Source organism: Xanthobacter luteus (genome assembly GCF_040049235.1).
Taxonomy (GTDB): domain Bacteria; phylum Pseudomonadota; class Alphaproteobacteria; order Rhizobiales; family Xanthobacteraceae; genus Xanthobacter.
In genome coordinates this window covers 1-56,509 of sequence record NZ_JBDZDO010000004.1, presented here as the reverse complement: position 1 = coordinate 56,509, position 56,509 = coordinate 1, and the positions used below count along the sequence as shown (strand labels likewise).

At 69.6% G+C, this 56,509-nt stretch carries 51 protein-coding genes and 1 tRNA gene (1 of these 52 cut by a window edge); 25 read left to right on the top strand and 27 right to left on the bottom strand.

The genetic code is table 11. The annotated features are described in order from the left end of the window. Positions 1–1,205, bottom strand: the 5' portion of a protein-coding gene (locus ABLE88_RS13650) for a M14 family metallopeptidase (RefSeq protein WP_348832555.1). 25 nt of this gene lie to the left of the window's left edge; only the first 1,205 of its 1,230 coding nucleotides appear in the window; it begins with the start codon at positions 1,203–1,205; its stop codon lies beyond the left edge, outside the window. A gap of 128 nt (positions 1,206–1,333) precedes the next feature. Continuing rightward, positions 1,334–2,656, bottom strand: a complete 1,323-nt coding sequence (locus tag ABLE88_RS13645) for an MFS transporter (RefSeq protein ID WP_348832243.1) — start codon at positions 2,654–2,656, stop codon at positions 1,334–1,336. A gap of 184 nt (positions 2,657–2,840) precedes the next feature. Here ABLE88_RS13645 and ABLE88_RS13640 point away from each other — a divergent pair, with 184 nt between their 5' ends. After that, on the top strand, positions 2,841–3,740 hold the full coding sequence (locus tag ABLE88_RS13640; RefSeq protein WP_348832242.1) for an HNH endonuclease: 900 nt from the start codon (positions 2,841–2,843) through the stop codon (positions 3,738–3,740). Between the two features lie 262 nt (positions 3,741–4,002). Here ABLE88_RS13640 and ABLE88_RS13635 read toward each other — a convergent pair whose 3' ends face one another. Both ABLE88_RS13635 and ABLE88_RS13630 read right to left on the bottom strand, forming a co-directional pair. Then, a complete protein-coding gene (locus tag ABLE88_RS13635; protein ID WP_348832241.1) occupies positions 4,003–4,803 on the bottom strand; it encodes an SDR family NAD(P)-dependent oxidoreductase in 801 nt (266 codons plus the stop codon). A gap of 72 nt (positions 4,804–4,875) precedes the next feature. Continuing rightward, entirely contained in the window at positions 4,876–5,877 is a 1,002-nt protein-coding gene (locus ABLE88_RS13630; RefSeq protein ID WP_348832240.1) for a Bug family tripartite tricarboxylate transporter substrate binding protein, read from the bottom strand. A 184-nt stretch (positions 5,878–6,061) separates the two neighbouring features. On the opposite strand from ABLE88_RS13630, the gene ABLE88_RS13625 reads away from it, so the two are divergent. Further along, complete coding sequence (locus ABLE88_RS13625; RefSeq protein WP_348832239.1) at positions 6,062–6,883, top strand: IclR family transcriptional regulator; 822 nt, start codon at positions 6,062–6,064, stop codon at positions 6,881–6,883. A gap of 9 nt (positions 6,884–6,892) precedes the next feature. Here the strand turns inward: ABLE88_RS13625 and ABLE88_RS13620 are convergent, their stop codons facing one another. Both ABLE88_RS13620 and ABLE88_RS13615 read right to left on the bottom strand, forming a co-directional pair. Next, positions 6,893–7,435, bottom strand: a complete 543-nt coding sequence (locus ABLE88_RS13620) for a carboxymuconolactone decarboxylase family protein (RefSeq protein WP_348832238.1) — start codon at positions 7,433–7,435, stop codon at positions 6,893–6,895. A gap of 68 nt (positions 7,436–7,503) precedes the next feature. Then, complete coding sequence (locus ABLE88_RS13615; protein ID WP_348832237.1) at positions 7,504–9,039, bottom strand: AMP-binding protein; 1,536 nt, start codon at positions 9,037–9,039, stop codon at positions 7,504–7,506. Between ABLE88_RS13615 and ABLE88_RS13610 the strand changes: the two genes are divergently transcribed. Both ABLE88_RS13610 and ABLE88_RS13605 read left to right on the top strand, forming a co-directional pair. Beyond that, positions 9,016–9,639, top strand: coding sequence for a LuxR C-terminal-related transcriptional regulator (locus ABLE88_RS13610; RefSeq protein WP_348832236.1), 624 nt, complete (start codon positions 9,016–9,018; stop codon positions 9,637–9,639). The two genes, ABLE88_RS13615 and ABLE88_RS13610, sit on opposite strands and share 24 nt — an antisense overlap. 238 nt (positions 9,640–9,877) lie before the next feature. After that, complete coding sequence (locus ABLE88_RS13605) at positions 9,878–10,195, top strand: hypothetical protein (RefSeq protein WP_348832235.1); 318 nt, start codon at positions 9,878–9,880, stop codon at positions 10,193–10,195. 408 nt (positions 10,196–10,603) lie between these two features. On the opposite strand, the gene ABLE88_RS13600 is transcribed toward ABLE88_RS13605, so the two are convergent. The 8 genes from ABLE88_RS13600 to ABLE88_RS13565 form a co-directional block, all read right to left on the bottom strand. Beyond that, the gene (locus ABLE88_RS13600) at positions 10,604–14,047 is read right to left on the bottom strand and encodes a class I SAM-dependent DNA methyltransferase (RefSeq protein WP_348832234.1); all 3,444 of its coding nucleotides are present in this window, start codon (positions 14,045–14,047) and stop codon (positions 10,604–10,606) included. 107 nt (positions 14,048–14,154) lie between these two features. Continuing rightward, on the bottom strand, positions 14,155–15,261 hold the full coding sequence (locus ABLE88_RS13595) for a tyrosine-type recombinase/integrase (protein ID WP_348832233.1): 1,107 nt from the start codon (positions 15,259–15,261) through the stop codon (positions 14,155–14,157). Between the two features lie 4 nt (positions 15,262–15,265). Continuing rightward, on the bottom strand, positions 15,266–15,748 hold the full coding sequence (locus ABLE88_RS13590; protein WP_348832232.1) for a helix-turn-helix domain-containing protein: 483 nt from the start codon (positions 15,746–15,748) through the stop codon (positions 15,266–15,268). Between the two features lie 5 nt (positions 15,749–15,753). Then, positions 15,754–15,966, bottom strand: a complete 213-nt coding sequence (locus tag ABLE88_RS13585) for a helix-turn-helix transcriptional regulator (protein ID WP_282638875.1) — start codon at positions 15,964–15,966, stop codon at positions 15,754–15,756. Between the two features lie 117 nt (positions 15,967–16,083). Further along, positions 16,084–16,545, bottom strand: coding sequence for a hypothetical protein (locus ABLE88_RS13580; RefSeq protein ID WP_348832231.1), 462 nt, complete (start codon positions 16,543–16,545; stop codon positions 16,084–16,086). A 344-nt stretch (positions 16,546–16,889) separates the two neighbouring features. Continuing rightward, positions 16,890–18,095 carry a tyrosine-type recombinase/integrase gene (locus tag ABLE88_RS13575; protein ID WP_348832230.1) on the bottom strand — a complete coding sequence of 402 codons (1,206 nt, stop codon included), beginning with the start codon at positions 18,093–18,095 and terminating at the stop codon, positions 16,890–16,892. A gap of 165 nt (positions 18,096–18,260) precedes the next feature. Next, positions 18,261–18,345, bottom strand: a tRNA-Leu gene (locus ABLE88_RS13570). Positions 18,346–18,525: 180 nt separating this feature from the next. Further along, on the bottom strand, positions 18,526–19,296 hold the full coding sequence (locus ABLE88_RS13565; RefSeq protein ID WP_348832229.1) for an enoyl-CoA hydratase: 771 nt from the start codon (positions 19,294–19,296) through the stop codon (positions 18,526–18,528). 240 nt (positions 19,297–19,536) lie between these two features. Between ABLE88_RS13565 and ABLE88_RS13560 the strand changes: the two genes are divergently transcribed. After that, complete coding sequence (locus ABLE88_RS13560) at positions 19,537–21,285, top strand: ATP-binding protein (protein WP_348832228.1); 1,749 nt, start codon at positions 19,537–19,539, stop codon at positions 21,283–21,285. A gap of 92 nt (positions 21,286–21,377) precedes the next feature. Next, a complete protein-coding gene (gene mog / locus ABLE88_RS13555) occupies positions 21,378–21,911 on the top strand; it encodes a molybdopterin adenylyltransferase (RefSeq protein WP_348832227.1) in 534 nt (177 codons plus the stop codon). A 123-nt stretch (positions 21,912–22,034) separates the two neighbouring features. On the opposite strand, the gene ABLE88_RS13550 is transcribed toward mog, so the two are convergent. After that, entirely contained in the window at positions 22,035–22,499 is a 465-nt protein-coding gene (locus ABLE88_RS13550; protein WP_510182898.1) for a Ros/MucR family transcriptional regulator, read from the bottom strand. 488 nt (positions 22,500–22,987) lie between these two features. On the opposite strand from ABLE88_RS13550, the gene recR reads away from it, so the two are divergent. Then, positions 22,988–23,593: a recombination mediator RecR gene (gene recR / locus ABLE88_RS13545; RefSeq protein WP_348832225.1), complete on the top strand. Its 606-nt coding sequence runs from the start codon at positions 22,988–22,990 to the stop codon at positions 23,591–23,593. 33 nt (positions 23,594–23,626) lie between these two features. Here the strand turns inward: recR and ABLE88_RS13540 are convergent, their stop codons facing one another. From ABLE88_RS13540 to ABLE88_RS13530, 3 genes are all read right to left on the bottom strand, one after another. Further along, positions 23,627–24,343, bottom strand: coding sequence for a cytochrome c biogenesis CcdA family protein (locus ABLE88_RS13540; RefSeq protein ID WP_348832224.1), 717 nt, complete (start codon positions 24,341–24,343; stop codon positions 23,627–23,629). Between the two features lie 12 nt (positions 24,344–24,355). Then, positions 24,356–24,787, bottom strand: coding sequence for a thioredoxin family protein (locus ABLE88_RS13535; RefSeq protein ID WP_348832223.1), 432 nt, complete (start codon positions 24,785–24,787; stop codon positions 24,356–24,358). Between the two features lie 305 nt (positions 24,788–25,092). Next, the gene (locus ABLE88_RS13530) at positions 25,093–25,743 is read right to left on the bottom strand and encodes a glutathione S-transferase family protein (RefSeq protein WP_348832222.1); all 651 of its coding nucleotides are present in this window, start codon (positions 25,741–25,743) and stop codon (positions 25,093–25,095) included. A 445-nt stretch (positions 25,744–26,188) separates the two neighbouring features. Here ABLE88_RS13530 and ABLE88_RS13525 point away from each other — a divergent pair, with 445 nt between their 5' ends. From ABLE88_RS13525 to metW, 5 genes are all read left to right on the top strand, one after another. Next, entirely contained in the window at positions 26,189–27,406 is a 1,218-nt protein-coding gene (locus tag ABLE88_RS13525) for a polyhydroxyalkanoate depolymerase (protein WP_348832221.1), read from the top strand. Between the two features lie 319 nt (positions 27,407–27,725). Next, positions 27,726–29,051 (top strand): MFS transporter, encoded by a 1,326-nt coding sequence (locus tag ABLE88_RS13520; RefSeq protein WP_348832220.1) that lies wholly within the window; start codon positions 27,726–27,728, stop codon positions 29,049–29,051. Positions 29,052–29,174: 123 nt separating this feature from the next. Next, complete coding sequence (locus ABLE88_RS13515) at positions 29,175–30,605, top strand: homospermidine synthase (protein ID WP_348832219.1); 1,431 nt, start codon at positions 29,175–29,177, stop codon at positions 30,603–30,605. 301 nt (positions 30,606–30,906) lie between these two features. After that, entirely contained in the window at positions 30,907–32,118 is a 1,212-nt protein-coding gene (metX, locus tag ABLE88_RS13510; protein ID WP_348832218.1) for a homoserine O-acetyltransferase MetX, read from the top strand. A 5-nt stretch (positions 32,119–32,123) separates the two neighbouring features. Next, positions 32,124–32,810: a methionine biosynthesis protein MetW gene (gene metW, locus ABLE88_RS13505; protein WP_348832217.1), complete on the top strand. Its 687-nt coding sequence runs from the start codon at positions 32,124–32,126 to the stop codon at positions 32,808–32,810. Positions 32,811–33,118: 308 nt separating this feature from the next. Here metW and ftsH read toward each other — a convergent pair whose 3' ends face one another. The 6 genes from ftsH to ABLE88_RS13475 all read right to left on the bottom strand — a co-directional run bounded on the left by ftsH (position 33,119) and on the right by ABLE88_RS13475 (position 40,846). Beyond that, positions 33,119–35,041 carry an ATP-dependent zinc metalloprotease FtsH gene (ftsH, locus tag ABLE88_RS13500; RefSeq protein WP_348832216.1) on the bottom strand — a complete coding sequence of 641 codons (1,923 nt, stop codon included), beginning with the start codon at positions 35,039–35,041 and terminating at the stop codon, positions 33,119–33,121. Between the two features lie 165 nt (positions 35,042–35,206). Then, positions 35,207–36,277: a tRNA lysidine(34) synthetase TilS gene (tilS, locus tag ABLE88_RS13495; RefSeq protein ID WP_348832215.1), complete on the bottom strand. Its 1,071-nt coding sequence runs from the start codon at positions 36,275–36,277 to the stop codon at positions 35,207–35,209. After that, a complete protein-coding gene (gene ybgF, locus ABLE88_RS13490; RefSeq protein WP_348832214.1) occupies positions 36,264–37,184 on the bottom strand; it encodes a tol-pal system protein YbgF in 921 nt (306 codons plus the stop codon). Before ybgF ends, tilS begins: the two co-directional genes overlap by 14 nt. 167 nt (positions 37,185–37,351) lie before the next feature. After that, entirely contained in the window at positions 37,352–37,843 is a 492-nt protein-coding gene (gene pal, locus ABLE88_RS13485) for a peptidoglycan-associated lipoprotein Pal (protein ID WP_348832213.1), read from the bottom strand. 411 nt (positions 37,844–38,254) lie between these two features. Continuing rightward, positions 38,255–38,815 carry a 16S rRNA (guanine(966)-N(2))-methyltransferase RsmD gene (rsmD, locus tag ABLE88_RS13480; protein ID WP_348832212.1) on the bottom strand — a complete coding sequence of 187 codons (561 nt, stop codon included), beginning with the start codon at positions 38,813–38,815 and terminating at the stop codon, positions 38,255–38,257. A gap of 9 nt (positions 38,816–38,824) precedes the next feature. Further along, positions 38,825–40,846, bottom strand: a complete 2,022-nt coding sequence (locus ABLE88_RS13475; protein ID WP_510182897.1) for a pseudouridine synthase — start codon at positions 40,844–40,846, stop codon at positions 38,825–38,827. Between the two features lie 103 nt (positions 40,847–40,949). Here ABLE88_RS13475 and ABLE88_RS13470 point away from each other — a divergent pair, with 103 nt between their 5' ends. After that, the gene (locus tag ABLE88_RS13470) at positions 40,950–41,393 is read left to right on the top strand and encodes a nucleoside deaminase (protein ID WP_348832210.1); all 444 of its coding nucleotides are present in this window, start codon (positions 40,950–40,952) and stop codon (positions 41,391–41,393) included. 143 nt (positions 41,394–41,536) lie between these two features. Here the strand turns inward: ABLE88_RS13470 and ABLE88_RS13465 are convergent, their stop codons facing one another. The 3 genes from ABLE88_RS13465 to ABLE88_RS13455 form a co-directional block, all read right to left on the bottom strand. Further along, the gene (locus ABLE88_RS13465; RefSeq protein WP_348832209.1) at positions 41,537–41,884 is read right to left on the bottom strand and encodes a hypothetical protein; all 348 of its coding nucleotides are present in this window, start codon (positions 41,882–41,884) and stop codon (positions 41,537–41,539) included. A gap of 101 nt (positions 41,885–41,985) precedes the next feature. Further along, positions 41,986–42,318: a hypothetical protein gene (locus tag ABLE88_RS13460; protein WP_348832208.1), complete on the bottom strand. Its 333-nt coding sequence runs from the start codon at positions 42,316–42,318 to the stop codon at positions 41,986–41,988. Between the two features lie 133 nt (positions 42,319–42,451). Beyond that, complete coding sequence (locus ABLE88_RS13455; RefSeq protein WP_348832207.1) at positions 42,452–43,357, bottom strand: alpha/beta fold hydrolase; 906 nt, start codon at positions 43,355–43,357, stop codon at positions 42,452–42,454. 144 nt (positions 43,358–43,501) lie between these two features. Between ABLE88_RS13455 and pdxY the strand changes: the two genes are divergently transcribed. From pdxY to ABLE88_RS13395, 12 genes are all read left to right on the top strand, one after another. Then, a complete protein-coding gene (gene pdxY, locus ABLE88_RS13450; protein ID WP_348832206.1) occupies positions 43,502–44,353 on the top strand; it encodes a pyridoxal kinase PdxY in 852 nt (283 codons plus the stop codon). A gap of 122 nt (positions 44,354–44,475) precedes the next feature. After that, positions 44,476–45,372 (top strand): PhzF family protein, encoded by an 897-nt coding sequence (locus ABLE88_RS13445; protein WP_348832205.1) that lies wholly within the window; start codon positions 44,476–44,478, stop codon positions 45,370–45,372. Positions 45,373–45,568: 196 nt separating this feature from the next. Then, the gene (locus ABLE88_RS13440) at positions 45,569–46,669 is read left to right on the top strand and encodes an alkene reductase (protein ID WP_348832204.1); all 1,101 of its coding nucleotides are present in this window, start codon (positions 45,569–45,571) and stop codon (positions 46,667–46,669) included. Next, a complete protein-coding gene (locus ABLE88_RS13435) occupies positions 46,669–47,412 on the top strand; it encodes an NUDIX hydrolase (protein WP_348832203.1) in 744 nt (247 codons plus the stop codon). The genes ABLE88_RS13440 and ABLE88_RS13435 overlap by 1 nt, the downstream gene beginning before the upstream one ends. A gap of 27 nt (positions 47,413–47,439) precedes the next feature. After that, positions 47,440–48,369 (top strand): hypothetical protein, encoded by a 930-nt coding sequence (locus tag ABLE88_RS13430; RefSeq protein WP_348832202.1) that lies wholly within the window; start codon positions 47,440–47,442, stop codon positions 48,367–48,369. A gap of 142 nt (positions 48,370–48,511) precedes the next feature. Continuing rightward, positions 48,512–49,357 carry a helix-turn-helix domain-containing protein gene (locus ABLE88_RS13425; protein ID WP_348832201.1) on the top strand — a complete coding sequence of 282 codons (846 nt, stop codon included), beginning with the start codon at positions 48,512–48,514 and terminating at the stop codon, positions 49,355–49,357. A 119-nt stretch (positions 49,358–49,476) separates the two neighbouring features. Next, a complete protein-coding gene (locus ABLE88_RS13420) occupies positions 49,477–52,419 on the top strand; it encodes a xanthine dehydrogenase family protein molybdopterin-binding subunit (RefSeq protein WP_348832200.1) in 2,943 nt (980 codons plus the stop codon). Continuing rightward, positions 52,416–53,240 (top strand): FAD binding domain-containing protein, encoded by an 825-nt coding sequence (locus tag ABLE88_RS13415; protein ID WP_348832199.1) that lies wholly within the window; start codon positions 52,416–52,418, stop codon positions 53,238–53,240. Before ABLE88_RS13420 ends, ABLE88_RS13415 begins: the two co-directional genes overlap by 4 nt. Further along, positions 53,228–53,737, top strand: a complete 510-nt coding sequence (locus ABLE88_RS13410; protein WP_348832198.1) for a (2Fe-2S)-binding protein — start codon at positions 53,228–53,230, stop codon at positions 53,735–53,737. Before ABLE88_RS13415 ends, ABLE88_RS13410 begins: the two co-directional genes overlap by 13 nt. After that, the gene (locus ABLE88_RS13405; protein ID WP_348832197.1) at positions 53,730–55,262 is read left to right on the top strand and encodes an AMP-binding protein; all 1,533 of its coding nucleotides are present in this window, start codon (positions 53,730–53,732) and stop codon (positions 55,260–55,262) included. The genes ABLE88_RS13410 and ABLE88_RS13405 overlap by 8 nt, the downstream gene beginning before the upstream one ends. 31 nt (positions 55,263–55,293) lie before the next feature. Next, positions 55,294–56,097: an enoyl-CoA hydratase/isomerase family protein gene (locus ABLE88_RS13400; protein ID WP_348832196.1), complete on the top strand. Its 804-nt coding sequence runs from the start codon at positions 55,294–55,296 to the stop codon at positions 56,095–56,097. An 81-nt stretch (positions 56,098–56,178) separates the two neighbouring features. Then, the coding region (locus ABLE88_RS13395) for an ABC transporter substrate-binding protein (protein ID WP_348832195.1) at positions 56,179–56,509 on the top strand (331 nt) is incomplete at its 3' end.

The window sequence follows — 56,509 nt, the reverse complement described above, 5'->3', positions numbered from 1 at the left end:
CCCGCTCCCGCCCTGTGGAAGAGAATGAACGCCAAAGGATTGCCCGGCTCCGCCATGGCGTCGCTGCGCAGGCCGGTCATTTCCCCGGCAACGGGGCTCGCATATTCCGCCACCACCTCGCCGAAGCTGTCGCGCTGGATCGCCACCTTCTGCCCGGCCGCGACCTTGTCGTTCAGCCTGACCAGATGCTCGACCAGGCCGCCCTGGGTCGCGAGGATCGGCAGCGCGCTGTTGCCGGTGAAGACGCTCACGTCCTTGCCCGTGCGCCCCAGGGGGCCGGCGATGATGCCGTGGTGCTTCAGGACGTTCATCGTGCCCTCGACGAACAGCGCGATCATCTTAAGGTCCAGCACCCGCGCGGCGCCGATCTCCGGCGTGAAGGCGGGAATGCCCGCGTCGATGAAGGCATTGTGCAGCACGCCGGGATAGACGTGGTTGTCGAAGACCTGGCGGACCGGGAACAGCTCCACCATCGCCTTGACCTCAGGAATGTCCATGCCGCCGATATTGAAAGCGGTGACGTCGAAGCCGGTGGTGCCGGTGTGGAAGTCGATGGCGGCGTCGGCGTTCGGCCGCAGCAGGCGGTTGAACAGCAGGCCGGCATGCCGGCTCGGGGCGGTGGCGCCGGTCTCGTTGCCCGGCCATTCCCGGTTCATGTCGATCAGATCGGCGCCCCGGCCCGCATTGGGCCAGCGGCGCTGCATGCCTTCCAGCGCGGGTCGGGACACGTCCGTGACCGCCATCACCGTGCCCGACATCTCTTGCGGATCGAGCTGGTTCATCACGGTCTGGACCGTGTGCACCGAACTCATCTCGTCCCCATGCACGCCGCTGACGAGGACGACGCGCTTGCCCGGCCGGGCGCCCTTGGCGACCGTCACGGAGACATACCAATGCTGCCCGGTGGGCATCTCGACGCCCTGGAAATACAGGCGGTGGGTCTTGCCGGGCTCCAGGTCGGCGACGTCGAGGGTGCTGACGACCCGCTTTCCCTGGATCGTGTCGCCGGTATAGACCGTGGCCGCGCGCCCGCCCGCCGCCGGGCCGGCGGAGGTTGCGGCGGGAGCCTGGGCGCTGGCGGAACCGGCATCGGCCGCGAGCGCCGCCGAAGCCCCCACCGCTGCCATTGACGCGATCAGGAAGTCGCGGCGATCGAGGTGCGCGTCCGCTCGATGCGTCACGGCGCCGGTCTTGCCTTGGCGCATCTTACGAGGGCGTCCTGACATGGTGTGGTCCTCCTGGGGCGTCCCGGCCGGCATCCTCGCGCGCATTCGCGTCCAGATCATGGGCACCGACCCGTGTCTCCGCGTGCAGCGTCCTGGCTCCTGGGCGCCTATGGCAGCGACCCTCGCGGACCGGGCAGGTTGCCGCGCCGGCGCAGCAGGGCGCGCAGCAGCAGGGTCAGCAGGCCGGCGGCGCCCACCACGGCCGCCAGCAGCTCGAAGCCCGCCGAGAAGCGGTCGGTGTGCTGCTTGATGAAGCCCACCGCGTAAGGACCCACAAAGCCGCCGAGATTGCCCACCGAATTGATGAGGGCGATGCCGGCCGCGGCCGCGGTGCCGCGCAGGAACAGCGGCGGCACCGACCAGAATGGCGCCAGCGCCGCATAGATGCCGACCGAGGCGCAGGTCACCGCGGCGATGGCCAGCATGTGCGAGGGCGCATGCACGCTCGCCGCCAGCCCCGCGGCGCCGAGAAAGGCCGCGCCGGCCACATGCAGAACCCGCTCGCTTGTGGCGTCGCTGTGGCGGCCCCAGGCCAGCATGGCCAGCGCGCTGAGCGCGTAGGGCACGATGAGGACGACCCCCACCTCCCGCACGCTGTAGCCCATGGCGCGGATGATCTGCGGCAGCCAGAGGCCGATCCCGTAAAGCCCGACCACCAGCCCGAAATAGATCAGCCCGAGCATCAGCACCCGTTTGTCCCGCAGCGCGGGCCACGGGCCATGGTGGGTGGCGGCGTCGGGGCCGGCATGGTCGGCGGCGAGGTGCGCGGCGATGGTCCGCTTCTCGCCGGCGTCCAGCCAGCGCGCGTCGGCCGGGCCGTTCGGCAGCAGCACCAGCACCGCGAATGCCAGCAGCACGGCGGGCAGCCCCTCGATGATGAACAGCCATTGCCAGCCGGCGAGGCCGAGCAGGCCATGGCTTTCCATGATGAGCGCGGAGAGCGGCGCGCCGACCGCGCTGGCGATGGGCACCGCGGCCATGAACAGGGCGACGTAACGGGCGCGCAGGGCGAGCGGAAACCAGTAGCCGAGATAGAGGATCATGCCCGGCAGGAAGCCGGCCTCCGCCGCGCCCAGCAGGAAGCGCATGATGAAGAACGAGGTGGGGCCGGTCACGAAGGCGGTGGCGGCGGAGATCAGGCCCCAGGTGAGCATGATGCGGCAGATCCACAGCCGCGCGCCCACCTTCTCCAGCACCAGGTTGGAGGGCACCTCGAGCAGGACGTAGCCGATGAAGAAGATGCCGGCGCCCCAGCCATAGACCTCCGGGGAGAAGCCGAGGTCGGCATTCATGGTGAGGGCGGCGAAGCCGACGTTCACGCGGTCGAGGAAGCTCACCAGATAGAGCAGCATCATGAACGGGATGAGCCGCCGCGCCGCCTTGGCGAAGGTGCGCCGCGCCTGCGCCGTCATTGCCGTCCCCGCATCCATGTCCCGGTCGTCCCTTTGGCCCGGCACCGTTCATGGCCGCCGGGTCCTGGAGCGTCAACACCGAGCGCGAGCCGCCCCCGCCCGCCCCGGGCGCGGCAGTCTTGGTCTGCGCAGCTCCCATCGCCGCGCGGACGTCGCTCCGGCCCGCCGCGGCTGGCCCCGCCGAAACGCGCTAGGATGAGCCATGGGATTCGGCGTCTTCATCCACAGAACCGATTCGATCTATGACGACAGCCCGGCGGAGCGGTATCAATTCCCGCGCCAGTATCTCGGCCGCGTGGAGGCCTGTGTCGGCGATTGGATCGTCTATTACGAGCCGCGAAAGGTGGTGGAGACGCGGGGCTACTTCGCCGTCGCCAAGGTCGCGGACGTGGTGCCGGACCCAACCGCTCCAGGCATGTTTCTCGCGCTGATCGCGCCGGGCAGCTACCTCGATCTTCCCAACGCGGTGCCGTTCGCCGACGCGACGGGGGTGATCGAACAAGGGCTGTTGAACGAAGACGGACGGATATCCGGTCGCGCCCAGGCCGCCGTGCGCCCGCTCTCGCCAGCCGATTTCGATCGCATCCTAGCTCGGGGACTGGAGGACGGGCCGACCGTCCTGCCGCGCGTCGACGGAGTTGCGCCCGCCGATGGCTTCCAGGAGGAGCATGTTCCTTTCGTCTTCGAGGAGACCCGCGCGCGTGCCAGCTACCTGTCATCGCGCCTCGTTCGAGATCGCATTTTCCGCCGCACCGTGCTCCAGGCCTATGATGAACGCTGCGCCATCAGCGGCTTAAGACTGATCAATGGCGGAGGACGGGCAGAGGTTGCTGCGGCCCACATTCGGCCGGTTCAGGCCGATGGCCCCGACATCATCAGCAACGGCCTGGCGCTGTCTGGCACCGCGCACTGGATGTTCGACCGCGGCTTGATCAGCCTGTCGGATGATTTGGAGATCCTGATATCGAGGCAGGCCAACGATCCCGATGGCGTGCGCGCGTTCGTGAACCGAAGCGGTCGCGCTCTGGCGCCGCGGCGCGTGTTCGAGCGACCGCACCCTCGGTTTCTCAGCTGGCACCGCGCGCATTGCTTCAAGCAGTGAGAATGAGGGCGTCGCTTTCGGGGTGCCGCCATTCGCCATTGAGACCGAGCCCGCCCGCCGGCCGCTCTCCGCTTTAGACCGGGTGAGCGGAAATCGTACATAAAGGTCAGCCGAGTGGGTATTTGGCCCGCGGCCCCTGATCTGGTGGCGCTGCGGACCCGCGCCACCAGCGGACATTTCCAACGGCGCCGAAGGGTCACCGCCGGGCCTCCGCATATACTAGAGGCTAAACCGCGCCCGGGCCTGTGGGCACGGGAGACGGCTAGCCGGTGGCGGCCGAAAGGCCTCCGTCCACGATCAGCTCGGTGCCCGTGATGTGGCGGGCCTCGTCGGATACCAGGAACAGCACCGCATGGGCGATGTCCCAGGCATCGCCCGCCTTGCCCATGGGAACTTGGGCATCGCGGGTGGCGATCAGCGTCTCCGCGCTCTCGGCACCGAGCTGAGGCACCAGCCGGTGCGCGACCACCGGGGTATGCATCAGGCCGGGAATGACGGTGTTGCACCTCACGCCGTCCTTGGCGTTCTCGATGGCGATGGAGCGTGACATGGCGATCACCCCGTATTTCGCCGCGCTGTAGGCCACGTGGGGTCGCGCGCGCATGATGCGGATGGCGGCGATGGAGGAGAGGTTCACGATCGCGCTGAGCGGGCGCTGGCGCAGGTGCGGCAGCGCGAACTTGCAGGCCAGGAAAACGCTGGTGAGGTTCATCGAGATCTGATTGTCCCAGACCTCTTCGGGCATGCTCTCCGCGCCGCCGGGCTGTGAGCCGCCAACGATGTTCACGAGGATATCGATTTGGCCGAAGGCGCGGGCGCAGGTCTCCACTGCCTCCAGGATTTGGGCGCTGGACGTGACGTCGCACGCATGCACCAGGACCTCGCCGCCCTCCTCGGCGATGATCCGCGCGGTCTCTTCAGCCGCCTCGCGGCTCTTGTCGATGGCGAATACCTTTGCGCCTTGGCGCGCGAGCAGGACGGCGGTCGCGCGCCCGTTGCCCCAGCCCGGTGCGACGCAGCCCGCACCGGAGACGATAGCTACCTTGTTCTTCAAACTGAGCATGTCTTGACCCTTTGCGATACCTTGCCGCGGCGCGGCCCGGACGTCCGGCGTCCGGCCCGCTTGCCTGCGCGATCAATCGAGGTTGATGCCCGCGGTCTCGATCACCGGCTTCCACAGCGCGACCTCCTCGGTGATGAAGCGGGTCGCTCGGTCGGGATCGGAATCGGTCACCGGCACCGTGGCGAGCGACTTCAATCGCTCCACCACCTCCTCCTGCGCCATTGCGGTGCGGGCCGCGGCGGCCAATTGGTCGAGGCGCGCTCGCGGCGTGTGGGGCGGGGCGCTGATGTAATTGGCGATGCGCGTGACCACGTCGAAGCCCTCTTCCTTCGCCGTGGGGATTTCGGGCGCCACCGCGGCGCGTTCCTCGCCGAATACCGAGATGATCTTGACGCGGCCTTCCTTGTGGAGCGGCAGCAGCGTCGTGAAGGTGTCGGGCATGTAGGCCACGATGCCTGAGATCAGATCGGGGATGACCGGGCCGGCGCCGCGATAGGGCACGTGCACCGCCTTGAAGCCTCCCGCCTTCAGGCGGAACAGCTCCGCCGACAGGTGCGGCGCGCCGCCGGTGCCGCCCGTGGCGTAAGTGAGCCCCTCGGGGCGCGAGCGTGCGAGGGCGACGAGTTCGCGCAGCGACGTCACGCCGATGGTGGGGCTCACCGCCAGGACGATCGGCGAGATGCCCAAGATCGCGATGTGCGAAAAGCCGGCGACCGGATCGAACGGCGGCGTTTTCTTGGTGAGCGGCCCGGTGATCCCGGACGTCGGGCTCTGGAACACCAAGGTGTAGCCGTCCGGCTGCGCGCGGCTCACCTCTCCCGCGCCAAGAAGGCCGCCCGCTCCGCCCTTGTTCTCGACGACCACGGTCTCCCCGAGGGCCTTCGAGAAGTGCGTCGCGAACACTCTTGCGAAGACATCCGTGGTGCCGCCGGGTGCGAACGGCACGATGAGGCGAACTGGGCGCGAGGCGACCATGCCCTGGGCGGCCGCCTCCGCCGCTCCGAGCGCCGCCGTAGCTCCGATGGCACCCAAGGCGATGAGCAGATGACGCCTGCGGATGTTGCCCGTGCTCATGATATCTCCTCCCTCCTGGCTTCGTTGATATCTTTAAGGAGGGAACGGTCGTGCCGCTCCCTTGAAGTTCCGATTATGGGAACGTTATACCTATAATAGAAACTTGCGCTGAGCCGATCAAGCGCCGGAGTGAGGTCGCATGCCGCGAAGAGGGTCGAATTCCGCGTCGCCGCCGGACGGCGCAGTGGTCACCGCCGGTGAGAAAGGCATCGACCAGACGTTCGGGCGCGCGGCGGTGGTCCTGGATGCCCTCGCCGAAGCGCAGCCGAGCGGCCTGAGGTTCACGGACCTCATGAACCGGACCGGCTTCAGCAAGGCGACCCTGCACCGGCTGCTGGCCGGGCTCAGCGGCAGCGGGCTGACGGACATCGACCGGGCGAGTGGGCTTTATTTCCTCGGCCAGCGCCTCACGGCATGGGCGAGCCGGGCGAGCCGGCGCCACGGCCTGTCCGAGCAGATTGCTGTGTCGGTGCGGGTGCTCAGCGAGCGCGTGGAAGACACGGCGTACCTAAGCATCCGCAAGCACGAGATGGCGCTCTGTCTCGCGCTGCAGGAAGGCACGGCAGTAATCCGTGCGCTACCGCTCAATCCCGGCGAACTCAGCGCGCTGGGGGTCGGCTCGGCGAGCTCGGCCATCCTCGCCGCGATCCGTGACGACGCGGAGATCGAACGCATCTTCGCCACGCCCGCCCACATTGCCTATTGCCAGGCACGCGGCATCCCGCAGGAGCATATCCGCAAGCACCTCGCCCGCGCCCGGCAACTCGGCTACGCCTTCGTGGACGACCTCAACCCGGAGATGATTGGCATAGGCATGGCGATCCGCGACCCCGCTGGCGATCCCGTGGCGGCGGTGAGCGTCGCGGCGATCCATAGCCGCTTCAACGATCCGGCGCGCCGCGAGATGGTGCTCGCCGAGATGCGCGGGAGCGTGAAGACGCTTGAGGCGGTTTTCGCCCAGTTCCCGCCCACCCCACGCACCACCCCGTTTCCACAGGGGGGTTAGAGGCCCAGGTCAGCCCTCGGGCGTCAGCTCGAAAGCGACCAGCACGCGCGAGACCATGTTGTAGGCAGCGATGGTAGCCACCAGCTCGAACAGCAGGCGGTCGTCGCCAAGCGCCGCACGGGCGGCCGCGAACATATCGGCGTCGACGGCGACATCCTTCGTAGACGCCACCGCCATCCTCACCACCAGGCGTTGGGTCGGATCGAACAGCGGGCTCTCATCGAGGGCGTGAGGATCGTCCGCAAGGATCGCGAGCGCGTCCACCTGCGCGCTCGTTCCGCCATGGCGCAGAAACAGCGGGGCATGATGGTGCATCTCGTAGTCCGCTCGGTTCAGCGCCGCTACGACGCAGATGGCGAGCTCCAGGAGGACCGGCGAAAGGGCGAGCTCGGAGCGGATCTTGCCGATCATCACGTTCCATCCCTCAGCGAGGGGCGGGCTGAGGAGCAGCAGGCGGTCAAGATCAATTAGCGCGCCGCCGCGGCGGCGCAGGATGGCGGCGAGCAGGTCCTCGGGGGCGGCTGAACCGTCGGTCAGGGGAATGCGAGCCATTGGGTATCCACGGTCGATGGGCGGGATCGAGGTGATGGGACAGGGCACCAGCCATTTCCGGCTTCTGCCTATGACACGTCGGCGAGGTGCTCGCGCAAGGCGGTCTTCAGCACCTTGCCGTAATTGTTCTTGGGCAGCGAGGCCACCAGCTGGTAGCGCTTGGGACGCTTGAAGCGGGCGATGCGCTCGAGGCAGAAGGCATCGAGGGTTGCCGCGTCCAGTTCCACGCCCGGTTGGGCCACCACGAAGGCGACCACCACCTCGCCCCATTCGGGATCAGGCGCACCGACGACCGCCACCTCGCGTACGCCGGGCGCGGTGAGCAGCACTTCCTCTACTTCGCGCGGATAGATGTTGGAGCCGCCGCTGATGACGAGATCCTTGCTGCGGTCCTTCAGCGTAAGGAAGCCGTCAGCATCCAACGCGCCCATGTCGCCGGTCCAGAGCCAGCCGTCGCGGATCGCCGCGGCGGTGGCCTCGGGATTGTCCCAATAACCGGCCATGACGCTGTCGCCGCGGATCAGCACCTCACCCACCTCTCCCGGCGGCAGCGCTCGGCCCTCTGCATCGGCGACGCGGATGCGCACCGGTGTCTGCGCCACGCCGACCGAGGCGGTGCGTTCCGCGTGGTGCGGGTGCGTCGTGTCGGCGAGGTGATGACGGCCGAGCGCGGTGCCGGTCATGGGGCTTTCGCCTTGGCCATAGATCTGCACGAAGCGCTGACCCATCACCTCGATCGCACGGGCAATGTCGGCCGCATACATTGGCGCGCCGCCATAGACCACGGTCTTGAAGGCGCGCCCGGCCTCGACCTGTGTCACGGCGTGCTTCTGCGCGTGGTCCACCAGGCGGTTGACGATGGTGGGCGCGGCGAACATCGACAGCGGCCCGACCTCGGCGCCGAGCGCGAACAACTCGGCCGCGTCGAACCCGCCTGATGCGGGGACCACGTGGCGCGCGCCGACCATCAGATGCGGAATGGCGTAAAGGCCGGCGCCATGGGACATGGGCGCGCCGTAGGCGATGGCGTCGGCCCTGTCCACGGGGTCAATATCGGTGAAGTAGGCAAGGCCCATCGTAAGCAGGTTGCGATGGGTGATCATCACGCCCTTGGGGCGCCCGGTGGTACCGCTGGTGTAGAACAGCCAAGCCGTTTCGCCGCCGTCGCGCTCCACCACCGGTGAGGTGGCGATCTCGTCCTCGATCCAGGCGTCGAGCGATGCACCGTCCACATCGATCACCGCATCAAGTCCCGTCAGCGCGGCGGGATCAGGAAGGCAGTGACGATCGACAAAGGCCCAGCGCGCGCGTGCATTGCCAGCAATCCATTGAAGCTCGCGCGGGTGCAGCTTGGAATTGACCGGAACCGCCACAAGGCCGGCCCACCAGATGCCCAGGAGCAGTTCCAGGTAGCGCGGATGATTCCGCATGAAGAGCACCACCCGCTCGCCGGGGTCGAGGCCTGCCGCGCGCAACCGTGCAGCGATGCGGGCGCTGCGCAACGCCCACGTGCCGTGCGTGGCGTGCAGCGCCGCCCCGTGGAGGATCGCGGGTCGTTCGGGTTCGAAAGAGGCTATGCGATGGAGCAGGTGCGCGAGATTCATGGACCGGACGATAGCGTTCGGCCCGCCACGCCGGTATACGGTATGAATACCGTATCTTGGGGTCGGGACATGGAGGAAAATCTCGCCTTCGAGCATGCCCCGCTGGCGCTGTGCCTGACCCGCGAACGGATGGTGGTCGCCTGCAATCGAGCCTTCGAAGAATTGTTCGAGCGGCCCCGCGCGGCGCTGGTCGGCTGCTCTATCGCCGCGCTCTATCCCTCTCCGCAGGAGTTCCAGCGGATTGGCCAACGTGGCTATCCGCGACTCGGGCGAGATGGCCACTACGAGGACGAGCGGCTCATGCGCCGGTGTGACGGCGCGCTGCTGTGGTGCCGGGTGCGAGGGCGCGCTGTCGAAGCGGCACATCCCGCGCGCGCCGCGGTCTGGAGCTTCGAGCCGGTGTCACAGGGCGGGGCGGTGGCGCAGCGCCTCAGCCCGCGCGAACGGGAGGTGGTTGCGATGCTGGCGCGCGGCATGACCAGCAAGGAGATCGCGCGCGAACTGGTCTTGAGTCATCGCACCGTCGAGATGCACCGTGCCCGCGTGCTGGCCAAGGCCGGCGTGCGCAGCACTGCGCAACTGCTGGCCTTGATCGCTTGAGTAGTAGAATACCTGTTCGGAGTCTCTCGCCTGAAGGGGAGATAAATATTGGAATCATCAAGTTTGAGCATAGGGTATTCCGCTGGTATGGTGGATCCCGTGCCCCGCAAGTGCCCGCTTCAAAAACTTTCCATGCACGACGGATTCTGATCGAATGCTGTTTTCAAGGCTGTAGTAATCAAGATGCGGCGCAACGCGCTTCGAGAAAATACTTGAAACGCCATCTCTCCATCGTTACTTGGCCGCGGCCGTCATGGGCTCAGGGAAGTTCGCACGCTTCCTAGAGCGCAGCTTCACTGCCATCGAAGCCTCTTCGTGCCTTGTGCTCTTCACCAAGAGCTGGGCCGGCAACGCGCAGGCCGGCCGCTTCGGCGCCGATCACTTGGAGCGCGCCCAGGCCGCCGCCAACGCGCTGGGCCTCTCCTGCGTGGTCTTCGGGAAAGGTGATGACGCTGATCCGCTCGCCGCGCTGCCCGCCGGCCGCTTCGGCGAGAATGACCAGCCGCTGCCCGCCAACATCAGGACCGAGCTGTTCACGCGGCTGTCCGTCTTTTGACCTCAACCGGAGCGTTGCTGCCCAGCGACAGCCGAATGTGAGTGGCTTTCGCAGCGACCACGCACGTCACGGTGCGCTGGCCGACGGCCACATCCAGCTTCATCCCCCGGACCCGCGTCACAAGGTCCGTTGGAATGCGGCCGTTGAACTGAAAATTGCGCGTGCCTTTTCGCCTCGTCGGACGAACCAGCCTGAAGAGCATTGTAGCGCACCCGTGCAGCACCCTCGGGCACGCGCAACGCTCTGATTGGGCTGAACTTCTTGAGCTGGCATGCCTTCAGAAGTAAATGGTGCAGGAGAGGCAACGAATAAATTAAGCACATCATTGATTTATAATGTAGTTTTTTAGTTCAAAAATTTCGATACCCCCAAATGTACCCCCAAGCGCGCGCGCTACCCCTTCACTCCTCACGCCACCCGACGGAACATGAAGCTTCGGCCGTCCAGGCTGCTGGCGATGGCCATGCGGACCAGCGAGGCGAGGGTCGCCTGCACCTGCGGCTCGATGCGCTTGCCCTGTCGGAAGCCTGCGGCGATGGCCGCCGCGTCCACCGCGCCGGACGCGTTCGCCAAAGCGGCGACGACGGCCGCCGTGCGCTCCACTTCGCCGGCCGGGAACAGCGGCTTCTGTTCCTTGGCCGCCTCTACCACCAGCTTCATGGTGTCCTGCGCCTCGGTGGGGTCGACGGGCAGGGAGACCCCGGCGCGGGCTTTCTGGTAGTCCGGCCGCAGCCAGCGGATCAGGCCCCGGGCCTCCTCCTTGGCGCGTTCCTTGTTGAGTGCCACGAGGCGGGCGATGATGTCTTCGTCCGAAAGGTCGCGCGGCCAGCCATAGGCGTCGAACACCAGCGCATCGAGCTTGTCGTGCAGCTCCTTCAGGATCAGCACGAGGCCCTCGTCGCAGATGCGGATGTCGTCCGCGTCCAGCTTTGCGCCGGCCCGCAGCTTTTCCAGCACATTGTACATCTGGGTGAGGGTCAGGCGCGGATGCTCCGCCTGCCGGGCCTTGCGGAAGGCGTCCAGTTCCTCGGCGACGGCGCGGATGTCGGCTTTCAGGGTTTCGGAGGGGTCGGGGAAGGGGAAGGGGTCGAAGCACGACGACTTCGGATAGACTGGCCTATCCTCCAGCAGACCACCGGCGCGAGCAGCCCAGCTCAAATGAGCCCGGGATGACATGACGCCGAGAATAGTGGCATCTGACACGCCAACGCAAACAAGCTTGTTGTCCGGCAAGACATCTATGCACAAAAACTGGAAAATGCGGTGTTTTGACGTTTCGGATGTTGCGATATAACGTTGTATTCCTGTAGTAAATCCCCTCATCAGGGTATTTTTCCGTCCGAAACGCCACCAATTGTCCCGTCGATAAGCTTCGTTGTTACGTACTCGCTCCGGCTTCACCGTCATCAACAGATGTTGGTAAATTTCTGGATAGCACCTTCGAAGTTCGGCCAGTTCAAGCCCATCGACATCAATGACGAACGCGTTCCTCGAGTGGGCATTCAGATCACGCCCGTTTCTGTACTGCCTGATATGCTTCTCAATTCCCGCGATGCGCCCTAGGCCAAGATGCTGCGCATGCTCGAGCGTTATGATGAAACCGGCACCGTGCAGTTTTACCCCCGGTGAGCAGATGAAGTCGTTTGCGCGCAGGGCACTGACTTGGGTGACATCAGCACCAAGCGAGAGGTCGGAGTTGATCGAGCCGAAAGCTTCGCGCAGCTCTACCAAGGGTGTGTCGGTCGTCAGCCCCTCTTCACGCACCACCTTCCGCAGCACCCCTTCATGCCTGCCCGCCGCAACGACGGTCATGGCGATACGCACGGCGGCGGCATCCTTCGTCGCCTCGGTCCATGGGTGGTCCGGTATCGCCATCAGCAAAGACACCGGCTTCTTCGCCTTCATCCGTGCCGCCATGACGCGGCGGGAGAATTCCTGCGTGATGGAATTGGTGGTGACGAAGCCGAAGCGCCGCAGCTTGCTTCCCCGCCGGGTCAGCAGGTCCGCCGCGCGGTCCCACCAATACATGACCAAATCGGCGCTCTCGTTCATATGCGGGTGCGCCGCCCACAGCGCCTTGGCGTAGCCGTCGCCGAGCCGCCCGCGAATGTCCTTGCCGCCGATGAAGGGCGGATTGCCGACGATATATTCCGCCTCCGGCCATTGCGGCAGGCGCGGGTTGTGGAAGGTGAGCACCGGCACGCGGCGCCCCTCGGCGTCGGTCTGCATCACCGGCTGGCCGGCCGCGTCCCGCGCCGGCTCGCTGCCGTCGTGCGCCAGTACCGCGTCCATGGCCTTGATGGTCTTGAAATCGCGCAGAATGGGTTCGGTCGGCTGGCCGCCCTGAGTGCGGAAGAACCATTGCAGGAAGCCGATCCACACCACCAGCTCGGCAATGGCGGCGGCGTGCGGGTTCAGCTCCATGCCGAGAAACTGGTGCGGGTCGATGGTGTGGCGGTCCAGCCCCAGCGCTTCCTGCCCGCCAAGGTCCGCCACCGCCTCCAGCACCTCGCCTTCCAGCCGCTTCATCAGCTCCAGCGCCACATAAAGGAAGTTGCCGGTGCCGCAAGCGGGGTCCAGCACCCGCACCGCGCAGAGCTGCCCATGAAACTTCGTCACCTCCGCCAGCGCCGCAGCGGGATTGCCCTCGCTGCTCAGCCGCTCGGCAGTGGCGCGCACGAGGTCCCACTCCGCCCGCAGCGGCTCGATGATGGTTGCGACCACCAGCCGCTCCACATAGGCGCGCGGCGTATAGTGCGCGCCGAGCTTGCGCCGCTCCACGGGGTCCAGCGCCTGCTCCAGCAGCGTGCCGAAGATGGCCGGCTCCACCTCGCGCCAGTTCGCCTTGGCGGCCTCGAACAGCTCGCCGATCTCCTCGCGCGGCAGCGGCAGCACCGTGCGGTCCTTGAACAAATAGCCGTTGAAGCACTTCACATTGGCCTCGATGGCGAAGGCGAAGGAGCCGGTGTCCATCGCCTCCCAGAGCTGCCCTACCAATTGGGGGAAAAGCTCCGGGTTCGTCCGGCAGCGGTCCAGCACGCCCTTGAAGCTCTCCTTGGGGATCAGCTCCACGTCCTCGGCGAACATGGTGAACAGGCAGCGCATGAGGAAGGAGGCGATGGCCTCACGCTGGTACAAAGGCTTGCCGTGCGCCCCGCGCTGCTCCTCAAGGAATTTCGACACCTTGGCGAGGCGCTCGGCAATGTCGCGCGTGACCTTCGCGGCGCGCTTGGTCGGGTCCAGGCTGTGCGGATCGGTCCACACCTTCTTGAGCCGCTCGCGCACCTCCTCGGAGCGCAGGTCCTGCAGGAAAATGCGGAAGCCCTGCCGGTCCGGAAACTGCGCATAGTTCTTCCCCTGCCCGGAGAAGTCCGCATACAGCTCGAAGCAATGGCCCACATCGCAGACGATGAGGAAGGGCGGCCAGCCCTCGGTGGGCGGCAGGGCCTTGGCATAGTCCTCCGCCTGGCGGCGGGCGTTCATCATCAGCACGTCCCAGCGGCGGCTCACGCGGCGCCCCTGCGGCAGCTCCTCGATGGGGAACAGCGCGGGTTGTGCGGCTCCCGCTGCGGCCTTCGGTCCCTCGCCCTGCCGGCTCTGCTTGGCCTCCAGCACGAAGCAGCCCCGCTTGTAGAGGTCAATGCGCCCTTTCGCGGTGGAGCCGTCCGGCTCGCGGAAGGTCACGGCCCGCTCGAACACATAGGCGTTCAGCTCGGTGGCGTGCGCGGCCGGCTCGGGCGAGTCCACGCCGATCAGTCGGCAGAACTCGGTGAGGAACAGGGCGTAGTTGGCCCTTTCCTGCCCGCCTTCACGGCCTGTCCAACGGGAAATGAAGCGCTCGACGTCGGTCATGCCCGCCCAAGTGACACGAGGAGAGTTGCGAGGCTAGCTTTCCCTCACGCAACCGGCAATGCGGTGAGCCGGTTGCCCCAAAACCCGATTTGTCGGCAACGGCGGTGTCAAGCCGGAGCGAGGAGGCCTCGCCGAGTGAGAATGGCGCTTATCTCCACAAGGGCCGCATCGTCCGAAGCTCCCCCGCCCCGCCCCATCCGCCCCGTCACCTCCCCCTGCCGGTGGGGATCGATTCGCCCGTAGGAGGTGAGCGTGGTGGCGATGTTTTCGTGGCCGAGGTTCTGGCTCCAGGCCTTCAGCTCCTCCGGGCTTCGGCACATGGTTTGCGCCAGATGGCCGAGGGTGTGGCGGAAGGCGTGCGGTGGGAAGTAGGGCAGGCCCGCGCGCGCGAAGGCCTTGCGGAAAATCTCCCGCACCGGGGAGGCGTCGCTCCAGTGCGCCCGCTCGATGCCCACCGGCGCGAAGCCGCCGCCCTCGCCAAGGCCCATGCGCGTGCGGGGAAAGAGGGGGTCGGCCGGGCCGAACAGGTGGACCGTGCGCAACTCCTCGATCCACGCGAGAGCGATAGCGGCGAGGTCGTCGCCCACGGGGAAGAAATAGGTGACGATGGCTTTCGCGAACTTGGTCTCGACGCTGTTGGGGTCCTGCGCCACCACCGGGGTCTTGCCGGACGTGTCCACATGGCCGAGCGACAGTGACACCATCGCGCGGTCCCGGATGCCGGTCAGGAGCGTGAAGGCGACAAGGGCGCGGTTGCGCCGGTCAATCACGGTCTCCCCCGGCATCGCGGCAACGGCCGCGCGCACCTGTTCGAGGCTGGGGAAGGCCCGCAGCTTTGCCGCCTTGGCCCGCGCCGCATCCTTGTTCGAGGGCGACAGATAGTCGATATCCGCCATGTGGACCTTGGACTTGAAGCCGGGTTGCCACGACAGCCAGGTGAAGAAGTCCTTCAGCACGGTGAGCGTGGTCGCCTGCGTGGATGCGCTCAATGCCTCGCCGGTGCGCACGCCCTCGGTCTCGGCGAGGCGCGCCTTGAAGCCGATGGCCTGCTCGCGGCGGAAGGTCTTGAAGTCCTTTCCCGCCGTGTACGCCTCATAGCGGGCGAGGGCCTTGCGCACCGCATCGAGCGTCGCCTCGCTCTTGCCCTTGGCCTCCTTCAGATAGCGGATATAATCCCGCTTCAGGCGCTCATTGGACGGGTTCAGTCTCGTCATCGCGTCATACCTCCTCGAAAGCACGGTTTGCACTGGGGTCGGAACAACTCTTCATTCGTTCCGGCGCCAGCGTGTGCAGATCGATCAGGCAGGCGAGGGCCGGCAAATCGGCCCGCCGCACGGTGCGGTGCATGGGCGTTCCGCAGCAGGCGCAGAGGGCGGCGAGGCGCGCGACCTTCTCATTGCGGAAGGACAGGTCCGCCGTCCCGCCCCATGGCGCGCGCGGCTCCCGGCAGCGGAAGCAATAGAACTCGCCGGGCCGGCATGTGTGCCGCCTCATCTCCCGCCGCTTGGCGAGGAAGGCCTTGAGGGCCGAGCCGTGGATCAAGAGGGGGCGCCGGTCGTCGATCGCCACCAGGCCCTCCTTCAGCCACCGCCGCACCGTGTTGCGGTGGATGCCGAGGAGCTTGGCGACTTCGGAGACCTCATAAGAGACGCCCTGCTTGACCCTCTGCGGCGAGCACCGGCGCGGCTTGCGGGCGCGCATCCCCGTCACCCCCGCCGCCCCGTGGCGATGCGATCGGCAATCCAGCCGTCGATCTCGGCCTCGATCCAGGCGACGCATCGCTCGGTCAGGGCCACGGGCTGGGGGAAACGTCCCTCCCGCATATAGGCGTAAATGGTGCTGCGGCTCAGGCAGGTGCGGGCCTTCACGGCCTCAAGGCGCAGGAGAGAGGGGCGGGTCGTCGTGTCGTTCGCGCTCATCGGTTCCATCCGGGTCCGAGTGGATATGGACGGAAGGATGGGCGCGCCGCCGCCGGCAAAATAGCCGGGCGGATTTAAAAAAAACGTTGGCTTCTCAATGGTCTAAATGAGCCCAACCTAGCCCCAAGGCGACAAGAAGGGTATCTCGTCATCCAGGTCGGGACCGAGGGAACCCGAGGTGGTGTTTTCCTGATCTAGAGGGATGGTTTCACCAAACCCTCCGTTAGGCTCCGGTAAATCCCCAGGGGTAGCTGGCGCGCCCCCGTTGGGCCGCCAGTTCGCGACCTTCGCGATATCCTCAATGCCGGTGGCATTCGGCTTCCCCTTATGGAGAAGTCCATATTCCGCAGCATGCTCTTCGAGCCACTCCTGCAAGGCTTGCTTTACTGATTTGCCGCGCAGGCGTCTGGGATCGGCCGTCACCGCCCGCCACGCAGCATTCGCCGCTGCCAGCTTGGGCGCATAAAACAGTCCGCGGGGATCATCGACCTGATGAGCGGGCTTGGGTTTGATCCTGAAAAAATCATCAAAAACGCCCTCTCGAAAATACCATTTATGTACACCACTGCTATGGATCAAGCTTTCCGAAAAATCGATATCATTTCCAAATGAATCATAATGTACTTATCGGGCTAATGGAATTCGGCCATCAAATACCGCGTGCTTCAGAGCATTTATTACAGGCAGCGTATTGTGACGCACAACTGAGGGCCATCGCTCAAAACCGACCCCATGCAGAGACGCAGGATCATAACCTTGGCTCAGAAGAGCGGCCTGATAAACCGTGAACTGCTTTACGAGGCGCCAACGCTCCAGATCGGACATAGCCGCACCGCCAGTTGATTCGCTGGCATAGTTTCCGTCTAACGCGCACCAAATCCAACGATGTCCGGCGCAGCCGTGCACCGCCCGAAGCAGTCAGCTCATGGAGTGGCAAGGCCCGCCTGCTCCCGCAGCGCGTCCAGATGATCCGCCCACCACGCCATCATCCGTACCCGTTCCTCCCAATGCTCGCCCCGCAGGTACGCCCGGCGCACCTCGTTGTTCTCGGCGTGTGCGAGCTGGCGCTCGATGGCGTCAGGATTCCACCGCCCGCTTTCATTGAGAAGCGTCGAGGCGGTGGCGCGGAAGCCGTGGGCGGTGGCGATGTCGGGGCCGAAGCCGAGGCGGCGCAGGGCAAAGTTGAGGGTATTCTCGCTGATCGGCTTCTTCGCCGCGCCGACGCTAGGGAAGGCGAAATCCTCATCTGCCGTGAGCGCGTGAAGGTCGCGCAGGATGGCCACGGCTTGCGGTGGCAGCGGGACGCGGTGGGGCCGGCGCATCTTCATGCGTTCGGCCGGAATGGACCAAATTGCCTTGTCGAGGTCGAACTCGGTCCACCGCGCGGCGCGCAGTTCGCCGGGGCGTGGAAATAACAGCGGCATGAGCCGCAGCGCGGCGCGGGTCGCCGGCTGCCCCCGATAGCCGTCGATGGCCTTGAGGAGCTTGCCCAGCTCGGTCGCGGTGGTGACAGCCGATCGGTGCTGAACCTTCGGCGTGGTCAGGGCGCCACGCAGGGCGAAGGTCGGGTCGTTCTCGACGCGGGCGGTGGCGATGGCATAGCGGAAGACCGAGCCGACGACGGAGCGCATCCGCCGCGCCGTCTCATGGTGGCCTTTGGCCTCGATCTCTCGCAAGGCCTCCAGGACCAGAGCCGAGCTGACGGTCGCAATGTCCCGGTCGCCGAAATGGGGGTATGCGAAATCCAGCAGCCAGCGCCGCTTGGCGAGCGTGATATCGGCAAGCCCCTCTCGCGTGAGCTTGGCGAGATGCTCCTCGGCCACAGCGCGGAAGGTGTTGCCCGGCGCGGCCTTGGCTTCCTCTCGCGTCTGCTTCTTGAGGGCCGAGGGGTCGGCTCCATCGGCGATGAGCTTGCGGGCCTCCTCCCTGCGCTCGCGGGCCTTGGCCAGCGACACGTCGGGGTAGGGGCCGATGGCGAGGAGCTTTTCGCGCCCCTCGATGCGGTATTTCAGCCGCCACAGGCGTGAGCCGGTGGGATTGATGAGAAGGTAAAGCCCGGCCCCGTCCGCCAGCTTATAGGGCTTGTCCGCCGCCTTGGCGTTCCGGATGGCCGTGTCGGTCAGGGGCATTGGGGCGCGCCGTCAGTGGGGGTACGTTGCCGATACCCCCAAAAATACCCCCAATTTTGCCGGCTGCCAACGGATACCCCCAGACGCCCCCGGAACCTGCAGCACCGGGGAATTCAGCGTTTGCAAGGGTTTTCGGAGCTTTTTGGACCCGCTCGAAAGGGTAAATGGTGCCCAGGAGAGGACTCGAACCTCCACGGCTTTCACCACTGGTACCTGAAACCAGCGCGTCTACCAATTCCGCCACCTGGGCCCCCGCGGCCGGGGCCGAGGGAGCGCGTTTCATAAGGGGCGGGTGCGGGCCTTGTCAACGGCCGAACGCCGCGCTCCAACGACATTGGTGGCCGCGGCGGCGCCGCCTTCGGAGGATCTGCCCCCATGCCGCGGCGGCGCCGCCGCCGCCCTGCCACGGGGAAAGGGCGGCGCGGCGCGCTCAGCGGGCGAAGTTCGGCGGGCGCTTCTCGACGAAGGCGGCCATGCCCTCCTTCTGGTCGGCGAAGGCGAACTGCGACTGGAACACCCGCCGCTCGAAGCGGATGCCCTCGGTGAGCGTGGTCTCGTAGGCGCGGTTCACGCTCTCCTTGGTCTGCATGGCCACCGGCAGCGACATGTCGGCGATGGTCTTCGCCACCTTCAGCGCCTCGGCCACCAGGTCGGCGGCGGGCACGATGCGCGAGACGAGGCCGGCGCGCTCGGCTTCGGCGGCGTCCATCATGCGGCCCGTCAGGCACATTTCCATGGCCTTGGACTTGCCCACGAAGCGGGTGAGGCGCTGGGTGCCGCCGGAGCCGGGCATGACGCCGAGCTTGATCTCCGGCTGGCCGAACCTGGCGGTGTCGGCGGCGAGGATGAAGTCGCACATCATGGCGAGCTCGCAGCCGCCGCCGAGCGCGAAGCCCGCCACCGCGGCGATGACCGGCTTGCGCGCCCGCGACAGGCGCTCCCAGGAGGTGATGTAGTCGTCGAGATAGGTCTGGGGATAGGAATAGTCCTGCATCTGCTTGATGTCGGCGCCGGCGGCGAAGGCCTTCTCCGATCCCGTGAGCACCATGCAGCCGATGCCGCGGTCGGCCTCGAAGTCGTCGAGCGCCGCGTTGAGTTCGCCGATCAGCGTGGAATTGAGCGCGTTCAGCGCCTGCGGCCGGTTCAGACGGATGAGCCCGACACGCTCGTGCCGCTCCACCAGGATCGTCTCGTAAGCCATCTTGTGCCTCCCATCCCCGCCCCGTGACGCGGCGGGCCCCATGGCTTTAGAGCGAGACGGCGAAAAGGAAAAGCAACTCCCGGACCGACCCGGCCACCCCGGCGGGGCACGCCGGAGCGCGGCCCCGTTCTTGCTGCGGGGCCGGAGGAGGCGGGAGCGCCGCTGCCGGCCTGTCGCGACGCCGCCAAAGTGTCGCGCTCCCGACACGGCGCGGCCCGCCGGGCGCAAGGACAGCGGGTCATGAAGCTCATCGTCGAACGCCTGGTGGTGGAATCCCTCGTCGAGAGTTTCCCGGCCCATGCGCCGCTGCTCGACCAGGCGCGCTTCTCCTCGCGCATCGAGGTGGGGCTCGACGCCTTGGCGGCGCACGAGGTGGCGCGCCTGTCCGCGCTCCTCGCCGAAGCCGGCGGCGCCGGCGGGCAGGCCGAGCAGCTGGCGAGCCTTGCCGGCGCGCTGAGCGCCGAGGGGCGCCGCTTCGGGCCCGACGAGCTCGAGGACCTGGCGCCGGCGCTGGCGCTCTATCTGATCCGCGATGCACGGCGCGGCTGGCTGTTCCACATGAGCCCCGCCGCCAAGCCGCAGCCTTATCTCGTGACCCGCATCGACTACACCCCGCCGGGCGAGGAGGAGGCCGGGCGCATCATCATCGAGCTGAAGGCCAACAGCCGCGGCAAGGTGGCCGTGGAGCAGCTGCTGATCCGCGCCCGCGACCTCACCGGCAAGACCGCGGCGGGCCTGCTCGCCGCCAAGGGCTGGCTGAAGGAAAGCGACGGGCTGATCGCCGCCTTCGATGCCCAGGCGGCGCGCTATTTCGACTGGCGCGCCCGCTACGGCGCGCAATTCTCGGGGGTCGGCACCGGCCTGTTCGCCGAGGACCCCACCTCCAGCCGGCGCGACACCGACTGGGCGCGCAAGTCCGTGGTGGTGCTCTCCTCCTCGGGCGGCACGGCGCGCCTGGTGAACGACGAGGAGATCCTCGGCGCGCGCGCGCTCGGCCTCGATTCCTCCGGCTTCATCCTCGACAAGCTGGTGAAGCGCGCGGACAAGTACAATTTCTTCGACCGCGACACGGAAGAGGCGCTGAAGGAGGCCCAGAGCGCGATCCCCAAGGGCTGCTTCACCCAATTGCCCATCCATCCGCTGATCTTGATGTTCCACCTCGAACTGCACCATCATCTGTGGGTGCACGTGGACAACATCGCGCCCTACCAATACCAGCCGCAGATCAAGACCAAGCTGGTGCTGCCGCCGGAGCAGACCGACCTCATCGACATCCTCACCGCCGAGATGGACACGCTGATGGACGACGTGGTGGCCGGCAAGTCGGGCGGCACCACGGTGCTGTGCGCCGGCCCGCCCGGGGTCGGCAAGACGCTCACCGCCGAGGTCTATTCGGAGATCATCGGCCGCCCGCTCTACCGCGTGCATTCGGGCCAGCTCGGGCTCGACGTGGGGCAGATGGAGCAGGCGCTGAAGGATGCCCTCACCCGCGCCCAGAGGTGGGGCGCGGTGATGCTGATCGATGAGGCGGACGTCTACATCAAGCGCCGGCAGGACAACCTCACCATGAACGCGGTGGTGGGCGTGTTCCTGCGCGTGCTCGAATACTTTAACGGCCTTCTGTTCCTCACCACCAACCGCGTCGACGATATCGACGAGGCGATCGTCTCGCGCTGCATCGCCCTCATCAAGTATCACCCGCCGGGCGCGGACGACCGGCGCAAGATCTGGCGGGTGATGGCCGAGCAGTTCGGCCTCGATCTCTCCGGCGCGCTGGTGGAGGCGCTGGTGCGCCAGTTCCCGCAGGCGAGCGGGCGCGACATCAAGGGGCTCGCCAAGCTGGTGGCGAAGTTCTGCGCCCAGAAGGGGGCGCCGCCGAGCCTCGAGGTGTTCCGCCGCTGCGCCATCTTCCGGGCGCTCGACGTGCCGCCGCCGGAGCCCGACCCGGCCGGCGGGGGCGCGTGCCAGGCCCCGGCGCGCGCCCGTTAATTCGTTGGACGGGCGCGGCGGCGCTTGATTTTGGCGCCCGGCGGGGCCACCACTCGCGGCCGGCCCCGCACATCCGGACGGACGCAACGCTCATGGCACAGGCGCGCATCGGCATCCTCACCATCTCCGACCGGGCGAGCACCGGCGCCTACGAGGACAAGAGCGGCCCGGCCATCGAGGCGTGGCTGCGGCGCGCCCTCTCAAGCCCCTGGGCGGCGGACTACCGCATCATCCCGGACGGCCTCGAGAGCGTGCGCGACACGCTCCTCTTCCTGTGCGACGTGGAACGGCTGGACCTGGTGCTCACCACCGGCGGCACCGGCCCGGCGCCGCGCGACCTGACGCCCGAGGCCATGGCGGCGGTGGTGGAGAAGCCGCTGCCCGGCTTCGGCGAGCAGATGCGGCGCATCAGCCTCAATGCGGTGCCGACCGCCATCCTCTCGCGGCAGGAGGCGGGGGTGCGCGGCCGGACGCTGATCGTCAACCTGCCGGGCAAGCCGGCCTCGATCGCGGTCTGTCTCGATGCGGTGTTTCCGGCGGTGCCCTATTGCCTCGATCTGATCGGCGCGGCGCGCATCGAGACCCATGCCGAGGTGGTCGCGGCGTTTCGTCCCGCCGGCGCCTGACCCCGCCGGCCGCGGCGGGACCGGCCGAAGCGGCAGGCGCCCGGCCGCAAAAGCGAACGCCCGGGGCGCGGCGCGCTCCGGGCGTTCGGACTGTCCGATGCCGAATTGCCGGCGGGGCCGCCCTCAGGCGGCCGCGGCGCGACGGCGGGCGGGCTTCTTCGCCGGAACCGGGGCCTTCTTGCGGCTCTGGCCGAGGCCCATGTTCTTGGCGAGCTCGGAGCGCGCCGCCGCATAGGCCGGGGCGACCATGGGATAGTCCTTCGGCAGGCCCCACTTCTCGCGGTAGGCTTCCGGCGTCATGCCGTAGCTGGTGCGCAGGTGCCGCTTCAGCGACTTGAACTTCTTCCCGTCTTCCAGGCAGATGATGTATTCGGGGGTGACCGACTTCTTGATCGGAACCGCCGGCTTCTGCTCTTCGACCGGCTGGGCGGCCGGCGTCCCGAGCTGGCCGAGGACGCGATGCACCGCCTCGATCAAAGCCGGAAGCTCGGCCGCGGAGACGCTGTTGTTGCTGACATACGCCGCGACGATGTCCGCGGTGAAGTCGATATGGCTGGGCGCCTGGGCGGTGGTGGCCGTTTCGCTCACGGGTATCCCTTTCTGCATTTCCTGCTCAGCCGAGGCTGAGCAGTCGGTACCGATTCAACACAATTGTTTCACAGCGGCTGTATTAAGGCAAATTTTCTATTTTCCAAACGATTTCTCAAAACTGACCATCGCCGATGAACTCTTGCCCCAGCAGCAATCATCCCGTCTCTATGTCTCTGCCCCCCCGCATTGCGGCGCCCGCATCAGCCGGTGTCCCAGCCTAAATCGGCTGATTCGCGGAAGAATTTCCGCTGGGGCGTGCGGAACCGGAAATTGATCTTGCGCTCGCCGCAACCATCGGAACGGGAACACGGCCCGCACGGGCCCAAATGCGACGCACCGCGACAAAACTCTTTTCCCGCGCCGCGGTCCCGGCCCAGACGCGCGGCCCGGGCGCGGCGCAAGGGCGTTGGCGCCGGCGCGCGCACGCGCTACATGCGACGGCTGGGAACCTCGAGCGCCGCGCCCCCGCGCGGCCGGAACATGCCATGCCCCGCGCCGTCGCCGGCCCCGAGATCGAACGCCTGATCCAGCTCCTCGCCCGCCTGCCGGGGCTCGGGCCGCGCTCGGCGCGGCGCGTGGCGCTGCACCTCATCAAGAAGCGCGAGGGCCTCATGGCGCCGCTCGCCACGGCGCTCACCGACGCGCTCGGCAAGATCGTCGAGTGCCGGGTGTGCGGCAATGTGGACGTGCGCGACCCGTGCAGCATCTGCACCGACACCACCCGCGACCCGCTTGTGCTGGTGGTGGTCGCCGACGTCTCCGATCTGTGGGCGCTGGAGCGCGCCGGGGTGCTGAACGCGCGCTACCACGTGCTCGGTGGCGTGCTCTCGCCGCTCGACGGCGTCGGGCCGGAGGACCTCAACCTCGCCAGGCTGGTGGACCGGGTGCACCAGGACGGCGTCGCCGAGGTGATCCTGGCGCTGGGCGCCACCGTGGACGGCCAGACCACCGCCCATTACCTCACCGATCTGCTGCGCGATCTGCCGGTGAAGGTCACCCGCCTCGCCCAGGGCGTGCCCATGGGCGGCGAGCTCGATTATCTGGACGAAGGCACGCTTTCGGCCGCCATCCGCGCCCGCACCCGGATGTGAGGAGCGCGCCAGCGCCTGCGCGCGGGAAGGGGTTCAGAACCGCGTGGTGAGTTCGGTGAGCCAGGCCGGCGAGAGATCGACCAGCACCGTTTCCAGGCGCTTGTCGAGCCCGGTGAGGATCATCAGCGCGACCGCGACGAGCAGGCCCCCCAGCGCCGCCTTGGCGTTCCTGCCGGCGGCGAGCAGGCGGTTGCGCACCCCCATCAGCGTCTCGCGCGAGAGCAGGCCCAGCAGCACCAGAGGCAGGCCCGCGCCGATGCCGAAGGCCAGCATGGTGAGGCCCACCTGGCCGAGATCCTGCCCCTGGGCGGCGAGCACGGAGGCCGCCCCGAGGGTCGGCCCGACGCAGGGGCTCCACACCGCGCCGAGCAGCAGCCCCACCAGGAACTGGCCGTTGAGCCCCGACGTGGAGAAGCCGCCGAACCGCTCCTGGGTCCATTGGCCGGCGGGCCCGGCGGCGGTGGCGAGCCGGGTCTGGAGCGGCGGCAGCAGGAGCACGAGCCCGAGCGCCATCAGCAGCAGCGCCGCCACCATGCGGAAGAAGCCGGCGTCGAGGCCGATGGAAAAGCCGAGGGTGGCCACGAACAGGCCGATGGCGGTGAAGGACAGAGCAAGTCCCGCCGCCAGCGCCACGGGGCCGAAGCGATGCTCCGCGGTGGCGGCGCCGAGCACGATGGGAACGAGCGGCAGCACGCAGGGCGACAGGATGGAGAGGATGCCGGCGAGCAGCGCGAGCAGCAGCGTTCCCACGGACGGCGCGCCTCACAGCGCCTTGTCGAGGAGCGCCTCGATGGCGGGCTTGCGCGTGTCGCCCACCGAGCGGGCTCTCTCCGTCTCGCCCCTGAAGACGATGAGCGTGCTCTGGCTCTGCACCTTGAGGGCCCGCAGCGCCTCCTTCTGGGTGTCGAAGTCCACTTCGAGGATGATGAGATCCTTGAACTTCGGATCCTTGCGGAGCTCGAGCAATATGGGGCGCTGGGCGCGGCAGGTGGGGCACCAGGGGGCGAACACGTCCACCAGCACCGGCTTGCCGGTGGCCTTGGCCGCCGCGAAGGCCTCCGGCGAGAACGGCTTGGCGCCGAGTTCCTGGGCCCTGACGGCAGCGCCGTCCGGGCCCGCGACGGCGACGCCGACCGCGAACAGCGCGGTCAGGAAGACAGCTGCGAGCGCGACGATCAGGACACGACGGGGCATGTGAACCTCTTGCCAAGGAGCGCTCGGAAACGGCGCCGACATACCCATTCGGCTGGACCGCGGGGAAGGTTACGCGCTCACGCGAACGTGACCGCGGCCATAAGGCGGTCTAAGGCAGGACGCTCTTATGCAAGGCGCACGCGCGCGGGGCGCCAGCGCGGCGCCGCTTCGGCGCCCACGCCTTCGGCGGGCCGGGCCAGCCCCGGTCCAGCCCGCAATCGTGCACAAAATTTATGCGCAAGGAAAGCGGGGGGGCGCCGGGGCCCCGTCCGGCGGCGTCCTTCCGGGCGCCGGCGGCGCCGGCCTTAGAACTCCACGTCCAGTTCTTCGAGCTCCTCGGGCTCGCCGAGGGCGCCCGCGATCCACTCCTGCATGTGCTGCGAGCCCATGATCAGGTCGCGGTAGGCGGCGCAGGGGGCGTCGAGCGCCACGTCATAGGTGGCGAAGCGCGAGCAGACGGGCGCATACATGGCGTCCGCCAGCGTGGCGTGCTGGCCCATGAGGTAGGGCCCGCCATGGGCCGTGAGGCAGCCGCGCCAGATGGCGACGATGCGCTCGATGTCCGCCTGGGCGCCGGCCCACACCTTGAAGCCGGGATAGCGCGCCTTGATGTTCATCGGCAGCGCCGAGCGCAGGTTGGCAAAGCCCGAATGCATTTCGCCCGAGATCGACAGGCAATGCGCCCGCGCCGCGCGGTCCTCAGGCAGCAGGCCGGCCTGGGGGAACACCTCGTTGAGATAGGCGGCGATGGCGAGCGTGTCCCACACCGTCACCCCCTCGTGCACCAGGCGCGGCACCAGGAAGGAGGGGGAAAGCAGCAGCAGCTCCGCCTTGGCGTCCGGATCGTCCACCGGTACGCGCTCCTCCTCGAAGACGAGCCCCGCCATCTTGCACAGGAGCCAGCCGCGCAGCGACCAGGACGAGTAGTTCTTGCTGGAGATGGTGAGCGTTGCCATTGTTCCCGCGCGCCTTCCGTCCCGACCTTGTGGTTTCCGCCGGCCCGGCCCGAGTGAACCACCCGAAGCCGCGCCGGCTCAAGCCTCAAAATTTGAGCACGAATTCGCTGATCTGCTCATGCGGCAAGCAGACCCGCCCGTCTTCGCGCGGACCGATCCAAGCATCCGCCCGAAAACCGGGTGATGACGACTTGATCGGTTTGGTTGCGTGTTGCATTGCATCACGCGTCGTTTCAATATCGCTGGAACTGCTACTACCTCCCAGGGTCGCTGAAAAGATCGAAAGCGGCCCTGCGACAATAACTTAAGGTTCCGACGTCCGCGGGGGGCGCCGGCTTTCCGGAAGGCGCGGAACAGAAGGGTTCTTCAAGAACATGCCTGAGCTTTCCCCCTCGTCCACCTGCGCCGGGCGGCTCGGCCGCGTGGCGTGCCAGCGCCGGCGGCCATGATGTATCTCGCCTATCAGACCCGGGCGGACCTCATGGAGCCGCTCCGCCTCATCGCGGGCCTGGCGCGTCAGACCCTCACCGGCCCGCTGGTCAACGGCTACGGCCATGCGGGCCTGCGGCATCTGGCGGCGGCCTACGAGATGATCGAGCGCGCGGGCCTCACCCACGGCCGCCCGGATTTCGGCATCCGCTCGGTGCAGGTGGGCAACCGCGAGGTCCAGGTGGTGGAGGAGCGGACCAAGGTCCTGCCCTTCGGCACCATGCTGCGCTTCCGCAAGGACGTGGAGATCGCCCAGCCGCGCGTGCTCGTGGTGGCGCCTTTGTCCGGCCATTTCGCGACGCTGCTGGTCAACACCGTGAAGACGCTTTTGCCCGACCACGACGTCTACATCACCGACTGGCACAATGCCCGCGACGTGCCTTTGTCCGAGGGGCCGTTCGCCTTCGACGATTATGTGGAGCACATCATCAAGTTCCTGGAGCACCTGGGCCCGGGCGCGCATCTGCTCGCCGTGTGCCAGCCCTGCGTCCAGGCTCTGGTCGCGGCCGCGGTGATGGCGCAGGAAAACAACCCGGCGACCCCCGCCTCCATGACGCTGATGGCCGGCCCGATCGACTGCCGGGTCAACCCCACGGTGGTCAACAAGCTCGCCACCTCGAAGCCCATCAAGTGGTTCGAGCGCAACCTCATCTCCAAGGTGCCGCGGGGCTTTCCCGGGGTCGGGCGGCGGGTCTATCCCGGCTTCATGCAGCTCACCGCCTTCGTCTCCATGAACATGACGCGGCACCTCAAGGCCCACATGGAGCTCTACAACCACCTCGCCGAGGGCGAGGTGGAGAAGGCCGAGGCGGCCAAGACCTTCTACGACGAATATTTCGCGGTCCTCGACCTGGACGCCGACTTCTACCTGGAGACCGTCCAGTACGTGTTCCAGGACTACAAGCTGCCCAAGGGCGAGCTGACCTACCGCGGCAACCCCATCGACTTCCGCGCCATCCGCCGCACCGCGCTGCTGACCGTGGAGGGCGAGCGCGACGACATCTGCTCGCTCGGCCAGACGGTCGCCGCGCAGGACATCTGCTCGGCGCTGCGGCCGCACAAGAAGCGCCACCACATGCAGGCGGGCGTCGGCCATTACGGCGTGTTCTCCGGCCGCAAATGGGCGGGGCAGGTCTACCCCATCGTGCGCAACCACATCCTCGCCAGCGACTGAGGGGACCCGGCTCCCTTTAGAGCACGCGCCGATCAGCTCGCACCGCGAGCTGATCGGACAACGCGTTCTCTTTCATCGATTGAGAGGGCGATTCACCGATCAAATTGAGTCAATTTGATCGGATCGCGCGCTCGTCGAGCCGCCGTCATGCCCCGGCTCGTCCGGGGCATCCACCGGGCCGCTTGCTCCGCTCTGGACAGGCGAGCGCCGGCCTGGCCGCGCCGTGGATCCCCCGCGCAAGGCGGGGGATGACGCGCGGATGGAAATCGGCGGCGCGCGCAGAAGACCGCCGGTTGCCCGCGGCCTTCAGGCGCGAGCCATGCGCGATTCGGCCTTCCGCACCCCACCTCGCGTGCGGTATGCGCAGGCGATGCTTTCCGCTGCCGTCCCGCCCCATCCCCCGCGCCTCACCGCCCATTCCGACTTCACGCTGTTCTGGATCAGCCGCGTGGCGTCCGCGCTCGCCTTCCAGATGCTCGCGGTGGCGGTGGGCTGGATGGTCTACGACCTGACCCGCAGCGCGCTGGCGCTCGGCCTCGTCGGCCTGTTCCAGTTCCTGCCGCTGCTGCTGCTGACCCTGGTGGTGGGGCAGGTGGCCGACACCTTCGACCGCCGCTTCATCGTCATGGTATGCCAGGCGCTCGCGGCGGCGACGCTGGCGCTGCTGGCGGCGGGCCTCGTCTCGGGGCAGGCGGGCGTGACGGCGCTGTTCGCGGCGGTGAGCGTGATCGGCGCCACGCGCGCCTTCGAGCACCCGACGCTGTCGGCGCTGCTGCCGGGCCTGGTGCCGCCGGAGCTGCTGCCGCGCGCGCTCGCGGTCTCGTCCTCGGCGATCCAGACCGCCACCATCGCCGGCCCGGCGCTGGGCGGGCTTGCCTACGCCATCGCGCCCACCGTCCCGATCGCCGCGGCGGCGACGTGCTACGGCCTCGCCGCGCTCGCCATGGCGCTGGTGCGCCACCGGCCGGCGCGGGCCGCGCGCGGGCCGATCTCGCTCGACACGCTGTTCTCCGGCCTCGCCTTCATCCGCCGCAGCGAGGTGGTGCTCGGCTCGATCTCGCTCGACATGTTCGCGGTGCTGCTGGGCGGCGCCACGGCGCTGCTGCCGATCTTCGCCAGCGACGTGCTGCATGTGGGCGCGGAGGGCCTCGGGGTGCTGCGGGCGGCGCCGGCCGCCGGCGCGGTGGCGATGGCGTTCGTGCTCGCGCGCCTGCCGCTGGTGCGGGCGGTGGGCCCGGCCATGTTCGGCGCGGTGGGGGTGTTCGGCCTCGCCACCATCGTGTTCTCGCTCTCCACCAGCTACTGGCTCTCGCTCGGCGCGCTGTTCGTGCTGGGGGCGGCGGACAATGTGAGCGTCGTCATCCGCTCCTCCCTGGTGCAGCTGTCCACCCCGGACGAGATGCGCGGCCGGGTGAGCGCCGTGAACTCGCTCTTCATCGGCACCTCGAACCAATTGGGCGAGTTCGAATCGGGGGTCACCGCGGCGCTGCTCGGCGCGGTCGGCGCCGGGCTCCTGGGCGGGGTCGGCACGATCCTGGTGGCGCTCGCCTGGGTGCGGCTGTTTCCCGCTCTGTGGAAGATCGACGAGATGCCGGCCCGGCCCCAGCCCCCGCCGGCGCCGCCGAAGATGGCTGGAATCGCCTGATTTGCCGGCTCTTTTCCGGTTCCTCGGTTGACGCGCCGTGCGGCTTTTCCCATGGTGCGCCCGCCGCCCGGCCCCCTTCGGGCCGGCGCGCCTGTCCCGCGCTGACCCGAGGAGTTTTTCGCCATGAGCGACTGGCCGGTCCACGCCAAGATCGACGGACCCATCGTGATGATCGGTTTCGGCTCCATTGGCCGGGGCACGCTGCCGCTGATCGAGCGGCACTTCGATTTCGACCGCGAGCGCATGGTCGTGATCGATCCCGTGGACGCCCATCGCAAGCTGCTGGATTCGCGCGGCATCCGCTTCATCCAGGCGGAGGTGACGGCGGAGAGCTACCGCGATCTGCTGACCCCGCTGCTCACCAACGGTCCCGGCCGGGGCTTCTGCGTGAACCTGTCGGTGGACGTGTCCTCGGTCGCCGTCATGGAATTGTGCCGCGAGCTCGGCGTGCTCTACATCGACACCGTGATCGAGCCCTGGAAGGGCTTCTATTTCGACGAGACCATGGATACCGCCGCGCGCACCAATTACGCGCTGCGCGAGAGCCTTCTCGCCGCGCGCCGGCGCAATCCCGGCGGGCCGACGGCGGTCTCCACCTGCGGCGCCAATCCCGGCATGGTGTCCTGGTTCGTGAAGCAGGCGCTGCTCAACATCGCCCACGACACCGGCCTCGACCGGCCCGAGCCGGCGAGCCGCGAGGAATGGGCGCAGCTCGCCCGCGGCCTCGGGGTGAAGGGCATCCACATCGCCGAGCGCGACACCCAGCGCGCGCGCGAGCCCAAGGTGATGGGCGAGTTCTGGAACACCTGGTCGGTGGAGGGCTTCGTCTCCGAGGGCCTGCAGCCGGCCGAACTCGGCTGGGGCACCCACGAGAAGACCCTGCCGCCGGACGGGCGCACCCACGCCGCCGGCTGCGGCGCGGCGATCTATCTGCTCTCGCCCGGCGCGGCCACCCGCGTGCGCTCCTGGACGCCGACGCCCAAGGCCCAATACGGCTTCCTCGTCACCCACAATGAGAGCATCTCGATCGCCGACTACCTGACGGTGCGCGACGGCGCCGAGGTGCTCTACCGGCCGACCTGCCATTATGCCTACCACCCCTGCAACGACGCGGTGCTGTCGCTGCACGAGATGTTCGGCAATGGCGGGCACTTCCAGGAGAAATGGAAGATCCTCGACGAGCACGAGATCGTCGACGGCATCGACGAGCTGGGCGTGCTGATCTATGGCCACGCCAGGAACGCCTACTGGTTCGGCTCGCAGCTCTCGATCGAGGAGACGCGCGAGCTCGCGCCCTACCAGAACGCCACCGGCCTGCAGGTGACCTCGGCCGTGCTCGCCGGCATGGTGTGGGCGCTCGAGAACCCGAACGCGGGCATCGTCGAGGCGGACGAGATGGACTTCCGCCGCTGCCTCGAGGTGCAGTTGCCCTATCTCGGCCCGATGGTCGGCATCTATACCGACTGGACCCCGCTCACCGGCCGCCAGAAGCTGTTCCCCGAGGATCTCGATCTGGAAGATCCCTGGCAGTTCAAGAACATCATCGTGCGCTGAGGCGACCGCGCGCAAACGGTTCCGGGGGCCGCCCGCGCCGGCGCCCCCGTTCGATGCGCCGGACCGGCGGGGGCGAAAATGGCGTCGCGCTCGCCGGCGGGCCTGGGCGCCGGCCCCGGTGCGCGCGCCCGGGGCGGCGCCGCCGGCCCGGCCGTCCGCCGCGGCTCGCGCCCGTCCGCGTGATCCGCCCCGCTTGCGCGCGCCGCCAGAAGGCTCCGCCGGCTCGGCGCGGCCGCGCCGCGCGCGGGCCGCGCGGCGCCGGCGCTTGACAGGAACCCGGCGCCGTCGCTTGGTGGGGGTCATGACATCGTTCGTTCCAAAGGACGCATCCCTCCTGCCGAACATCGAGGCCAAGGCCCGGCAGGAGGTCAACGAGCCCCACTCCGCGGTCGTGCGCTTCGGCGCGGATGCGCCGCTGCGCCTCGATGCGGGCGTCGCGCTGCCGGACCTGCAGATCGCCTACCAGACCTATGGCGAGCCCAATGCGGCGCGCTCCAACGCCATCCTGGTGTGCCACGCGCTGACCGGCGACCAGCATGCCGCCAACCCCAATCCGGTCACCGGCAAGCCCGGCTGGTGGGAGACCATGGTGGGGCCGGGCCGGCCGATCGACACCGAACGCTTCTTCGTGATCTCGTCCAACGTGCTCGGCGGCTGCATGGGCACCACCGGTCCGGCCTCCACCGATCCGGCGACCGGCCAGCCTTATGGCCTCGGCATGCCGCTCGTCACCATCCGCGACATGGTGAACGCCCAGGCCATGCTGCTCGACCATCTCGGCATCGAGAAGCTGTTGTGCGTCGCCGGCGGTTCCATGGGCGGCATGCAGGTGCTGCAATGGGCGGCGAGCTACCCCGAGCGGGTGTTCTCGGCGCTGCCCATCGCCACCGGCGCGCGCCACTCGGCGCAGAACATCGCCTTCCACGAGGTCGGCCGGCAGGCGGTGATGGCCGATCCCGACTGGCGCGGCGGGCGCTATCTGGCGGAAGGGGTGACGCCCCACCGCGGGCTCGCCGTGGCGCGCATGGCGGCGCACATCACCTACCTCTCCGACCAGGCGCTGCACCGCAAGTTCGGCCGCCGGCTGCAGGACCGGGTGATGCCCACCTTCGGCTTCGACGCCGACTTCCAGGTGGAGAGCTATCTGCGCTACCAGGGCGAGAGCTTCGTGCAGCGCTTCGACGCCAATTCCTATCTCTATGTCACCCGCGCCATGGACTATTTCGACCTCGCCGCCGACTATGGCGGCGTCCTCGCCAACGCCTTCGCCGGCTCGAAGACGCGCTTCTGCCTGGTCTCTTTCACCTCGGACTGGCTGTTTCCGACGGTCGATTCGCGCACCATCGTGCATGCCCTGAACGCCTCCGGGGCGAGCGTGTCGTTCGCCGAGATCGAGAGCGACAAGGGCCACGACGCCTTCCTGCTGGAGGAGCCGGAGCTGTTCGCCATCACCCACGGCTTCCTCGACAGCGCGGCGCGGGCCTTCGGCCTGCCGCCGGCGCGGGAGCGGTGAGCGCCATGGCCCTGCGCGAAGGCGGCCTCGACGAGAGCGCGGTGCGCTCCCAGGGCGGGCGCGTCGATCTGGTGGTGGTGGCCGAGATGGTGGCGCCGGGCGCCCGCGTGCTCGACGTGGGCTCGGGCGACGGGGCGCTGCTGGAGCTGCTCGCCACCACGCGCGGCTGCGACGCCCGCGGCATCGAATTGTCCCGTGAGGGGGTGAATGCCGGGGTGGCGCGCGGCCTCGCGGTGATCCAGGGCGACGCCGACGTGGACCTCGCCCATTATCCGGACGACGCGTTCGACTACGTCATCCTCTCCCAGACGCTGCAGGCGACGCGGCGCCCGCGCTGGGTGCTGGAGCAGATGCTGCGCATCGGCCGGCGCGCGGTGGTCTCGTTCCCGAACTTCGGCCACTGGCGCTCGCGGCTGGACCTCTTGGTGCACGGGCGCATGCCGCTGACCGAGAACATGCCGGTGCCGTGGTACGACACGCCCAACATCCATTTCTGCACCATCCGCGACTTCGTGGCGCTGGTGGAGATCCTCGACGCGCGCATGGAGAAGGCGGTGGCGCTGGACAGTTCCGGCCACCGGGTGCGGGTGAACATGCCCTGGTGGGTGTGGAACCTGCTCGGCGAGCAGGCGGTGTTCCTGCTCTCGCGCAAGGGGGCGGACGGGCGGCCCGCCGGGCGCGGGCCCGCCTGAGCGCGGGCTGGGCGGTCGGTTCGACCCTCCGCCGCTCCGGGCCCCGCCTTTGCTCTGCTCGTCTGTCGCCGCGGGAAGCCTGACTTGTGAGGAAACCCTCTCCCTTCCGGGAGAAGGAGGACCCGGCGCCGGCTTTCGGATCGAAAACCCGCCGCCGGTCCCCGCCGCCGGTCCCCGCCGCCGTTCCCCGCTGCCAGGGGGCATCCCCGCGCGCCAAGGGTCCGCGGAAAAAGAAAACGCCCGCCGAAGCGGGCGTTGTCCTCGTTCCGTCTCCGGGTCCCGGCGCTGGCCGAGCCCCGCATGAAGCCTCAAGCCTGGGGCTGCGGCTCGATGGAGCCGCCGGCGCCGCCGGGGCGGGGGCGCTTGGCGGTGGGGATGGCCGAGCCGCGCGGATTCGGCGGGTCGATCACGCTCTCCCGGTTGGGAGTCTTGCCGTCCAGCAGGTCGATGATCTCGTCGCCCGAGAGGGTCTCGTACTCGAGCAGCCCCTTCGCCAGGGACTCGAGGTCGTGCGACTTCTCGGTGAGGATGCGCCGCGCCTCCTGATAGCCCTCGTCCACCAGCCGCCGGACCTCCTTGTCGATGGTCTGGGCCGTGGCCTCCGAGATGTTCTGGTGGCGCTGCATGGACATGCCGAGGAACACCTCGTCCTGGTTCTCGCCGTAGGCCACCTGGCCGAGCAGGTCCGAAAAGCCCCAGCGGGTCACCATCATCTTGGCGAGGCGGGTGGCCTGCTCGATGTCCGAGGCGGCGCCCGAGGTCACCTTGTCCGGGCCGAAGATCAGCTCCTCCGCCACGCGCCCGCCCATCATGATGGCGAGGCGCGAGGTCATCTGCTCGTAGCTCATGGAGAGCTTGTCGCGCTCCGGCAGCTGCATGACCATGCCGAGCGCGCGGCCGCGCGGGATGATGGTGGCCTTGTGCACCGGGTCGGTGGCCGGGACGTTGAGCGCGACGATGGCGTGGCCGCCCTCGTGATAGGCGGTGAGCATCTTCTCTTCCTCGGTCATCACGAGGGAGCGGCGCTCGGCGCCCATCATCACCTTGTCCTTGGCGTCCTCGAACTCGCTCATGGTGACCATGCGCTTGTTGCGCCGCGCCGCCATCAGCGCCGCCTCGTTGCAGAGATTGGCAAGGTCCGCGCCGGAGAAGCCGGGGGTGCCGCGGGCGATGGTCTTGAGGTTCACGTCCGGGGCGACCGGGATCTTGCGGGCGTGGACCTTCAGGATCTGCTCGCGGCCCACCACGTCCGGGTTCGGCACCACCACCTGGCGGTCGAACCGGCCGGGGCGCAGCAGCGCCGGGTCGAGCACGTCCGGACGGTTGGTGGCGGCGATCAGGATGATGCCCTCGTTCGCCTCGAAGCCGTCCATCTCCACCAGCAGCTGGTTGAGGGTCTGCTCGCGCTCGTCATTGCCGCCGCCGAGGCCGGCGCCGCGGTGGCGGCCCACCGCGTCGATCTCGTCGATGAAGATGATGCAGGGGGCGTTCTTCTTCGCCTGCTCGAACATGTCGCGCACGCGGCTCGCGCCGACGCCCACGAACATCTCGACGAAGTCGGAGCCCGAAATGGTGAAGAACGGCACGTTGGCCTCGCCGGCGATGGCGCGCGCCAGCAGCGTCTTGCCGGTGCCGGGCGGGCCCACCAGCAGCACGCCGCGCGGGATGCGCCCGCCGAGCCGCTGGAACTTCTGCGGGTCGCGCAGGAAGTCGACGATCTCGGTGAGGTCGCTCTTCGCCTCGTCGATGCCGGCCACGTCGTCGAAGGTGACGCGGCCGTGCGCCTCGGTGAGCAGCTTGGCGCGGCTCTTGCCGAAGCCCATGGCCTTGCCGCCCGCGCCCTGCATCTGGCGCGACAGGAAGATCCACACGCCGATCAGCGCCAGGAACGGCAGCCAGGACACCAGGAGGCTGACGAACCAGGGCACGTTGTCGGACGGCGGGCGGGCGGTGATCTGCACGCCCTTGCCGTAGAGCCGCTGGATCAGCGAGGGGTCGTTCGGCGCATAGGTCTGGAAGCTGCCCGGACGGTCCGAATAGGTGCCGGTGATGTTCGGCCCCTCGATCACCACCTCGCGCACCTTGCCCGCGTCCACGTCGCTGAGCAGCTGGGAGAAGGAAATCTCGTTCGCGTTCGTGCGCTGGCCAGGGCTCTGGAACAGCGAGAACAGCGCAAGCAGCAGCAGGACGATGATCACCCAAAGGGCGAAATTACGTAAATTGGCGTTCATTGAACCCTCTTGGGGACGCCCGAAGGCCCGACGCCCGATCCTGCTTCCCGTCCGGAAATCGCTCCGGCCGGGCGCGGATGAGGTGCCATTCCCGCTACGTCCGTTCCCTAATCTAGGTTGCGCCCCCTCTCTTGCCAAGGCGAGGGCGGTCCGCGCCGCGTGAAATCAACGCGAGTCCGGCCGCTTCCGGCGCTCCGGCGCGGGCGATACGCACAGCTCGCGGCGCCGGATCGTCACCATGGCACCGGCGAGGGTGCGACGAAATGCGGGCGGCTCGTTCCTGGCGGCGGCGCACAGGCGCTCCAGCAGCGCCTCCAGCTTGGCGAGCTCGGCCGGCCCCTCGCGCCCCACCCGGTCGACGGCGCGTCCGAGCAGGCGCAGGGCGATCTCCCGGGGAAGCTCCAGGAAGCCGGCAAGGCCGAGCCGCACCGGCGCGCCCTCGCGCCACGGCTCGAGGACGAGGCGCGCGCCCGCCTGGTCGGTGGCCCGCTCCAGCGCCTCGTCGGCCCGCGCCATGCGGCGCGCGAACGCGGCGAGCCGCTCGGCGCCCAGCCCCTCGTCGGCCAGCAGCGGGGCGAGCACCCGCAGCCGCGCCCGCGCATAGCGGATGTCGCCGTTGCTCGGGTCCTCGGTGAACGGCACGCCGGCGGCCCGCACGGTGGCCACGAGCCGCGCCTTCGGCACCGCGAGCAGCGGGCGCAGCACGGCGATGCCCTCGCGCCGCGACACCGGGCGCATGGCGGCGAGGCCGGCGAGGCCGGAGCCGCGGGCGAGCCGGAACAGCACGGTCTCCGCCTGGTCGTCGAGGGTGTGGCCGAGGGCGAGGGCGTCCGCCCCGCGCGCCTTGGCCTCGGCGATCAGCAGCCGGTAGCGCGCCGTGCGCGCCGCCTCCTGGATCCCGGTCGTGGGCTTGGCACCGCGCCAGACCAAAGTGCGGTGGGACAGGCCGATGGCGTCGGCGAGGGCGCCCACCGCCTCGGCCTCGCGGGCCGAGCCGGGCCGCAGCGCATGGTCGACGGTGAGCAGGCCGAGCATGGGGCCGTGCTCGCGCGCGCGGCGCCAGCGCGCCGCGAGGATGGCGAGGGCGGTGGAATCGGGGCCGCCCGAGACCGCGATCAGGATGCCGGCATGGCCGAGAAAGGGGGCGAAGAGGGCTTCGAGCTCGTCATCGCCGACCGGCGCGCCGCGCGCCTCGCGCGCGCCGCGTAAGGCAGGGTCGCCGTCAGCAGCCGACACGCTTCTGCTCCCGCTCCACCGCCTGGCGGACGCCCGCCGGCGCACGGGGATACTTGCGGTCGACTTCGAGCAGGGTGGCGCAGGCGGCCTCCTTCTCGCCGAGGATGGCGAGCGACTGGCCGACGCGCAGCAGCGCCTCCGGGGCGCGCAGGGAATTGGGATATTTCACCGTCAGGTCCAGGAACGAGTTCGCCGCGTCCTTGTAGCTCTTCTGCAGGAACAGGCTCTCGCCGAGCATGAAGGTCGCGTCCGGCACCAGACGGTCGGTGCCGCCGGTCTGGATGATCTGGCGGAAGGTCTGCTCGGCGCCGGCGAAGTCCTGGCGCTGGATCTGGCCCTGGCCGGCCTCGTAGAGCTCGCGCGGCGTGGCGCCGGGGCCCGGCAGCGCCGCCACCTGGGCGCCCGCCAGGGGGCCCATCGGCGCGCCGGCGGGGCCGACATGGGGACGCGCCAGCCCGGCCGAGGCGCTGGCGGGCGAGCCGAGCGGCTGCGGCGCGCCGGGCGCGCCGGGCTCGGCACTGGGATCGAACACGTCGGAGCGGCGGCCGGCGGCGGGCGCGAGCGGCGGCCGGTTTTGGGGCGCCGCGCTCCCGCCGGCCGCGCCCGGCGGGCGGGCAGGTCCGCCGCCCTCCTCCAGGCGACGGACCTGCGCTTCGAGCTGCTGGTTGCGGTATTGCAGCTGCTCCACCTGGCCGGTGAGCTGGCGCAGGGCGTTCTCGAGCCGCTCCATGCGCGTCACGAGCTCGGCCGTCTCGGCGCCCTGGGCGTGGTCCTGGACCTGGCCGGGCGGCTTGAACAGATTGCCGAACAGCCCGCCGTCCTGGGCGGACGCCGCCGGAGCGAGGGCGCTCAGAAACAGGGCGACGGCGCCGGCGAAGACGCCGGCCATGGGCAGACGATGCATCATGATCGAGAACGGGGTGCTCGGTTCCGAGGGAGAAGCGGGGGCCGCCCTCGATCCTCATGTTACCTTGGGGATCGCGTCCAAAGTGTGACCCCGCAAGGGATTCCCGAAGGCCGGGACAGCTGCCGGCCGCGCCCTCCCGCGCGCGCCGGCGGGAGGGGCGCCGGGCCTCAGGAGGCGCCGCCGGTGTTCAGCACCGTGACGGCGCGCCGGTTCTGCGACCAGCAGGAGATGTCGTTGCACACCGCCACCGGGCGTTCCTTGCCGTAGGAGATGGTGCGCATGCGGGCGATGTCGATGCCGCGCGAGGCGAGATAGTCGCGCACCGTCTGGGCGCGCCGGGCGCCGAGGGCGATGTTGTATTCGCGGGTGCCGCGCTCGTCCGCATGGCCCTCGATGACGAAGGTGTAGCGGTTCCACTGCTGGAGCCACTGCGCCTGGCGGTCGAGGGTGGCGCGCGCCTGGGGGGTGAGGTCGGTCTGGTCGCTCTCGAAGAACACGCGGTCGCCGACGGCGACGATGAATTCCTGGGGAGACCCGGGGGGACCGGCCTGGCCACCGGCGGCATTGGGGTTCGGCGTGTTCGCGCAGGCGGCGAGCGCCATGGCGAAGCCGAAAAGAGCCGCGAACCGGAAGCCGCGAGCAAAGCCGATGAAACGCATTCCGGTGTCTCCCTTCTCAACGCGTACCGGAGGCCCCATGTAGCCGCCGTCCGGTTAAGCGAACCTTCCGAGTGAGCCCTTCCGCGGCGGCCGGGGCCGCAAAACCCGGTCCGGAAGGCGCAAACCGCGGCGCATGGTTTCCCAAACCTTGCAACGCCGCGCATCTGGTGCGGGAAAAACCATGGCGGGCGACGCGCGGCCTCTCGGCACGCGGCATCGGCTCGACCTTGGGATCTTCCCGGGCGGGATCGCTCCCGGCCACCGGACACCGTCTTCACTGATGCGCGCTCGTGGCGTCATCATGGCGCGGGGGTGCTGGCGGTGCGGCAGGCCGGCCGGCGGCGTTCGCGGGCGGTGCCCTGTTGCTCCGACGCAACAGTCCGGCGGGGGTGCGGCGCGGCGTCGGCGCTTTCAGCCGCGCGCGGCGCGCGCAAGAAAGATCAGCTCGCTGTCGTCGTAAGCGCGCCGCTCCAGCTCGCGAAAGCCCGCGGGCGCTGCGAAGGCGCCGGTGCGCTCCTCCACCACCGCCAGCGCGTCGTCGGCGAGCCAGCCGGCGGTGGCGGCTTGGAGGGCGGCCTCGGCGAGGCCACGGCCGTAAGGCGGGTCGCAGAAGACGAGATCGAAGGGACCGCCGCTCGCCCCGGCCGGGCCGAGGCGGCTCGCGTCGCGGCGGAAGATCCGGGTGACGCCGGCAAGCCCGAGCGCCTCCACATTGTCGCGGATCACCGCGCGCGCGTCGGCGCCGTCGTCCACGAACAGGCAGAAGCGCGCCCCGCGCGAGAGCGCCTCAAGGCCGAGCGCGCCGGTGCCGGCGAACAGATCGAGCACGCGCGCGCCCTCGCAGGGGTCGCCATAAGCGTGGGCGAGAACGTTGAACAGGCTCTCGCGCAGCCGGTCCGAGGTGGGCCGGACGAGGTCGGAGCGGGGCCCCTTCAGGGTGCGGCCCTTGAGGCGGCCGCCGACGATCCGCATGGCACCGCCTCAGCGTCGCCCGCGCGGTCCCGGCTTGCCGCCGGACCCCGGGCCGCCTCTCGGGCCGCCTTTGGCGCCGCCCTTTGAACCGCCCTTTGAACCGCCCTTGGCGCCGCCGACGGGACGTGCGCTCCTGGGGCCGAAGCCGGGACCCTTCGGTCCTGCGCCCGCGCCCGGCCGGCCTTTCCCGCCGGGACCGCTCTTGCCGGCGAAGCCGCCTTTGCCGCCCTCGCGGCGCTGCGGCCGCTCCCCGCCGGCATCGTCGCGGGGGGCGCGGGGCGGGCGGTCTGAGTAGCTGCGCTGCGGCCGTTCGCGGCTCTCGCGGCCGGCGGGACCCGCCGCAGCGCCCTTCTGGCCCCGGTCGTCGCCCCGCGGACGCGGCGGACGGGCGGGCCGGTCCGGCCGCTCGCCGGCGAAGTCGTCACGCCGGGAGCGGGGCGCCGGCCGGTCCACATAAGTGCGCGGCGGCCGCTCGCGACCCTCGCGTCCGGCGGCACCCTCCTGGCCCCGGTCGTCGCCCCGCGGGCGCGGCGGGCGCTCTGCGGCGAAATCGTCACGCCGGGCGCGGGGCGCCGGCCGGTCCACATAGGTGCGCTGGGGGCGCTCGCCGGCGACGTCGTCACGGCGCGCGCGCGGCGGCGCCGGCCGGTCGCCAGAACCGCGCTGCGGCCGCTCGCCGGTGAAATCCTCGCGCCGGGGGCGCGGCGGCCGGTCGGCGGAATTGCGCGTGGGCCGCTCGCCGCCCTTGCGGAAATCGCGCCGCGGGTCGCCGTCGTCGGGGCGCGCAAAGCGGCCGCGCGGGCCCTCGCGGCGCGGGTCCGGCGCGCCGTCCTCGCGGGCGAAGCGGCCGGGGCCGGCGCGGCGCGGCTTCTCGCCGAAGCGGCCCGCGGGCCGCTCGTCCTTGCCGCCGGGACGCCCGCGCCGGGCGCCTTCGGGCTTGCCGGGCCGGGCCGGGCGGTCCGGCGCGGCCGCATGGACCACGCGCTCCACGCTCACGCTGCGGCCCTTGCGGTCCGCCACCGTGCCGAGGCTCTCCCGCTCGCGCTCGTCGCGCTGCCGGCGCCCGCGCGGGGCGGCCGGGGCGGGTGGCGGCGCATCCACCGGCGCTTCGCGGCGCGGCCCGCGGGCGGGTCGGCGCGGCGCGTCCATCGCCTCGTCCGGCGCGCCGTCGCGCAGGCTTTGGCGCTTGCCGGCGGGACGCTGCAAGCGGGTGGGCGGCGCCTCCAATTCGCGCTCCACCAGCGGGCCGGCGAAGTCGGCGCCCGCCGCGGCGGCGATCTCGTCGCCGATCTGGTCGCGCAGGATCCGGGTCTTCACCTCCTCGATGCCGCCCTCGGCGATCTCGCCCAGCTGGAACGGCCCGTAGGAGACGCGGATCAGCCGCCCGACCTTGAGGCCGAGCGCGCCGAGCACGTTGCGCACCTCGCGGTTCTTGCCCTCGCGCAGCGCCACGGTGAGCCAGACATTGGCGCCCTGCTGGCGGTCGAGGGTGGCCTCGATGGGGCCGTATTCCACCCCCTCCACGGTCACGCCCTTGATCAGCGCGTCGAGCCGCCCCTGGTCGACGGCGCCATTGGCCCGCACCCGGTAGCGGCGCAGCCAGCCGGTGTCCGGCAGCTCCAGCACGCGGGCGAGGCCGCCGTCATTGGTGAGCAGCAGCAGGCCTTCCGAATTGAGGTCGAGCCGGCCGACGCTGACGAGGCGCGGCAGGCCCTGGGGCAGGATCTCGAACAGGGTGGTCCGGCCCTCGGGGTCGCGGTTGGTGGTCACCACGCCGCGCGGCTTGTGGTACAGGAACAGGCGCGTGCGCTCGCGCTCGGGCAGCGGGGCGCCGTCCACCGTGATGGCGTCGGCGTCGGTGACGGTGAAGGCCGGGCTCTCCAGCACCTTGCCGTTCACCGCGACGCGGCCCGCGGTGATCCAGTCCTCGATCTCGCGGCGCGAGCCGAGCCCGGCGCGGGCGATGACCTTGGCGACGCGCTCGGCGTCCTTGTTCGGGGCTGCGGGGAGCGCGCGCTTCTCGCGCGGCACGCGGTTCTTTTCCTTGCGGGGCGGTGTGGTGCGGGGCATGGAGGGGCGATAGCACAGCGCGGGCGCCGCCGCGAGCGGCGCTTTCGCGGGATGTCGAGGCCGGATGTCGGGAACTTTCATGCAGATGGCGCTCAACGAGGCGCGCGCCGCCGCCGAGCGGGGCGAGGTGCCGGTGGGCGCGGTGCTGGTGCGCGGCTCGCAGGTGATCGCCCGCGACGGCAACCGCACCCGCGAGTTTTCCGACCCCACGGCCCATGCGGAAATGCTGGTGCTGCGCGCCGGCGGGGCGGCGCTGAAGTCCGAGCGGCTGCTCAACTGCGACCTCTACGTGACGCTGGAGCCCTGCGCCATGTGCGCCGCCGCCATCTCGTTCGCCCGCATCCGCCGGCTCTATTTCGCCGCCGCCGATCCCAAGGGCGGCGGCGTGGAGCACGGCCCGCGCTTCTTCTCTCAAGCAACCTGCCACCACGCGCCGGAAGTCTATGGCGGCATCGCCGAGCGCCAGGCGGCCGAGGTGCTCAAGGCGTTCTTCAAGGAGCGGCGGTGAGGGGGGATTCCCGGACAGTCAAGGCAAGGCAAAAAAGGCGACCGGCAAAGGCGCCCGCAACAGAAAGTTCGTCAGACTTTCACCGTCGGACCGGCCGGATTCAGCATTCTGGATAGACTCAAGCCGACCTTCACCTGACGCGTTCAGCACTCGCCGCATTGCATCCAGCCGCCGGAATTACACGCGACCATGGTTATGCACTTTCGATTGTCCCAGCGGTTCTGCGCCCATCCTCCGCTCGTATTCTTGCAGGATGCCCAGAACTCATAGTCGTTAATCCACCCGTCGGGAGGTCCGAAAACTTCGTTCAGCTTACAACTGCGCTTCCAGGATCCGCCAGGCAGGATTTTCTTTTGCGGCATGAGAAGACCGGTGACGTCTCTAAGCATCGCTGGCGAGGACAGTTTTTGCTCGATATTGGGAAGGTCGGCGGCCGATGCGGCGCCGAGGGCCACCATCAACAGAAAAGCCACCGCAAGACTTCGCCGCATCGCCCCCTCCCACGATAGGTCACCGCGATCGATTGTATCGAGGTGTGATCCGGGGGTCTATGCGGGCCGGCGAAGGCAGGCTTGGCTTCGGCGCCAAAATTCTAGCGGCAGCGCTGGAGCGGGCCGTTCCAGCCGTCGCGGTGGAACTGGTAGCTGAGGCGCCCGCGCTCCAGGCGGGCGGTCACCACCGCCTTTTCTTCGTCGACGCCGAAGGTGCAGATGCCGCGCCAGCGCACCGTGTCGTCCTTGCGGGAGACCTCGGTGAAATCGCAGAAGAAGTCCTCGCCGGCCAGCGCCATGGGCGAGACCACGATGGTGGACAGCGGCCGCCCGCAGCGCCCGGGCGTCGCCCAGGTGCCGACGATGCTCTGCGCCGCCGGCGCGGGCGATGCCGCCGCGAGGAGCAGCGCAATGGCGAGGATCGGCAAGCGCATGGCGGTGTCCTGTCTTTGGGCGAAGCCGCCCTGAAACCTGAGGCCGTCCGGAACCATAGCCGAGCCCCGCCGGCAATGCCTGGCGTTCCTTAAGGCCCGCCGCCGGAGCATGGCGGTCCGGTTGAGGGACCGCTCAGCGCCCCGCCAAAAACGGCGCCACCGCCTTGAGCACCGCCTCGGGCGCCTCCTCGCACACGAAATGGCCGCACGGCACCGGCGCGCCGGTGATGTCGGGGGCGAGCGCCTTCCAGGCGTCGAGCGGGCTCACGCCCCGGCTCGGGATGCCGGCCTCGCCCCACACCGCGAAGGTGGGGCACAGCAGCGTGCGCCCGGCGGCGAGGTCCGCCTCGTCGTGGGCGAGGTCGATGGTGGCCCCCGCCCGGTAGTCCTCGCACATGGCCCGAAGGTGGTCGGGCGCGTTGATGGCGGCGCGGTAGTGGCCGAGCGCGCGCGGATCGAAGGCGGAAAGGTCCTTGGACGCGGTCCAGCTCGCCAGCGTCCAGTCCAGGAACCAGGCGGCCTTGGGGCCGATCAGGGTCTCCGGCAGGGGATGCGGCTGGGCGAGGAAGGCCCAGTGATAGACCTGGAGCGCCCGCGCCCGGTCCATGCGGTGCCACATGACGTAGGTCGGCACGATGTCGAGCGCCACCAGCCGGTCGATGCGGCCGGGATTGTCGAGCCCCATGCGGTAGCCGACCCGCGCCCCCCGGTCGTGGCCCATCAAAGCGAAATGGGCAAAGCCGAGGTCCTCCATCACCTTCACCAGAGCGGCCGCGGTGGCGCGCTTGGAATAAGGCGCATGGTCCGCGCCCGGCGCCGGCGCCGCGCTCCAGCCGTAGCCGGGCAGGTCCGGGATCACCAGAGTGTGGGTCTTGGCCAGCGCCGGGGCCACGCGGTGCCACATGGCCGAGCTCTGCGGGAAGCCATGGAGCAGCAGCAGCGGCGGCCCCTCGCCCCCTTGCCGCACGAAGATGCGGCCGGCCGCGGTGTCGATGTTGTGCGCGGCAAAGCCGGGAAAGAGGTCGGCGAGGTCGGTCATGGCGTCCTCCGGGGGTGCGCGCCGATTCATAACGCGCGCGGCGCGGTTTCATGACGAAAATCCATTTGTGAACCGCTGTGCGCGGCGCTACCCCGCGATATGTCGCGACATGCGCGCAGCAATTCGGGACGAAAGAGGCGGGACGTGACGAACATTCTCTCCATCCAGTCGCACGTGGCCTACGGGCATGTGGGCAACGCCTCGGCGGTGTTTCCGCTGCAGCGCCTGGGAGTCGAAGTCTGGGCCATCAACACCGTGGAGTTCTCCAACCACACCGGCTATGGCGCCTGGCGCGGCCAAGTCTTTGATGCCGCTCTGGTATCGGATCTGGTCCAGGGCATCGCCGAGCGCGGGATGCTGGCGCGCTGCGACGGCGTGCTCTCCGGCTATATGGGCGCGGCCGACATCGGCGCCGCCATCCTCGACGCTGCCAGGCGCGTAAAGTCTTGCAATGCCAATGCTTTGTACTGCTGCGACCCGGTGATCGGCGACGTCGGGCGCGGCATCTTCGTGCGCCCCGGCATCCCCGAATTCATGCGCGCGCAGGCGGTGCCCGCCGCCGACATCATCACCCCCAACCACTTCGAGCTGGAGCTGCTCTCCGGCCGCCAGGCGACCACCTTGCCGGCGGCGATCGCCGCCTGTGACGGCCTCCATCGCATTGGTCCCAAAGTCATTCTCGTCACCAGCCTGCACGCCGAGGAGACCCCGCCCGGCTTCATCGACTTGCTCGCATCGGGTCCCGACGGCCGCTTCCTGGTGCGCACCCCCCGGCTCGATCTGGACCTCAACGGTGCCGGTGACGCCATCGCCGCCTTATTCTTTTACCACCATATGCGGAGCGGCAGCACCGCCGAGGCCCTGGCGCGCGCCGCCTCCTCGATCTTCGGCGTCCTGGAGCGGACCGAAAAAGCACAGTCCCGGGAATTGCTTCTGGTCGAGGCACAGGAGGAGTTCGTCCGGCCCTCGCGGCTCTTCACGGCCTCGGCAATCTAAGGCAAATTTGTGGCGTCGCCCGAACCGGCGGCACTGCGAATCCTGTGCGCGGGGGCGCGGGGAGACGAAGCTCCGCGGGACCCGATCTGAAGGGGACCTCGGCCGCCTGGGGACAAGGGAGCATGCCGCGCCGTTACGTGACGCTCGACGTCTTCACCACCCGTCCGTTCGGGGGCAATCCGCTCGCCGTGGTGCTCGACGCCCAGGGCCTCGACGACGCGGCCATGCAGCAGATCGCGCGCGAGTTCAACGTCTCCGAGACGGTGTTCGTGCTGCCGCCGAAGAACCCCGCCCACAAGGCGCGCATCCGCATCTTCACGGTGGCCCACGAAATGCCCTTCGCCGGCCACCCCACCGTGGGCGCGGCGGTGCTGCTCGCCTTGGAGGCCAAGATGGACAAGGGCACCTTCTCCATCGAGGAGCAGATCGGCGCCATCAAATGCGAGGTCGCGACCCTCGGACCCGGCTCGCGCAAGGGCTCGGCGGTGTTCACCGCGCCACGCAAAGGCGAGCTGGAAGAGATCAACCTCTCCCGCGCCGCCTGCGCCGACGCGCTCAGCCTCGACCCGAGCGACATCGGTTTCGACGCCCACCGCCCGGTGGTGGCCTCGGCCGGCGTGCCGTTCCTGTTCGTGCCGTTGTCAAATCTCACCGCGCTCGCCCGCGCCCGGCCCGACGAGGCGGCCTTCATCGCCGCGCTCGGCGCGTTCGGCGAGGCGCTCTATCTCTACACCCCCGACGAGGAGGGCGATGCCGACTTCCGCGCCCGCATGTTCTCGCCGGGCCTCGGCACCGAGGAGGACCCGGCGACCGGCGCCGCCGCCGCCGCCTTCCCCACCGTGCTGATGGACGCCGAGAACCGGGTCGACGGCCACCACAAGGTGCGCATCGACCAGGGCTTCGAGATGGGCCGGCCGAGCCGGCTCGACCTCGGCTTCACGGTGAAGGGCGGGCAATTGGTGGAGGCCACCATCGGCGGCGGGGCGGTGGTAATCGCCGAGGGCGTGCTGCACCTGTGAGACCCGGGCGGTGAGGTCCGCCCGTCACCCCCGACCGGCGATTTCACAGTCAATCCAAGTCGTTCCTGAACGGTATGTCACGCAAAGTTCACGCTGGCGCGCGGCGCTGGCCCTTGGCGTGCGGGCGATGCGGCCTATCTACTCCCCATCCCTACGGCCGCGCTCCGGCCTTCCCCTTTTGCGAGAGCTTGCCTCCATGAGCGACACGCATCCCTCCCTGTTCGACAGCTTCCGCCTCGGCGACGTCACCCTTGCCAACCGGGTCGTCATGGCCCCGCTCACCCGCAACCGGGCGGCCGCCGGCGCCGTGCCCGGCCCGTTCGCGCTGGAATATTACGCCCAGCGCGCGAGCGCCGGGCTGATCATCACCGAAGGCTCGCCGATCTCGCAGGAGGGGCAGGGCTACCAGGACACGCCCGGCATCTACACCGACGCCCAGGTGGAAGGCTGGAAGAAGATCACCGACGCGGTGCACGCCAAAGGCGGGCACATCTACATCCAGATCTGGCACGTCGGCCGGGTCTCCCACGTCTCGCTGCAGCCCGGCGGCGCCCCGCCGCTCGCCCCCTCCGCGATCCGCGCGGCCACCAAGACGTTCGTGAACAACAGCTTTGCCGAGACCTCAGAGCCGCGCGCGCTGGCGACCGAGGAGATCCCGCTGATCGTCGACCAGTATCGTCGCGCGGCCGCGAACGCGATGCGGGCCGGCTTCGACGGCGTCGAGCTGCACGGCGCCAACGGCTATCTCATCGACCAGTTCCTGAAGGACGGCACCAACACGCGCACCGACCAGTATGGCGGCTCGATCGAGAACCGCACGCGCTTCCTGCTGGAGGTGGTGGACGCGGTGAGCGCCGAGATCGGCGCCAACCGGACCGGCCTGCGCCTCTCGCCGGTCTCCCCCGCCAACGGCATCTCGGAGAGCAACCCGCAGGCGCTGTTCAACCACGTGATGGAGGCGCTGGAGACGCGCCATCCGGTCTATGTCCACGTGGTGGAGGGCGCCACCGGCGGCCCGCGCGACATCGACCCCGGCTTCTCCTTCGAGGAGCTGCGCAAGCGCTATTCCGGCGCCTGGATGGTGAACAACGGCTATGACCGCGCCATGGCCGAGAGCGTGGTGGCCGAAGGCAAGGCGGATCTCGTCGCGTTCGGAAAGTGGTTCATCGCCAACCCCGATCTGGTGGAGCGCCTGAAGCGCGGCGCGCCGCTGAACGAACCGGTCCGCGAGACCTTCTATGGCGGCGGCGCCGAGGGCTATGTGGACTATCCGGCGCTCGAGACCGCGGCGGCCTGATGGCCGCCGGCTGGGGCGAGGACCTGGCAGCGCAGCGGCGCGTGACGCCGCTGCGGGCTCTCGACTTGATCCTGGAGCCGGGCGGCTGGCCGGAGGCGGAGCCGCACCGCGCCGCGATCGACGCCCACTTCGCCCGCCGCCGCGCTGCAAATCCCAGCCTGTGGAACGGGAGCGTGCTCCTCCTGCGGCGCTCCCGCATGGTCGGGGACCTGCTCGAGGGCACGTTCCGGCAGGCCGACTTCGCAAGCTTCCTGTGGTGGCGGGAGGTGATGGACTGGCGCGACCTCGGCATGGTCAACGCCTTCGCCACGGCGGCGCTGGAGGGCGCGGACGGGGCGTTCGTGCTCGGCGTCATGGGCGCGCACACCTCGGTGCCCGGCAGCACCTATTTCCCGTGCGGCACCCCGGACCTCGATGACGTGGTGGCGGGCGCGCGGGTGGACCTGCCGGGTTCCGCCCTGCGCGAGCTCGCCGAGGAAACCGGCCTGACGGCGCGCGACGTCGCACGCGACGGCGGCTTCGTGGCAGTCTATGACGGTCCGCGCATCGCCTTCATGCACCGCCTGGTGTTCGCCGAAAGCGGCGAGGATCTGGCGGCGCGCATCCGCGCCTTCTTGGCCGCCGAGCGCGAGCCCGAGCTGGCGGATGTGGTGGTGGTGCGCGGCGAGCGGGACATTACGCCGCGCGTCGCGCCGTTCGCCGTGGCCTATATGCGCGCACGCTGGGCGGCGGGCAGCCGCTGATGCCGAGGGAAGCCGGGAGGAAGGTTCATGGTCCGCAGCTGGTTCGAAGGCGTCCGCCGCGCCGCGCTCGCATTGGCCCTGATGGCGCCCGGCGCGGCGCTGGCCGAGGGCTGGAGCGAGTATCGCCAGCCCGATCTGACCGGCGCCATCTACGCCGCCTCAAATGGCGACCTCATGGTCCTCATCGGCTGCAAGGCGGGCGGAAAGCCGGCGCTCCAGGTGGTTCTCCCCGAGGGCACGAAGGCGCGTTCCGGCCGCCCGGGCAGCGTCTCGCTGACGGTGGACGGGCGCGGCTTCGGCTATTCCGGCGAGGTCAAGGACCTGGATGACGGCGCCGGCAAGGTGCTCATCGCCGGGATCAAGGCGAGCGATCCCCTCATGAAGGCGCTCGCCGAGGGCGACCAGCTGAAGGTCGCCCAGGGCCGCCTCTCCTACGCGCTGCCGCTCTCCGGCGCCGGCCCGGCGGTCGCCGGTTTCCTGTCGGCCTGCGGGCCGAAGCCGCGCGGCGCGCCGCAGGCGGCGGCGCCTTCCGCGCCGCCTTCGGCTCCTGCGCCCGCCGAGGCGGCATCCGCGCCGGCCGCCCCGCAAAGCGGCGAGCGGACCGAGCGCGCCAAGCCCCAGCCGCTGCCCGGCAACGAGGCGCTGGCGGAGGCGATCTTCGTCGACAAGCAGGAAGGCCGCCGCATCGCCGGCAAGCTGAAGGTCACGGCCATCGACCTCAACGGCGACGGCGCGAACGAGGCGATCGTTACCGTCACCGATCCCGGCTGGTGCGGCGAGAACGGCTGCACCATCTTCGTGGTCGATTTTTCCGGCGGCCAGGCGCGCACCATCGGCGAGTTCATCGGCATGAGCCTCGCGCCCGGCAAGGGCCGCACCGGGGAGTGGCGCGACCTGGTGCTGCGCGGCCCCACCGGCCAGGAGGTTGAGAACTTCGTCGACGGCCACTATCGCTGAGCCGGGGGCGCCCACGCCCGCGTGACTTGTCACACCCGCCGGGCGCCACCTAACATGCCCAACTTTGCCGCCGGGGCGGCTCGAGGCGGGCGGCACGAGGCGGGCGGCAGGTGGCGGGCGGCGGGAGACGGATGGCGGTCGGATGTCCGATGCATTGCGCATAGCCCATGGGGCGTTCGGCCGGGTAGCCCTGCTCGACATGGACCGCTCGCTGGTGCGCCATGCCCATCCGCATTGCCACGTGCTGATCAAGGTGGGCGGGGACGACACGCAGTTCCTGGTCGGGGATCGGGTGGCGCCGCTCGCGGATGCGTGCGCGGTCCTGGTGAACGCCTGGGAGCCGCACGCCTACGTGCACGACCCGCGGCGCGAGAACGCACTCATCCTCGCCCTTTATATTGAGCCCGACTGGCTGGTCACCTTCCGGCCCAACTGGGGCGCGAGCGGCTCGGCCGGCTTCTTCGATCAGTCGGCGGGCGCCATCACGGCCAAGATCCGCGGCACCGCGCTCGATCTCGCCAGCGAGATGGTGCTGGAGCCCGGCTCCCGCAGCCGCCAGGAGCGGCTGCTCTCTGAGCTGATGATCGCGGTGATCGAGCGCTTCACGCCGTGGCGCACGGTGGGCTCCTCGCTGCGCGAGATGGCGCGCTCCAGCGCCATCGACTGGCGGGTGCGCAGGACCATCGCCCTCATGCGGCAGGATCCGACCGCGCCCTTGAGCATCGAGCGCCTGTGCCGGGAAGCGGGCATGTCGCGCTCGCACTTCTTCCGCGTGTTCGAGGATTCCACCGGGGTGACGCCCCACGTCTTCCTCAACGTGCTGAAGGTGGAGATGGCGGTCGGGGCGGTGATCGATTCCGAGGAGCCCTTCGCGGCCATCGGCGACCGCCTGGGCTTCAGCGCGCCGAGCCATTTCACGCGCTTCTTCCGGGACCATTGCTCGGTCTCCCCGCGCGAGTTCCGCACGGTCGCCCGCATCGGCCGCTGATCGTCCCGCTTTATGGGACTTTTCGGTCAGTGATGGGACCGTCGGCTATAGTGCCGCGCGTCCGCTCCTGTTTTTTTGCCCCCCAAGGCGCCGGCTGAGCGCCATGGGAGGGATCGAGCTTGCGGGTCGAAGGCGTCGCCTGGACGGGCCAGTCATTGCCGAGGGTCGAGGACGCCGCGCTGCTTTCCGGGCGCGGGCGCTTCATCGACGATCTCGGGGTGCGGTCCGGCACCCTGGAGGCGGCGATCCTGCGCTCCCCCCACGCCCATGCGGACATCGTCGCCATCGACACCGCGGCCGCTCTGGCGCTGCCGGGCGTCGCCGCGGTGGTCACCGGCCGGGACCTCGCGGCGCTGACCCTGCCCATGGTGGCGGGGCTCAAGGTGAACGTCGAAAACTGGCCCATGGCGGTCGACCGGGTGCGCTATGTGGGCGAGCCGGTGGCCGTGGTGGTGGCCGAGACGCGCTATCTCGCCGAGGACGCGCTCGACGCGGTGGCGGTGGACTACGCCCCCCGCCCGGCCATCCTCGATCCCATGGCGAGCATCGATCCTTCGGCGCCGCTGCTGCACGAGCAATCCGGCGGCAACCTGGTCAGCGACCGCCGCTTCTCCTACGGCGATCCCGAGGGCGCCTTCGCGGCCGCGGAGCGGGTGTTCGAGATCACCGTGCGCTATCCGCGCAATACCGGCGCACCCATGGAGACGTTCGGGGTGATCGCCGAGTACGACCCCTTCGAGGGGGTCTACGACATCCGCGCCAATTTCCAGGGGCCGTTCTCGATCCATACGGTGCTGGCGCGCACCCTGAAGGTGCCCGGCAACCGGCTGCGCATGCGCATGCCGCCCGATTCCGGCGGCAGCTTCGGCGTGAAGCAGGGCGTCGCGCCTTATGCGGCGCTGATCGCGGTGGCGGCGCGCATCGCCGGGCGGCCGGTGAAGTGGATCGAGGATCGCCTCGAGCACCTCGCCGGCGCGGTCGCGGCGACCAATCGCGTCACCACCCTCAAGGCGGCGGTGACCGCCGAGGGGCGCATCACCGCGCTCGATTTCGATCAGGTGGAAGATTGCGGCGCCTATCCCCGCGCCCCCGAGCCGGCGACGCTCTACCGCATGCACGGCAACATGACCGGCGCCTACGACATCGCCCATGTTGCCATCCGCAACCGCGTGGCGCTCACCAACAAGGCCCCCACCGGGCTGGTGCGCGGCTTCGGCGGGCCGCAGGTCTATTTCGCCCTGGAGCGCGTGGTCCAGCGCGTCGCCCAAGGCCTCGGCCTCGATCCGCTCGACGTGATCCGGCGCAACCTGATCCCGACCGGCGCGTTTCCCTATCGCACCGCCACCGGCGCGCTCTACGATTCCGGCGACTTCCCGGCCGCCGTCGCCCTGGCGGCAAGCGAGGGCCGGCTCGCCGACCTTAAGGCCCGGCGCGCGGCGGCGCGCGCGGCAGGCCGGCGCTACGGCATCGGCTTCGCCGCCGCGGTGGAGCCCTCGGTCTCCAACATGGGCTACATCACCACCGTGCTCACGCCGCAGGAGCGCGCCAAGGCCGGCCCGAAGAACGGCGCTCAGGCGTCCGCCACGGTGTCCATCGATCCCACCGGCACGGTGAGCGTCACCGCCGCATCCACCCCGCAGGGGCAGGGGCACCGCACGGTGCTGGCCCAGGTGGTGGCGGACGTGTTCGGGCTTTCCCCCGCCGACGTGCGGGTGATCTGCGAGCTCGACACCGGCAAGGACGCCTGGTCCATCGCCTCGGGCAATTATTCGAGCCGCTTCGCCGCCGCGGTCGCCGGCGCCGCGCACCTGGCGGCCACCCGCCTCAAGGACCGGCTGGCGCAGGTGGCGGCCGCCCAGCTGCAGGCGCAGGTGGGCGATATCTCCTTCGCAGGCGGCAAGATCCTCGCCAAGGGCGGCGCCTCCGCCCCGTTCGCGCGCATCTCCGCGCTCAGCCACTGGTCGCCCGGCGTGCTGCCCGAGGGCGTCGACCAGACCATCCGCGAGACCGCCTTCTGGAGCGCGCCGGAGCTGACCGCGCCGGACGCCGACGACCACGTGAACTCCTCGCTCTGCCACGGCTTCATCTTCGACATGTGCGGCGTCGAGGTGGACGAGGTGTCCGGCGCGGTGCGCATCGACCGCTACGTGACCATGCACGATTGCGGGCGGGTGCTGCACCCCGGCATGGTGGAGGGGCAGATCCGCGGCGCCTTCGCCCAGGCGCTCGGCGCGACCTTCCTGGAGGAGCTCGCTTATGCCGAGGACGGCGCATTCCTGACCGGGACCTTCGCCGACTATCTCCTGCCCACCGCCACCGATGTGCCGGACATCGAGATCCTGCATCTGGAGACCCCCTCGCCGTTCACGCCGCTCGGCGCCAAGGGGGTGGGGGAGGGCAATTGCATGTCGACCCCGGTGTGCCTCGCGAACGCGGTGGCGGATGCGCTCGGCGTCGGCGATATCGTGCTGCCGCTCACCCCGGCGCGGGTCGCGGCCCTGGTGGACCGGGAGGAGCCCGCGGCGCCCGCGGGGACTGCGCGCGCCGCCGTCCGCCCCGGCGACCGCACCTTGCGGGGCGAGGGCGCGGCCTTCGTGCCGGCGCCGCGCGCCCAGGTCTGGGCGACGCTGCTGGACGCCGACGCGCTCGCCTCCATCATTCCCGGCTGCCACGGCGTCAGGAAGCTCACGCCGACCCATTTCACCGCCGAGGTGACGCTCGGCATCGGTCCGGTGAAGGGCCGCTACGAGGCGGACGTGAAGCTCTCCGACCTCGACGCGCCCTCCGCCGCCACGCTCTCCGGCTCGGTCTCCGGCGCGCTCGGCACCGGCGGCGGCGCCGGCCGGGTCACGCTCACGCAAGTGGAGGGCGGAACCCGCGTCTCCTACGCCTACGAGGCGGCCGTGGGCGGCAAGGTGGCGGCCATCGGCGGGCGGCTGCTGGATGGCGCGGCGAAGGCCATCATCGGCCAGTTCTTCGCCGCTTTGGCGCGCCGCGCCGCCCCGGACCAAGCGGGCTTTTTCGCCCGGCTGCTCGGCCGTGTCACCGGGAGGCGCGCATGAAGCCCGCCGCCTTCGACTTCGTGCGCGCCGAGAGCCTGGAGGAGGCGCTGGAGACGCTCGCCGCCCATGGCGGGGATGCCCGCGTGATCGCCGGCGGCCAATCGCTGCTGCCCATGCTCAACATGCGCCTCGCCAAGCCCGCCGTGCTGGTGGACATCATGGGCCTGCCGGCGCTGCGGGCGATCCGGCGCGAGGGCGATGCCATCATCGTCCCCGCCGGGGTGCGGCAGGCCGAGCTGCTCGCCTCGGCGGAGCTCGCCGCCCAGCCGCTGCTGGCGGCGGCGCTGCCCTTCCTCGGTCATTACCAGACGCGCAGCCGCGGCACCGTGTGCGGCTCCGCCGCCCATGCCGACCCGAGCGCGGAGATCCCTTTGTGTCTGGTGGCGCTCGGCGGCGAGGTGCGCCTGAGAACCCGCCGCAAGGCGCGGCGCGTTCCGGCCGCGGATTTCTTCACCGGCATGATGACGACCGCCAAGGCCGACGACGAGCTGATCGAGGCCGTCGCCTTTCCCCTGGCGAAGCCCGGCAGCGCCTATGCCTTCAAGGAATATTCCCGCCGCCACGGCGACTTCGCCATCGTCGGCTGCGCCGCGCGCGTGGCGTCCGACGCCATCGAGCTTTCGGTCTGCGGCGTCGCCGACAAGCCCGAGCGGCGCGCCTTCCCGCGCCTGTCCGGCGCCGCGCTCGACGATGCCCTCAACGCCTTCGCCTGGGAGCTCGATGCCCGCGACGACCTCCACGCCAGCGCGCGCCTCAGGCGCGATCTGGTGCGCGCCATGGGCCGCGCCGTGATCGAGGAGGCCGCCCGATGCCTCGCCTGAGCGCCCAGGTCCGCCACGACGTGCGCTTCACCCTCAACGGCCGGCCGGCGCGCGTGGCGGCCGAGCCACGTTTGCTCGCCACCGACGCCCTGCGCCATGGCGCCGGGCTCACCGGCACCCATGTGGGCTGCGAGCACGGGGTGTGCGGCGCCTGCACCATCCTGATCGACGGCGTGCCCGCCCGGGCCTGCCTCACGCTCGCCGTGCAGCTCGAGGGCCGCGCCGTGCGCACGGTGGAGGGCCTCGCGCCGGCGCCCGACCGGCTGTCCGTGCTCCAAGAGGCGTTCCGCCGCCATCACGCCTTGCACTGCGGCTTCTGCACCGCCGGCATCCTGATGTCGGTGGACGCGTTCCTGAAGGAGACGCCCGACCCGCAAGCGCACCACGTGCGCGAGGTGGTGGGCGGCCATCTGTGCCGGTGCACCGGCTATTCCGCCATCGTCGCCGCGGTCCTCGACGCGGCGGCCACCCTGAGAGGGGACGAGAGCAATGTTTGACCTCGGCACGAGCTTCCTGGCGAGCGTCGAGCGCGATCCCGGCGCGCTGGCGGTGGTGGACGGCGAGATCCGCCTCACCTATGCGGCGTGGCTCGAGAAGATCGCCGCCGTCGCCGACGGGCTCGGCGCGCTGGGCCTGCGGCACGGCGACCACCTCGTCACCGTGCTGCAGAACCGCTGGGAGGCGGCGACGCTGCACTGGGCCTGCCAGTTCGCCGGCATCGTCATGACCCCGGTCAACTGGCGCGCCACGCCGGACGAGATCGACTTCGTGCTGGAGAACGCCGAGGCGAAGGCGCTCGCCTTCGAGCCGGTGGCGCAGGCCGCGGTTTCGGCCTCCGCCCTGGGGCAGCGCCTGCCGCGCATCGGCGTCGGCGTGCCGGCGGACGCCGCATTCGACGACCTTTCGGCCGGGAACGCCACGCCGGCGCCGCGTGCCAGCGCCGACGACTGGTCGCTCATGCTCTACACCTCGGGCACCACCGCCAAGCCGAAGGGCGTGCCGCGCCGCCAGCGGGCCGAGCGCATGGGCGCGGTGGCGCACGTGGCGCAGAACCTCTACGGCCGGGGCGAGGTGACGCTCGGCGTCATGCCGCTCTACCACACCATGGGGGTGCGCTCGCTCATCGCCATGTCGCTGATCGGCGGCACCTTCGTGTGTCTGCCGCGGTTCGACGTGGCGCGGGCGCTGGAGCTGATCGCGCAGGAGCGCATCACCAACCTCTATCTGGTGCCGACGCTCTACCACGATCTGGTGCACCACCCGCGCTTTGCGGCGACCGACACGGCGAGCGTGCGCAAGCTGGGGTTTGCCGGCGCGCCCATGACCGACGGGCTGCTGAAGGCGCTGACCGAGGCGTTCCATCCCGAACTGTTCGTGAACCATTACGGCTCGTCCGAGATCTACACCTTCACCATCAACCAGAAGGCGGCCGAGAAGCCGGGCTCGGCCGGCAAGTCCGGGCTCAACCAGCTGATCCGCGTGGTCAAGCTCGGCGCCGCTTCGCCCACCGACCGCGCCGCGCCGGGCGAGGAGGGCGAGATCATCGCCCTGGCCTCGTCCGACGAGGCCTTCGAGGGCTATTGGCGGCGCCCGGACTCCAACGCCAAGTCGCTCCGGGACGGCTGGTACTTCACCGGCGACACCGGCTATTTCGACGCCGACGGCGACCTCTATGTCACCGGGCGGGTGGACGACATGATCATCACCGGCGGCGAGAACGTCTCGCCGGTGGAGATCGAGAGCTGCCTGTCCATGCATCCCGGCGTCGCCGAGGTGGCGGTGGTGGGCCTGCCGGAGCCGCGCTGGGGCAAGATCGTGGTCGCCTTCATCCAGCGGCGCGGCGACGTTACGCCGGAGGAGCTGGACGCCCATTGCCGCGCCTCCGGGCTCGCCAATTTCAAGCGCCCGCGGCGCTACGAATTCGTCGCCGCGATCCCGAAATCCCCCGTCGGCAAGCTGCTGCGCCGCCAACTCGTGGCCGGCGAGTACGAGCCCGAGCGCGGCGGCGAGAGCGCCGCCTGATCCCCCGTCATCGACCACAGGACCCGCACAAATGAACGCCTACGTCTCTGCCCCGCCGCTGCCGGCCGATCTCGACGGCTACCGCATCGAGATCGACGCCGCGCGCGAACGCGCCGACATCGTGCTCGCCCGCCCGCCCATGAACACCATTTCCATGCGCCAGCGCGAACAGCTGCGGCAGACCTTCGAGGCCCTGGACGAGGACGACCGGGTGCGCGTCATCGTGCTGCGGGCGGAGGGCGAGCACTTTTCCTCGGGCGGCTTCATCAAGGGCTTCCTGGAGGCCTCCCCGGAGCACGTCTCCAAGCTCGCCTGGAACATCGCCGCCCCGGCGCGCTGCGCCAAGCCGGTGATCGTGGCGAACCGCGGCTACACCTTCGGCGTCGGCTTCGAAATCTCGCTCGCCTGCGACTTCCGCATCGTCTCCGAGACCTGCCGCTATGCCCTGCCCGAGCAGAAGCTCGGCCAGATCCCGGGCTCGGGCGGCTCGGCGCGGCTGCAGAAGATCGTCGGCATCACCCGCACCAAGGACATCGTGATGCGCTCCAAGCGCATCCCCGGCCGGCAGGCGCTCGACTGGGGCCTCGCCACCGAGTGCGTGCCCGACGGCGAGCTGGAAGCCGCCACCGACCGCCTGGTGGACGAGCTGCGCGCCTTCTCGCCCATCGCCCAGCGCACCGCGAAGAAGCTGCTCAACGACACCGAGGATTCGAGCCTGTCCATCGCCATCGAGCTGGAGGGCCACTGCTACAGCCGCCTGCGCCAGTCGGACGACTTCAAGGAGGGCGTGCTTGCCTTCCACGAGAAGCGCGCGCCGCACTTCAAGGGCAGCTGAGCCGCGACCGGAATGGGCGCCGGGCGGGTTGGCCCGGCGTCGGGGAGCGAAGACCACGCAACCAAACCCAGGGGAAACGTCATGAAGATCAGTGGTTACAAGGTCACGCTGGCGGCGGCACTGGCCGCGAGCGCGCTTTCGGGGGCGGCGTTTGCCGCCGATCCGATCAAGATCGGCGTGGTGACGCCGAGCACCGGCACGTTCGCGCCCATCGGCCAGCAGGTGCGCTGGGCGCTGGAGCTCGCCGCCAAGGAGATCAACGCCTCGGGCGGCATCATGGGCCGCCCGGTGACGCTGATCGTCGAGGACGAGGAGACCACGCCCGCCGCCGCCGTGCAGAAGGCGGAGAAGCTGTTCCAGGTGGACAATGTGGACTTCCTCACCGGCACGGTGAACTCGGGCGCCACTTTGG

Excerpts from the sequence above, each read along its gene's own strand:
- ABLE88_RS13595 (WP_348832233.1), bottom strand. The coding sequence starts at position 15,261 with ATGACGAGACTGAACCCGTCCAATGAGCGCCTGAAGCGGGATTATATC.
- ABLE88_RS13560 (WP_348832228.1), top strand. The coding sequence starts at position 19,537 with ATGAAGCTCATCGTCGAACGCCTGGTGGTGGAATCCCTCGTCGAGAGT.
- ABLE88_RS13455 (WP_348832207.1), bottom strand. The coding sequence starts at position 43,357 with ATGACCGACCTCGCCGACCTCTTTCCCGGCTTTGCCGCGCACAACATC.
- ABLE88_RS13600 (WP_348832234.1), bottom strand. The coding sequence starts at position 14,047 with ATGACCGACGTCGAGCGCTTCATTTCCCGTTGGACAGGCCGTGAAGGC.
- mog (WP_348832227.1), top strand. The coding sequence starts at position 21,378 with ATGGCACAGGCGCGCATCGGCATCCTCACCATCTCCGACCGGGCGAGC.
- ABLE88_RS13430 (WP_348832202.1), top strand. The coding sequence starts at position 47,440 with ATGGTCCGCAGCTGGTTCGAAGGCGTCCGCCGCGCCGCGCTCGCATTG.
- ABLE88_RS13470 (WP_348832210.1), top strand. The coding sequence starts at position 40,950 with ATGTCGGGAACTTTCATGCAGATGGCGCTCAACGAGGCGCGCGCCGCC.
- ABLE88_RS13520 (WP_348832220.1), top strand. The coding sequence starts at position 27,726 with ATGCGCGATTCGGCCTTCCGCACCCCACCTCGCGTGCGGTATGCGCAG.
- metW (WP_348832217.1), top strand. The coding sequence starts at position 32,124 with ATGGCCCTGCGCGAAGGCGGCCTCGACGAGAGCGCGGTGCGCTCCCAG.
- ABLE88_RS13530 (WP_348832222.1), bottom strand. The coding sequence starts at position 25,743 with ATGGCAACGCTCACCATCTCCAGCAAGAACTACTCGTCCTGGTCGCTG.
- ABLE88_RS13465 (WP_348832209.1), bottom strand. The coding sequence starts at position 41,884 with ATGCGGCGAAGTCTTGCGGTGGCTTTTCTGTTGATGGTGGCCCTCGGC.
- ABLE88_RS13610 (WP_348832236.1), top strand. The coding sequence starts at position 9,016 with ATGGAGCAGGTGCGCGAGATTCATGGACCGGACGATAGCGTTCGGCCC.
- ABLE88_RS13405 (WP_348832197.1), top strand. The coding sequence starts at position 53,730 with ATGTTTGACCTCGGCACGAGCTTCCTGGCGAGCGTCGAGCGCGATCCC.
- ABLE88_RS13575 (WP_348832230.1), bottom strand. The coding sequence starts at position 18,095 with ATGCCCCTGACCGACACGGCCATCCGGAACGCCAAGGCGGCGGACAAG.
- ABLE88_RS13425 (WP_348832201.1), top strand. The coding sequence starts at position 48,512 with ATGTCCGATGCATTGCGCATAGCCCATGGGGCGTTCGGCCGGGTAGCC.
- ABLE88_RS13410 (WP_348832198.1), top strand. The coding sequence starts at position 53,228 with ATGCCTCGCCTGAGCGCCCAGGTCCGCCACGACGTGCGCTTCACCCTC.
- ABLE88_RS13630 (WP_348832240.1), bottom strand. The coding sequence starts at position 5,877 with ATGAGCACGGGCAACATCCGCAGGCGTCATCTGCTCATCGCCTTGGGT.
- ABLE88_RS13460 (WP_348832208.1), bottom strand. The coding sequence starts at position 42,318 with ATGCGCTTGCCGATCCTCGCCATTGCGCTGCTCCTCGCGGCGGCATCG.
- pal (WP_348832213.1), bottom strand. The coding sequence starts at position 37,843 with ATGCGTTTCATCGGCTTTGCTCGCGGCTTCCGGTTCGCGGCTCTTTTC.
- ABLE88_RS13635 (WP_348832241.1), bottom strand. The coding sequence starts at position 4,803 with ATGCTCAGTTTGAAGAACAAGGTAGCTATCGTCTCCGGTGCGGGCTGC.
- ABLE88_RS13645 (WP_348832243.1), bottom strand. The coding sequence starts at position 2,656 with ATGGATGCGGGGACGGCAATGACGGCGCAGGCGCGGCGCACCTTCGCC.
- ABLE88_RS13565 (WP_348832229.1), bottom strand. The coding sequence starts at position 19,296 with ATGGCTTACGAGACGATCCTGGTGGAGCGGCACGAGCGTGTCGGGCTC.
- ABLE88_RS13515 (WP_348832219.1), top strand. The coding sequence starts at position 29,175 with ATGAGCGACTGGCCGGTCCACGCCAAGATCGACGGACCCATCGTGATG.
- ABLE88_RS13590 (WP_348832232.1), bottom strand. The coding sequence starts at position 15,748 with ATGCGCGCCCGCAAGCCGCGCCGGTGCTCGCCGCAGAGGGTCAAGCAG.
- ybgF (WP_348832214.1), bottom strand. The coding sequence starts at position 37,184 with ATGATGCATCGTCTGCCCATGGCCGGCGTCTTCGCCGGCGCCGTCGCC.
- ABLE88_RS13525 (WP_348832221.1), top strand. The coding sequence starts at position 26,189 with ATGATGTATCTCGCCTATCAGACCCGGGCGGACCTCATGGAGCCGCTC.
- ABLE88_RS13415 (WP_348832199.1), top strand. The coding sequence starts at position 52,416 with ATGAAGCCCGCCGCCTTCGACTTCGTGCGCGCCGAGAGCCTGGAGGAG.
- ABLE88_RS13445 (WP_348832205.1), top strand. The coding sequence starts at position 44,476 with ATGCCGCGCCGTTACGTGACGCTCGACGTCTTCACCACCCGTCCGTTC.
- ABLE88_RS13535 (WP_348832223.1), bottom strand. The coding sequence starts at position 24,787 with ATGCCCCGTCGTGTCCTGATCGTCGCGCTCGCAGCTGTCTTCCTGACC.
- ABLE88_RS13615 (WP_348832237.1), bottom strand. The coding sequence starts at position 9,039 with ATGAATCTCGCGCACCTGCTCCATCGCATAGCCTCTTTCGAACCCGAA.
- rsmD (WP_348832212.1), bottom strand. The coding sequence starts at position 38,815 with ATGCGGATCGTCGGCGGCCGCCTCAAGGGCCGCACCCTGAAGGGGCCC.
- ABLE88_RS13440 (WP_348832204.1), top strand. The coding sequence starts at position 45,569 with ATGAGCGACACGCATCCCTCCCTGTTCGACAGCTTCCGCCTCGGCGAC.
- metX (WP_348832218.1), top strand. The coding sequence starts at position 30,907 with ATGACATCGTTCGTTCCAAAGGACGCATCCCTCCTGCCGAACATCGAG.
- ABLE88_RS13620 (WP_348832238.1), bottom strand. The coding sequence starts at position 7,435 with ATGGCTCGCATTCCCCTGACCGACGGTTCAGCCGCCCCCGAGGACCTG.
- recR (WP_348832225.1), top strand. The coding sequence starts at position 22,988 with ATGCCCCGCGCCGTCGCCGGCCCCGAGATCGAACGCCTGATCCAGCTC.
- ABLE88_RS13585 (WP_282638875.1), bottom strand. The coding sequence starts at position 15,966 with ATGAGCGCGAACGACACGACGACCCGCCCCTCTCTCCTGCGCCTTGAG.
- ABLE88_RS13400 (WP_348832196.1), top strand. The coding sequence starts at position 55,294 with ATGAACGCCTACGTCTCTGCCCCGCCGCTGCCGGCCGATCTCGACGGC.
- ABLE88_RS13435 (WP_348832203.1), top strand. The coding sequence starts at position 46,669 with ATGGCCGCCGGCTGGGGCGAGGACCTGGCAGCGCAGCGGCGCGTGACG.
- ftsH (WP_348832216.1), bottom strand. The coding sequence starts at position 35,041 with ATGAACGCCAATTTACGTAATTTCGCCCTTTGGGTGATCATCGTCCTG.
- ABLE88_RS13640 (WP_348832242.1), top strand. The coding sequence starts at position 2,841 with ATGGGATTCGGCGTCTTCATCCACAGAACCGATTCGATCTATGACGAC.